Below are 56,425 nucleotides of genomic sequence, written 5' to 3' on the forward strand. Positions count from 1 at the left end.
TCTCAAAGAGCTACAGGCCCTGCTGGCCACCTGGACCGGCCGATGCCCCACCTGCCAGCAACGACCGCCCTAACCACCTAACAAAGCACTACTAGGGCGTGTATCAGAAGTGCTGGTCGGGAGTGGCAATGCAGGCGCCCGTGTGTGCTTCGATGCTTCGGTGATTCGACTGACTGTTTCCACGGCTGATGGATCTCCGGCAGCTTGCGTTGTCAGGCCGCGTGATGCGTCTGACATCGATGAGTGCGTCCGGGTGCTCGCTCAGGTCCATGACGGTGACGGCTATCCGGTGAACTGGCCGGACCGGCCCAGCGAGTGGCTGATGGAGCCCTCCCAGTTCGCGTCCTGGGTGGCGGAACTGGACGGGCGCGTCGTCGGACACATCGGTCTGTCCTGTAGCGGGGCCGGGGACGTGGCACCGATCCACTGGAGCCGTCTCGAGGGCAAGCCTATTCAGTCCACCGCGGTGGTCAGCCGTCTGTTCGTCTCACCCACGGCTCGTGGATACGGAATTGGCGCCCTGCTGATGGCCGAGGTCGTGAGGGAGGCACAGGAGCGTGATCTGTACCCGGTTCTCGACGTCGTGGCCACTGACACGGCGGCAGCCGCTTTGTACGAACGTCTGGGCTGGCGCTTGCTGGCCACGGTCGACCAGCGGTGGAGTCCGGCTCAGACAGTGACCGTGCACTGCTACGCCGCGCCTGCGTGACCACTACAACCACGGCACACCGCGTCACAGCCACTCGTTGATGGCTGCGACGAGGACGGTCGCTTCGTAGCGGACGGCGAGTTTCTCGTAGCGGGTGGCGACCGCGCGGTGGCGCTTGAGGTGGTTGATCCCGCACTCCACCGCGTGGCGCTCTTTGTAGTCGGTCTTGTCGAACTTCGGCGGCCGACCACCGTGGGAGCCGAGCTTCTTGCGGTTGCGGACCTGGTCGGCCTTGTCCGGGATGGTGCAGCGGATCCCGCGCTTGCGCAGGTAGGCACGATTCTTGCGGGAGGCGTACGCCTTGTCGGCCCGCACGCGGTCGGGCCGGGTGCGGGGCCTGCCCGGCCCGATACGGGGCACGCAGATCGCCTCCAAGACGGGCTCGAACTGCGGGGAGTCCCCGCGCTGTCCGGCTGTGATGACGATCGACATCGGCTTCTGTCCCTGCTCGACGGCCAGGTGCAGCTTGGTGGTCAGGCCGCCTCGCGAGCGCCCGAGACCGTGGTCGTCCGGCTCGGTGGCGACGCCGCCGGGCGGCTCCTTCTGTAGATCCCCCTTTTCCGCGCCCCGGCGGCGTGCTGGTGGGCCCGGCAGACGGTGGAGTCGACGTTGATGTCCCAGGTGATCAGATTCTTCGCGTCGGCCTGGGCCTGCAGATCGGTGAAGATCCGCTTCCAGGTGCCGTCCCGCTGCCACCGCCGGAACAGGTCGTACACCCGGCCCCACGGCCCATACCGCTCCGGGACATCCCGCCACGGCGTCCCGGTCCGGGTCCGCCACCGTATGCCGTCGATCAGCTGCCGCTTTGTCCATGTCGGCGGCCGGCCCGGCTTCCTGCCCCTGGGCAGCAGCGGCTCCAATCGGGCCCACTGTGCATCCGTCAGATCCCCACGCGCCACAAACCAAGATCATCTCACGCTCAAGATCTCTTCCGATACACGCCCTAGCGCGGCGGAAAGCCGGGTCTCCAACGCCCGAGAAGACGCCCCCATACGGAACGTTCTATTCCTAGATAGTCGTGGGGTACTGCGTCAGACTCCGCTGCAGCTCGTCAGCGGCCAATGTCGGTTTCCCGGAAAGCAGCCACCCAAATCCCGTACGTTACGAAATGATGACTCTATATGTCCCCCCGAATCCCCCTTGGCGGGCTTCATCGATGAGTCAATCCACACCGACGCCCGTCTGTACGCGGTCGGGCTGGTGCGCGAGAGGAGCCCCTGCTCTGGGTGGCGGATGTGATCGTCAGCAGCACAGCCAGAGCACTTGCTCTCGACGAGGACCCCGCGACGTGGGGGCTGGGGACGGTGCTCTCGTATGTCGGCTGCGAAACCGTATGACCTGATGACACGCGAAAGCCGGGCCACCACCTGCGGAGGTTAACCCGGCTTCACTTCATGACCCCGAGTGGGCCATGCACCACCCATCGTAACCGGGTCGTCGCCCCTGTCGAGCAGCTTCCACAGACAGGGTCAACCGGCGGCACACTGGACCCGCGCCCACCAGGTCAGAAAGGAACTCGACAAGATCCTCGGCGGCGCCCCGCGGGCCGTCGCCATCGGGTACGGCAGGGCCCGGCCGATCGCCCCCCAACACCAAGGACGGCGAGGACTATCCCGTGTCGGCCTGGACGTGGCCCCCGACTGATCCAGGATCATTAGGGTTACGGGATGGGAGACCACGACCCCGCCGAAGTCGTCCGCGGCATGGTGGCCGCGCACCTGCCCGGTTATCGGGTCGACTCTGTCGTGTGGTCGGGTGAGGGCTACGACAACGTCGCGTACGAGGTCAACGGCGAGCTGATCGTGCGTTTCAGCAAGGAGGCCGATCCGGCGGAGCGGGCCGCGCGTGTGGACCACGAGGCTCGCCTGCTCGCCGCCGTCGCGCGGATCTCACCGCTGCCCGTCCCCGAGCCGAGGTTCACGGTCGCGGAGCGGGGATGCCTGGCCTATGCCAAAGTGCCGGGACTTCCCCTGCTGGACATGCCTCACCCGCGGCGGCTCGCCCACGGCGTGCCGATCGCCGCGACGCTCGGCGAGCTGCTCTCCGCGGTGCATGCCGTACCGGTCGGCCGGATGTCCGATCTGGTCGAGACGGACGACCATCCGCTGAGCGAGTGGCGGCGGGAGGCCGCGGAGATCTACGGAACGGTCGCCGGAGAGGTGCCGGCAGAACACCGCCCCGCCGTGGAGGCGTTTCTGAACGCCCCGCCGCCGGACGGTGAGTACGCTCCGGTGTTCTCCCACAACGACCTGGGGATCGAGCACGTCCTCGTCGACCCGGTCACCTGGGAGGTGACCGGCGTCATCGACTGGAGCGATGCGGCGATCACCGATCCGGCCTACGACTTCGGCCTCATCCACCGCGACCTCGGCCCCGCCGCCCTCGACGCCGCCGTTCACGGCTACCGGACCGGCACCGGAGACTCCGCGTCTCTGCGTGAACGGGCCGTCTTCTATGCCAGATGCAGCATTTTCGAGGACCTGGCCTACGGCCTCGAGACCGGGCAGGACAGGTATACGGGTAAGAGTCTCGCCTCGCTGGAGTGGCTGTTTCCGGCAGAGGTGCCACGCTGACCGGGTCTCCCCCCATATTCCCGACGCCGGCGCCGGGAGGGGGCGGAGCGGAGCGGCCACCGGATCTGTCACGGACGGCGGAGGACCGTGGTGTGATGGCGCCGTGAGCCGCGCTACAGAAGAGACCAACCGCCGCATGCTTCGGGCACGGGATGCGATGGACCGCGCCTACGCGCAGCCGCTGGACGTCCCGGCCCTGGCCCGGATCGCCCATGTGTCGGAGGCGCACTTCACGCGCACCTTCCGGGCCACGTTCGGCGAGACGCCGCACCGCTACCTGCAGCGCCGCCGTGTCGAGCGTGCGATGTCCCTGCTACGGGAGACCGACCGCAGTGTGACGGACATCTGCTTCGAAGTCGGCTTCGGCAGCCCGGGAACCTTCAGCCGCACGTTCCGCGACATCGTCGGCCGGTCGCCGAGGACGTACCGCAAGGAAGCGGCGGCCGCGGACGTACCGACGTGCTTCACGATGGCGTGGATGCGGCCGAGCGCCTGACCGTCCGCACTGCCCGTACCGTCCGTCGACTGAGCAGTTTTGGATAAGTTTCCGTCCGGCCTGCCCGGTAGCGTGATGCGCATGTTCAACGCCATCACGCACTCGCAGATATACGTCCTCGACCAGGACGAGGCCCTCGACTTCTACGTCGGCAAGCTTGGTCTGGAGGTCAACGCCGACGTCGACATGGGCTTCATGCGCTGGCTGACCGTCAGTGTCCCCGGCCACCCGGAGCGCCAGATTCTGCTGGAGAAGCCGGGCGGTCCGATGATGTCCGAGGAGACGGCGCAGCAGGTCCGCGAGCTGGTGACCAAGGGCGCGATGGGTGGCCGGCTCATCTTCAGCACGGACGACTGCCGCAAGACGTACGAGACGCTGCTGGGCCGGGGCGTCGAGTTCACCGAGGAACCCACCGATCGCCCGTACGGGATCGACTGCGGCCTCCGAGACACCTTCGGCAACCACATCCGCTTCACCCAGCCGAAGGCCTGAGGACTGTCCGGAACCCTCGTAGCACCCCAATCGGGGATGCTTCCGCCCTGTCGGTCAGGCCGAAGACATCGACGGAATCCAGCGGGATCGGCGAGAACATCGGCGGCTCCTCCTCCGGCGTCAGCGCCGTGGGGCCATAGATCCAATCGGTGAAGGAGTAGTCGTAGGTGTCGCGGGCCCGCAGGAGCGCGTTGCGCTGGAGGCGGGCGACGCCGTCCAGGTGCCACAGCTCGCCCCAGGCGCGGGCCGTGGTCAGGACGCGTCGGCAGTGCTCGGGGCGGACGGCTTCGTAGGCTGCGAGGGCGCCCGGCCAGTCGATCGAGCCGTCCTTGGCGCGGCGCGCGGCGACGTGCTTGGCGAGCACCCAGCCGTCCTCGATGGCCATGATCGCGCCCTGCGCCATGTACTGCAGCGGCGGGTGGGCGGCGTCGCCGAGCAGCGCGATGTTGCCGTCGACCCACGTCGTGATGGGGTCGCGGTCGAACATCCGCCACCACCGGTCGCGCCACATCAGCGGGATGCCGGCCTGGACGTCCGGGCAGGTCGCGGCGAAGGCGCTGTCGAGCTCGTCGGGTGTGCCCCAGCCCTCCTCGCCCGCGAGGGCCTTGGGGGACTGGAAGACCGCGACCTGGTTGAGCATCTCGCCGCCGCGCAGCCCGTAGTGGACGAAGTGGCAGCGCGGGCCGACGTGGACCGAGACCTCCGTGAGGTCGACGTCCCGGCCGACCTGTTCGATGGGTATGGCGGCGCGGTAGGCGACGTAGGAGGAGCTGACCGGCTCGTCGTCGGCCAGGAGCCGGCGTGCGACCGAGCGCAGGCCGTCCGCGGCGATGACGATCCGGGCCTCGTCGGCGCGGCCGTCCTCCAGCAGTACCCGGGCGCCGGACTCGGTGTTCTCATAGCCGCCGGCACGCGCGTCGGTGACCAGGTCGACTCCCGCGCGACGGCAGGCACGCAGGAACATGCCGTGCAGGTCGCTGCGGTGGATGACCATGTAAGGGAAGCCGTACTTGCGCTCCAGGTCGACCAGGTCCAGGCGGGTCAGCTCGCTGCCGTCGACGGCGTCGCGCATCACCATGCTCATCGGCAGCACGCCGAGGCTCTTGGCCTCGTCGAGCAGGCCGTAGTCGTGCAGGATCCGGGTGCAGTTGGGTGCGATCTGGAGGCCGGCGCCGACCTCGCCGAACTCGCGGGCCTGCTCCAGCACGCGCACCCGCAGGCCCTCGCGGGCCAGAGCGAATGCCGCGCTCAGGCCGCCGATGCCGCCCCCGACGATCAGGACATCGACGGGGTTCGCGGACGTAGGTGTGGTCACGTTGCTCTCCTCGGTGCCATGAACGCTCACAACCACGCCGGCAGTGTCGGAGCGGGGGAGCCGTCGGTTGCGGTCAGGGCGTGCGGGCGGCCGGCGAGGTACGCCGCGACCTCCGCGAGCGGGCCGGTGACCGCGGTGGCGTCGTCTTCACCGGACAGTTCCCAGCAGTCACCGGTGTCGGCGGCGGTTAGGACGACCGCGGGCCCGGGAGCGTTGCCGCGCTTGCCCACGATGTCGTCGGCCAGAGCGGCCAGGAAGCCGGTGGGAAGGTCGGCGAAGGCGACACCGGCGGCCAGGTCGACGGCGTGCACGCAGATCTCGCGCGAACGCAGCCACGGGATCTCGGTCGCGGGGACCGTGCGGCCCTGGGCGGTGACCACCTCGGCGTCCCACTGTTCGGAACTCAGGGCGGCGGTGCCGGCGGCGAGCTGGTTCGCGGACTCGTACAGCCAGGCGGCCAGTCCGGCGGCCGGCTTCTCGGAGCCGGCCGCGATGTCGGCGTTGCGCTGTTCGATCGAGGAGTACATCGGGGTCTCCTCACCGGTCGCGGCCCAGCGCACCAGGTTGCTCAGCGCGTCGGCGTTCGCCGCCACGTGCGCCACCAGGTGCTTGCGGGTCCAGCCGGGGAGCCCGGAGGGGGCGAGGTACTGCTCCTCGCCCCACCCGGCGACGGCGCCGAAGAACAGTCTGGTGCCCGCCGCGCTCCAGCTCAGCGCGTCCTCGAAGGTGCGGCGCATCAGGCTGCGCCCTCCTCGGCCACGGTGTTCTCGAGCCGGCCGATGCCCTGGATCTCGGTGACGACGCGCTCGCCGCCGGTCAGGTAGCGCTTGGGGTCGCGAGCGTGGCCGACACCACCGGGGGTGCCGGTGGCGATGATGTCGCCGGGGTTGAGGCGCACCACCGTCGAGATGTACTCCACCAGCGTGACCGGGTCGAAGAGCAGATCGCCGGTGTTGTCGTGCTGCATGACCTCGCCGTCGACGCTGAGCTTGACCTCGAGCTCAGGGCGTACGCCGCCGGGCAGCTCGTCCGGGGTGACGACGTACGGGCCGACCGGGGTGGAGGAGTCCCACATCTTGCCCTGCAGCCACTCGCGGGTGCGGAACTGCCAGTCCCGGCAGGTGATGTCGTTGAGGACGGTGAACCCGGCGATCGCGGCCTCGGCCTCCACACCCCTGGCGCGGCGGACCGGCGCGCCGATCACCACGGCGAGCTCGACCTCCCAGTCGAACTCGGTGGTCTCCTCAGGGCGGGCGATCTCGTCGGTGGCGCCGATGAGGCAGTCGGCGAACTTCGCGAACAGGGTGGGATACTGCGGAAGTTCGCGGCCCATCTCCTGGATGTGGTTCTTGTAGTTGAGTCCCACGCAGACGACCTTCGAGGGGCGCGGGACGACCGGCGCGAAGTCCGCGCCCTCGACGGGGTAGGTCCTGGCGGCGTTCGCGTCGACGGCCGCGGCCTTCTCGGCCCAGCCGTCCTGGGAGAGGAGTTCGCCGAGGTCGGTGGCGCCGAGGTCGACCAGCCGGTCACCGTCGAGTCGCACGGCCCGGGTCGAGCCATTGACGCGGAGGGTGGCGAGCTTCATCGGGTGGTCCCTTCGATACGGGTGTCGTGCTGGGTGCGGTTGAGCTGGAGGGCCTCGAAGATCGGGGAGTCGTTGAACCGGAACAGGTCCAGCGAGCCTGAGTCGGAGTCGGTGGAGCCGGCCTCGGATCGGGCGGAGAAGGGCTCCCAGGAAGGGACGACGAAGAGGTCGCCGCGGGTGACCGACCAGGTTCTGTCACCGACGGTGACGGTGCCGGAGCCATCGAAGACCTGGTAGACCGACGATCCGGTCTCGCGGACCGGGGTGGTCTCCGCGCCGCGGACGACGCGGTGCATCTCGACACGGATTGTGGGCAGAACGTCGGCGCCAGTGGCCGGGTTCGTGTAGCGGACGGCGGCGTGACCGGGCTCGATGGTGCCACCGAAGCCCTCGGACTCGAGGGAGAGCTGGTCGGTCAGGGCGCGGTCGGTGAACTCCCACTTGTAGGACAGCAGCGGGGCGCCCGGGGCGAGTTCGCCGATGGACAGCGGACGCAGCCCGGGGTGGGCCCACAGCCGCTCGGAACGGGAGCGCTCGGGCGTGATCCGCTCAGCGTCGCTGATCTTGTCGCGGCCGAACTCGAAGAACTGCGCTTCGGAGGCGTACTGGAACGGGATGTCGAGGCCGTCGATCCAGGCCATCGGCTTGTCGGTCGCATTGTGGTGGGCGTGCCAGTTCCAGCCGGCCTGCGGCAGGAAGTCGCCGCGGCGCATCGGGACGGCGTCGCCGTTCACGACCGTCCACACGCCCTCACCCTCGACGACGAAGCGGAAGGCGTGCTGGGTGTGGCGGTGCTCGGGGGCGTCCTCACCGGGCATCAGGTACTGGATCGCGGCCCACAGCGTGGGGGTCGCGAAGGGACGGCCGCCCAGGCCCGGATTCGCCAGCGCGATCGCCCGCCGTTCCCCGCCGCGTCCGACCGGGACGAGACCTCCGGCCTGCTCGGCGAGCCCGCGCAGGTTCTCCCAGCGCCACAGGTGCGGTACCGCGCGCGAACGGGGATGCGCCGGCATCAGGTCGCCGATCTCCGTCCACAGCGGCACCAGCAGCTCCCGCTCGAAACCGCGGTAGAGGTCTTCGAGCGCAGGGGTGACGTCGGGCTGGCCCGGCGCGTTGATCGCACGCAGCTGCACCGGGGACTCTGGCGTGGTCACAGGGGTGCTCATACGGCTAAAGTTACTACTGTCACACTCTGCAGAACGGATAATTCTGCTATGCAGAATCGAGAAGTCATGGACAAGCCGCTGAAGAATCCGCCGACCTACATGATCAACAGTGTTGATCATGCGTTGCGGATCGCCACGATGCTGCAACTGGAGGGCGAGCTGACCGTCTCGGAGGTTGCCGAGCGGCTGGGCGTGGCCCGCTCCACCGCGCATCGACTGCTCGCGATGCTGGTGTACCGGGACTTCGCGGTCCAGGACGATCGGCGTCTCTACCGGGCCGGCCCGGTCCTGGAGCTCGCCGCCCACTCGCCCTCGGTCGCGTCCCGACTGCGGGCGGCGGCCCTGCCGCACCTGCACCGGCTGGTCGACGTGCTCGACGAGTCCGCCAACCTGGTGGTGCGCACCGGGGACACGGTCCGGTTCATCGCCAGCGTCGAGTGCGCCCAGACCCTGCGGGTGGGCTCCCGCGAGGGCATGGTGTTCCCGGCCCACCGCACCACGGCGGGACTGCTACTGCTGGCCGAGCTGACCGACGAGGAGCTCGAGGCGGTCTACCCGGCCGAGCGGTACGCCGACCGTCCCGCGGACCGGCCCGATCTGGAGCGGCTGCGGACCGAGCTGGCCCGGGTGCGGCGCAACGGTTTCGTGCTCAACCAGGGCCGCTCGGAGCGCGGCGTGGTGGCGCTCGGCGTGCCGCTCCGGGCCCCGGACGGGAACGCCCTCGCCGGCCTGTCGGTGTCGATGCCGAGCGGACGCTACGACCGGCACCGGCTGCCATCACTGGTCGACGCCCTTTCCCACGCCGCAGGCGCCATCGAGGCCGATCTCGCCGGTTCCGTCTGAAGGGGCACCAGACGGAACCGGCGGACGGCCGAGATCCTCGGTCGCAAAGGCATGGTTCGCGGGCCTCGCGCCCCCTCGTAACCGACGGACGGGAACGGTCAGTGGACGTCGACCGCGAGCGGGACTTCCAGCCGGGCGCGAAGCTCCTCGACGGAAGTGCCGAACGACTCGAGCACGCGGACGCCATCGGGGGTGATCTCGAATACGGCGTGGTCGGTGTAAACACGGCTGACACAGCCGACACCCGTGAGGGGGTAGGTGCAGGCGGGCACGAGTTTCGGGCTGCCGTTCTTCGCGAAGAGCGTCATCATCACGTAGACCCTCTTGGCGCCGATCGCCAGATCCATCGCGCCGCCGACGGCGGGGATCGAGCCGGGCGCGCCGGTGTCCCAGTTGGCGAGGTCACCGCTCGCCGAAACCTGGAAGGCACCCAACACGCACACGTCGAGGTGGCCGCCACGCATCATGGCGAAGGAGTCCGCGTGGTGGAAATACGCAGCTCCAGGCAGCTCGGTGACGGGCACCTTGCCGGCATTGGTGAGTTCAGGGTCGACCTCGTCGCCGACAGCCGCGGGGCCCATGCCCAGCATGCCGTTCTCGGTGTGGAGGACGACGCCGATCTCGGCCGGAAGGTGGTCGGCGACCTTGGTGGGCTGGCCGATGCCGAGATTGACGAAACTGCCCGGCTCGATGTCCTGCGCGACCCGGGCCGCGAGCTGGTCGGGATTGAGTGGCATCAGCGGGCTCCCTGCACGGTGTAGTGACGCGGCTCGACCTGGACCACGCGGTCGACGTAGATGCTCGGGGTGACGACGACCTCCGGGTCGATCTGCCCCGCGTCCACGATCGACGAGACCTGGACGATGGTCGTCGTGGCGGCCGTGGCCATCACCGGGCCGAAGTTTCTGGCGGTCTTGCGGTAGACGAGGTTGCCCATCGTGTCGGCGGTGCGAGCGGAGATCAGGGCGACATCACCCTTGATCGGGTACTCGAGGACGTAGTCGCGTCCGTCGATCGTGCGGGTCTCCTTGCCCTCGGCAAGCGGCGTGCCGACGCCCGTCGGGCAGTAGAACGCCCCGATGCCCGCCCCGGCCGCCCGCATCCGCTCGGCGAGGTTGCCCTGCGGGACGACCTCGAGCTCGATCTCCCCGCGGCGGTAGAGGTCGTCGAAGACGTAGGAGTCGACCTGCCGGGGGAAGGAGCACATGACCTTCCGCACCTGGCCGGCCTTCAGCAGGGCGGCCAGGCCTACGTCGCCGTTGCCGGCGTTGTTGGACACGATGGTGAGGTCGCCCGCGCCGTGCCGGATCAAGGCATCTATCAGGTCGAACGGCATGCCGGCGAATCCGAAGCCACCCACCAGAACGGTGTCGCCATCCTTGACGACGCTCACCGCCTCGTCCGGCGATGCGAAGATCTGCGTTCTGCTCACGCTGCTCCTCCAGTGACGTTCTCGAGGACCACGGCGAGCGCCTGGCCCACGCCGATGCAGATCGCGGCGACGCCGTACCGCTCGCCCTTCGCGACCAGAACCTTGGCGAGGGTGCCGAGGATCCGGGCGCCCGAGGCGCCGAGCGGATGGCCGATCGCGATCGCGCCACCCTTGACATTGACGATCTCGGGGTCGATCCTCCAGGCGTCCACGCACGCGAGCGACTGGACGGCGAAGGCCTCGTTGAGCTCGACAGCACCCACCTGACCCCAGCCGATGCCGGCCCGTTCCAGCGCCCTGTTGGCAGCCTCGACCGGAGCGAACCCGAAGTCCTGCGGCTCCAGCGCGAACGCACCACGCCCCAAGATCCGGGCAACCGGGTCAAGCCCGATCTGCGCGGCAGCGGCCTCCGAGCCGAGTAGCAACGCCGCCGACCCGTCGTTGAGTGGCGATGCGTTGCCGGCGGTGATCGTGCCGTCGGGCCGGAAGCTCGGCTTGAGGCCGGCGAGCTTCTCAGGCGTGGAGTCGGCGCGGATGCCTTCGTCGCGGGTCAGGTCGACGCCGCCGACCGGAACCACCAGGTCGTCGTAGAAACCCTCGTCCCATGCCGCCGCCGCGAGCCGGTGCGACCGCGCGGCGAACTCGTCCTGCCGCTCCCTCGAGATCGAGAACCGCTCCTGCAGCTGCTCGTTGCACTCCCCCAATGACACCGTCCACTCCGACGGCATCCGCGAGTTGACCAGGCGCCAGCCGAGCGTCGTCGAAACGGCGGTCGTGTTGCCGGCGGGAAATGCCCGGTCCGGCTTCGGCAGCACCCACGGCGCCCGGGTCATCGACTCCACGCCGCCGACAAGCACGACCTCGGCGTCACCGGTGTCGATCGTGCGGGACCCGATGATCGCGGCATCGAGTGACGAGCCGCACAGCCGGTTGACCGTGGTCGCAGGCACCGATACCGCCACTCCGGCGAGCAGCCCGGCCATCCGGCCGACGTTGCGGTTGTCCTCGCCGGCCTGGTTCGCGCAACCCCACACGATCTCGCCGATCTGGGCCGGGTCCAGCGCCGGCGCCTTCGCGAGCACACCGGTGATCGCGGTCGCCGCGAGGTCGTCGGGACGGACGCCGGCAAGCGCTCCGTTGAAACGGCCGAAGGGAGTGCGGGCCGCTGTGTAGATGAATGTCATGTTCGCCTACCTGTTCTCCACCGCGGTGCGCTCCGTGAACGGCAGCACGAGCCGGGACTGGTGGGCGGCGTCGCGATAGATCTTGTGGGTGACGGGGCGACCCACCGGCAGGTGGAACGCGTCCGGCGGCAGCAGGGCGTTGTGCGCGTCGGCCAGCGGTTCGTTGTTGGAGAGCTCCACGACCAGCTTGTGGCCGGGCAGGAACGTCGCCGCGAACGGGTAGACGCGCAGCACGTACTCCTCGATCCTCCCCGGCTGGACCGGCACCGCGCGGGTGTGCGGGTGGTAGGGGTCGCCCTCCGTGGTGCGCTCCTCGTCGAGCTCACGGTGCGAGGCCTTGAGGTAGGCGGTCGTGATGAGCTGGCGCTTGCCGTTTGGGGCCTCGTCCCACATGCGCAGGATGAAGTTCGTGTCGGACTGGTCGATCTCCACGAAGATGTGCGCGGCGCCCTGACCGATCATCTCGGTGGGCTCGTCGAACGGAGCCGTACTCCAGCTCAGCATCTCCACCTTGTCGGTCACCGTCAGCGGCGCCTGGTAGAAGCCGTCGGGGGCGGCGTACTCGGCGCCCATGAGCTCGGGCTCGAAGGAGAGCTTGCGGCGCGGGCGGAGGTAGAGCGACCTGTACTCCACGTCCTTCGGCGGCCACTGCGCGCCGGTGACGTTCTCGCGCGCGCCCTCGACGAAAACGGTGACGGCGGGCTCGTCCATGATCCCGTTGTCAATGCCCTTGATCCAGTAGTCGTACCAGCGGAACATCTTGTCGTGCTCCTCGATGAAGGGGCGCGACTGCATCGGCGGGTAGGGGCCGATGTCGAGCTTCTTCGGGCCCTTCAACGAGTTGTAGAGCTCGATGGTGCCGTCCATCGTCCAGCCACGGCCCTGGTCGATCTGGAGCCAGACCGGGATGTCGATGTTGGGCGCGAGCGTGACCGGGTTGCGCTCCTCGTACCACTCGCCGTCGACCTCGTTCATCACGATGTCGAACCAGGCCTCGTGGTTCTTCGGGTAGTTCAGCACGTGGACCAGGTTCGGCCAGGCGGCCACGTCCGGGTCCTCGAGCCGCTTGGCGACGCGCTCCCTGATCTCCTCCGGGGAGTAGGTCTCGAGCATGCGGGACTTGACGCCATCGGTGAAGGCCCAGCCGGAGTCGCCACCGCGGCCCTCACGGGCGGCCCGCGGCATGAACCACATGACGCCGCCGTGGTAGGTGGTCTCGTAGAAGTCGTAGTGGCCGCCGCTGACGAAGATCGCCTTGAGGCTCGGCGGCCGCTCGGCCGCTGCCAGCACCTGCATCGAGCCGAAGTAGGAGATGCCGATCATGCCGACGTTGCCGTCGCACCACGGCTGCGCCGCGACCCACTCGATGAAGTCGTACGCGTCCTGGCCGAGCGAGACACCACCGGCGTTGTAGTTGCCGATGTGCTCGCCCTCGGAGGCACCGGAGCCGCGCAGGTCGCCGATGACGTGGACGTAGTCCTCCTTGACGACGCGCGCGATGTCGCCCGCCTCGATGCAGCCGTCCCACATCGGGCTGGGGCGCCGCTGCGGCGGCATCGTGAGCGCGAGGGCCTGCAGCTCCTTGCCGTACGGGCTGAGCGCCACGAGCGCCGGACGCGACTTGTCGTCGACGCCCTGGTAGGCGTCGGCGGCCAGCGTGATGCCGTCGCGCATCGGCACGCGGAGGTCCTTGCGGACAGCGATCTTGTCCTGGCCCGCCTGGATGGTCTGGAAGTCAGCCATGGATGCGAGACTCCTCTGTCACGAGTTCTGGTTGAAGTGCGTGCGGTAGCCGTGCATCGACGTGAAGAACGGCGACGGCTCGAGGGCGGGGTCGGCGGTGTAGCCGACCTCCCGGGCCACGGGGGCGAAGGGGGAGTACGCCGAGGCCGCCTCCTGGAGTCCCGCGCACAGGCAGTCGTGGGCCGCCTTGCTGACCCGGCCCTCGATGTCGAGGCTCTCCCGGAGTGCCTCCTCCGCCTGCTCCGCGTCGAGCTCGACGCCGTATGGTGTGCCGTCGGTGCGGCGGTAGGGGTGGCCGAGGTAGAGGTGCCGCGGACGGATCTCGTCGCGCAGGTACTCCAGGCTCGCGCGGTAGGCGGCCGGGTCCTCGAAGCCCGGGAAGCCGTTGGCGGCCCCGTGCACCTGGACCGCGTCGCCGACGAAGACGGAGCGCGGGCCGTCGATGACGTAGGCGACCGACCCCGGCGTGTGGCCGGGGATCGAGTGGACGGAGACGGTGACGCCGCCGCCGAGAGAGATCGTCTCGCCCCCCTTGACGAGCATGGTCGGCTCCATCTCGCCGGAGATGACCGCGTCGGCCGCGGCCGTCACCTTCGCCTCGCCCTCGGCGTCGTTCAGGTACTGCCCCCGCCCGGCGAGGTACTCGTCCACGTGGGCCCGGCGCGAGCGCAGCATCGGCGCGTCGGCCTCGTGGATCACGACCTGCGCACGCCGGCCGGTGAGCTCCCACAGGGCGTGGGCCCCGCCGACGTGGTCGATGTGACCGTGGGTCAGCAGGATCCAGCGCACGTCCTCGATCTTGCGACCGATGGCCTCGAGCGCGGGGGCCATGCCCTCGGCGGGGGAGGAGGCGATGCCGGTGTCGACGATGGCCGGCTCCGGCGCGTCGATGAAGAAGCTGTAGAGACCGAACCGACCCCACGGCGAGACCAGGGGATGGACTTTCACTGCGGACATGGCTCTCCTTCGTAAGCTCCGTGGGGCAGCGCGGGTCAGCGCGCGAGGAAGTCGCGGGTCTCCGCGTAGGCCCGGTGGTACTCCGGGATCCACGAGAAGTGCTGCACGAACCCGTGCCCCGCGCCGGCGTACCGGCTGACGGTCGCGTCCACGCCGGCGTCCTTCAGCTTCTGGCCGTAGAGCTCGCCCTCGTCCCGCAGCGGGTCGAGCTCGCCGGTGATGATCAGCGCCGGCGGCAGCCCGGTGAGGTCCGCCCGCTTGATCGGGGAGACGCGGGGGTCCGCCGGGTCGGCGCCGCTGTCGATGTAGAAGGCGTTGAACGGCTTCAGCCCGGCCGTCTCGAGCCCGTAGCCGACGGCGTTCTCCCGCAGCGACGCGTAGCGGTCGACGTCGAAGTCCAGGTCGAGCGACGGGTAGAACATCACCTGGTGGGTGATCCGGTCGAAGCCGTCGTCGTGCGCCATGCCGGCGACCGCGGCGACGAACGTGCCACCGGAGCTGTCACCGGCGATGGCCAGCGTCGTGCCGTCCCAGCCCAGGGTCTCGCCGTTCTCGGCGGCCCATCGGACCGCGGCGTAGCAGTCCTCGAGACCGGCCGGGAAGGCGTGCTCGGGCGCCAGCCGGTAGCCGACGGAGACGACCTTGAGCCCGGTCTCCTTGGCCAGGGAGCGCGCGACGTGGTCGTGCGTCTCGAGGCTGCCGAGGAAGAACGCGCCGCCGTGGAAGTAGACCAGTACGCCGTACGCGTCGGCCTCGACCGGCGTGTAGACCCGCACCGGGACCTCGCCGGCAGCGGTCCGTGCGGTGAGGTCCTCGACGGAGTGGAGCGGCAGGCGGTCGGCCACGGGCGGAACCTGGGACTCCTCGCCGGCGCGCATCGCCTCCGGGTTCAGCGGACCGGGAGGCGGCGCCGGCAGGCTGGCGAGGACCTGGGCGATGTCGGGGTGCAGCGGCATGGCGTCAGGCCCCCTGCGGCTTCTGGGACACGGGCTTCTGGCCCGGGAAGACGTCGTTGACCTCGTCCTCGGTCCAGCCCTGGCGCGAGATCCGCTGCAGCTCGTCGGTCACCGGCTTGCGGGTGGCCTGGTAGTGCGCCAGCGCCTCCTTGACGGAGTCGGCCTCCTTGAGGGCGTCGGCGAGGGCGCCGGCGTCCATGATCGCCGAGTTCGCGCCCTGGCCCTGGTGGTGCAGCATCGAATGGGCCGCGTCGCCCACGAGGACGACGGAGTCCGAGTGCCACGTGTCGACCGGGTCGATGTCGTAGACCGCGCGGCAGTTGACGGCGTCCAGGTCGAGGTCGCGAGTGATGTTCACGATCCGCTCGTCGAAACCCTCGACGGTCTTCAGCAGGTCGGCCTTGGTGACCTCCGGCGCCCAGGTGCAGTCCGGGCACAGGGCGGTGATGTCGAACGAGACCTGGTTGCGGTGGCGCAGCGGCAGGAGGTAGACCTTCGTGCCCCGGCCGATGTACATCCGGAGGTTGTCGTCGACGACCATCCCGTGGGCGTCGTCGACGGAGATCACCGCGCGGTAGGCGTGCTCGCCGGAGAACACCGGCTGGTTGTCGCCGAACAGCTGCTCGCGCACGACCGACTTGATGCCGTCGGCACCGACCACCAGGTCGGCGGTGACCGACTCGCCGTTGGCGAAGGTCAGCGTCGCCTTGTCACCCTCGTCCCTGACGCTCTCCAGCTTGTGACCCAGGTGCACCATGCCCTCGGGGAGCACGCCCAGGAGAGCCTCGATGAAGTCCCCGCGGTGGATCAGGTGGGTCTTCTCGCCGAAGGTGTCGATCTCCGGCCACGCCTCCTTCATGATCGGGTCGGCGGTGGCGGTGAGGATCTCGAAGTAGTCGCTCGGCGAGCTCACCTTCGCGATCGCGTCGAAGATGCCCCACTGGCGGAACCGGTCCATGGTGGACGGCCGCAGGCCGATGCCGGCGCCGACCTCGCGGATCTGGCTCGCCTGCTCGTAGACGTTGACGGTGGCGCCGAGGAGGCTCAGGGCCTTGGCCGCAGCCGCACCGCCGTACCCCGCGCCGACGACGGCGATGTTCAGGTTCTTCAGGTCTGAGGACTGCATGGTTCTGGTCCTTGTCAGTTCTTGATCGAAAGGAAGTCGGCGGGGTTGTCGACGAAGATGGTCTTGATGGCGGCCTCGTCGAGACCGGCGGCGCGGAGGTCCGGGATGAGGTCCTCGAAGATGTAGTTGACGGTGTGGCCCTTCACGCCCGGCCAGCCCAGCGGGCTGCAGTTGGCGTCGGCTGAGGCGAGCACCTGCTTGATGCGGCCCCCGCCGCTGATGAACCGGAGGAAGTGGTCCAGGCGCTCCTTGCGCGGACGGGCCCAGAACGGCGGGTCCGGGAGCTCGGTCTCGTAGCCGAAGGTGTCGAAGCCGATCCGGCCACCCTGGTCGGCGATCCAGGTGTCGCGGGTCTTGTCGGCGTTGACGCCGTCGTCGACGTGCCCGAAGAGCACGCGGTCGAGGGGAAGGCCCTCCTCGTTGAAAATCGCGATCGCGTTCTCGGCGTCGATGGCCAGGTGGGTCAGGATGCCGACCCCGGTGGCCTTGGAGGCGCGGGCGGCAGCGCGGTAGATGCGCTTGTCCAGGTCCGTCATGCGGCCGCCCCGGCTGACGCCGACCTTGATGATGCCGGCCTTGCCGCCGGTGTTGCCGATGCCGACGGTGATCTCGTGGACGAAGTGCTCGGCCAGGTACTCCACGCTCGCCCGGGCGAAGAACGGCAGCGCGGTGTCGCCGCCGACAAAGCCGGTGCATGCCACGATGTGCACGCCGGTCTTCGCGGACAGCGACTTGTAATAGTCGACGTCTCGGCCGTTGCAGATGCCGGTCGCGTCGACGAACGTGCCGCCGCCGTACTCATGGAACCGGCGCAGCTTCGGGACGGTCTCCTCGTACCGCTGCTCGGGGGTCTTCCACCACTTCGTGTCCAGCTCGGAGCCCGGCATGCCGTACCCGATGTGCTCGTGGACGGCCACGAGACCCAGTTCTTCGGCCGGGATCGTCCCCAGGACGGTGTTCACTCTCGACACGGCACTCACCTTTTAGGGAAAACTTGATGGTCTTGGGCTGTCGCGCGCTCAGCGCACCGACAGCAGGTCGCGCGGGTTGTCCACGAGGATCCGCTGGACGTCCTCGTCGCTGAGGCCCTGTGCCGACAGGAGGGGGACGAACGTGGTCAGGACGTAGCTGTAGCGCACGTCGTTGGCCGGGTGGCCCTTGGCGACGCCGGTCGCGTTGCTCGAGAGCAGGATCCGGTTGCCGTGGCCGGCCTCGATCAGCTCGGCGACCAGGGCGGCGCGCTCGGTGTCGGTGACGTGGGCGTCGTCCTCGGTGCCCACGTGGTCGAGGGCGACGTAGGCGCCGCGGGTCGCGACCTCGAGCGGCGCGCCGGCCGCGACGGCGTCCTTGCGGTCGAGCCCGCCGACAACGACGCGGTCGGCCGGCAGCTTCTCGTCCAGGACGACCTCGAGGTCGCGCACGGCGTCGTTCCCGTAGCGGATGGACACCGGGACACCGGTGGTCAAGGCGGCGCGGGCCGCACCGCGGAACAGGCTCTCGTCGGTCGCGGTCATGCCCGCGAGGGTCGCGGCGGTGGCCACGAGGCCCGCGGCACCCCGCCGCTCGACACGGGGAACCACCATGCCCTCACTGACCTCCTTGGCGAAGAGGTCAGCGAACTTCTCGGCCGGCCACGGCGTCGGGGGGTTGGTCTGCGGCGTCAGGAAGTAGCCGCCGAGCATCTCCTCGGGGCCCTGGCCCGCCGACGCGACGATGTGCACGCCAGTCGTGCGCGAGAGGGCCTCGTACAGCCTCACATCGCGCCCGTGGAACATGCCGGTGCTGTCGACGATCGTCCCGCCGCCGTGCCTGCGGAAGTCCTTCAGCTTCTCGGCCAGGGTCTCGAAGATCTCGGCACGGTCGATGGTGACGTCGAACGCGTGCTCCGCTCCCGGAACCACCGACAGCAGAGCCTCGTGAACCGAGACGACCCCCAGCTCCTGCGCGGGAACGGGGCCGAGGACGGTGTTGACGATGTTCTCGGCAGTCTGGGCACCCATCGCTGCCCCTCCTTTCGGTCTCGGCGAGTGACTGCGGTCACGCCGCGGCGTGAATCGTGTCACGTGGATTTTACATTGTGTCAATCAATTATCCAACAGGTAAACTAGATAATCTACCTGTACAGACCAGGTCGCGGTCCCCGCCTCCGGGAAGCGGGGACCGCGACTCGGTCCGGCGACTCTCAGGTCACTCGGCGGGGACGGGCTCCTCGTCGCTCAGAGGCTCCTCGACGTCGGCGCGCTCCGAGCCGAAGAGCCCGAACAGCGTCAGAGCCGCGGCAGCGGCGGCACAGAGGCCGGCGACCAGGAATGCGAGGCTGTAGGCGCTGCCGAGCGACTCGAGCGCGAGCACGCGGAGGCTCTCCGGCATCGGCACCGGCGGCATGTCCGGACCGGCGCCGGGCACGACCGGCATCGAGTTGATCGCCATGGCGCCACTCCCATGTGCGATACCCCCGGCGATGTCGGTGTACGGCGGCTCGAGCCCGGACTCACCGATCGCCCTGCCGAAGCCGGCGCCCAGGTCGCTGTTGGCCCGGCTGACCGCGAACGCGGCGATGAGCACCGGACCGAGAGCGAAGCCGAAGTCGCGGAGCAGGTTGGTGGTGGCACTGGCCATGCCGGCGAGCCGCGGCGGAACGGTGTTGATCGCGACGGCCGTGATCGAGCCGACGGTGAGCGCGAAGCCGACACCGAGGGCCAGCATCGGGCCGATGAACTGCGTCCAGTTCATGTCGTGGACGTCGAACGTCGAGCACCAGAGGCCGCTGACGGCGATGAGGGCGAAACCGACGGTGAGCACCCAGCGAGGCGAGAAGTTCCGGATCAGGTGGGAGACGGCCGGCACCAGCACGAAGGCCGGACCCTGGATGAACAGGAACAGCACGCCGATCTTCAGAGCGCTCTGATGCTGGATCGCGCCGAGCCAGATGCTCATCGAGAAGCACATCGCGAGGAACGCGAACATGCCGACCACCGTGGCGATCGCGACGATCGCGTAGGAACGGTTGGCGAAGATGTTGAGGTGCAGCAGCGGGACGTCGGTCCGCAACTCGATGACGACGAAGGCGCCGAGGAGCACGAGGCCCGCGACGAAGGCGCCGATGATCTCGGGGCGGGCGAAGCCGGCCTCGGAGCCCTGCGTGGCAGCGAAGAGGATGGCGATCAGACCGAGGGCCAGCGTGACTTGGCCCGGGATGTCCAGCTTGCGCCCCTCCGGCGCCGAGGAGTCGGCAGCGAACTGGGTGATGATGATCGAGACGACCGCCACCGCGATCACCACGATGTACGACGTTCGCCAGTTACCCTCCGCTGCCAGCCACCCACCCATCAGCGGAGAGATCGCCGCACCGATCGAGAGGAAGCCGGCCCAGAGGGCGATGGCCTTGGAACGGGCCTCCTGCGACGGGCTGACCGCGGCCAGCATGGCGAGCGAGATCGGGTAGAGGATCGCAGCTCCGAGACCCGCGACGGCCTGCCCGATCCACAGGATCTGGACCGTCTCGGCGACGTAGCTGACGAGCGAGCCGGCAACGGTCAGCAGAGCACCCACCTGCAGCAGCCGCTTGCGGCCGAACAGGTCACCGATCACGCCGGTGGTCAGCTCGAAGACGACCATGGGGATGGCGAAGGCGGCCGTGATCCAGGTCAGTGCGGCACCGGTGGTCTGGAACTCCTGCTGGAAGGTGCCATTGAGCGCGCCGGGCAGCGAGTACGCCACTTGCGCGAGGAGTACGGCGAAGCAGCCGGCGACCACCGTGGCGGTGTAGCCCTGCTTGCGCGCAGTGGTCTGCGTCATTGCGATCTCTTCCTTGTCGATGGGCCGGACGATCGGTTCCGGCAGCTCGGGATCGGCCACCCGATGTGAGCACGACCACCTTTTGGATGTGCAAGGTGTCATATGACTTGACATGACGTCAAGAGTTTGAGCAATACGTATTTAGAGCGATCAGTAAGAGCGGAACGCAGCCGTCGTGCTCTATGCTGGCGAGCATGGCGACGCTCCGTACGGCACAGAAGGAGATGACGCGAAAGCTCCTGCTCGACGCCGGCCTGGACCTGTTCGGGTCGAAGGGCTATGCGACGACGACGGTCGACGACATCGCGTCGGCGGCGGGGACGACGCGGGTGACCTTCTATGCGTACTTCCCCTCGAAGGTCGATCTGATGAAGGCCCTCGTCTCGGAGCGGCTCAACGCCGCGCTCGACCGGCTCCCCTCTGCCGAGCACGGGTCGACCGAGCGTGAGCTGGTCGCCGTGGTCGAGGACGGCTCGCGAGAGCGGATCCGCGCGTGGCTCGCGTCGACCTCGGAAGAACGATGGGATGTGATTCGCCCCTACACCACGGCCGCCTTCGAGGCCGCAGCCGTTGACCCCGAGATCCGCACGCTCCTCGACGAGTGGCTGAACGAGGCCATCGGTGACATCAAGGAGGGGCTCGACCGTGCCGACCGGTTCCCAGCCGGCACCCGCCACTTTCGCAGCGTCATCGCCATCACCGAGCTCGACCACGTCGCGCGCCACTGGAAACCGGGGACCTGGGGTGTCGGGCGCGACGAGATGCTGGACGTCCTCACAGAGAGCTGGGTCGGCTCGATCGGGCGCCACTGAGCACTAACCACGCGAACCCCGCCTCGGATCCCGGTCCGAAGATGTCCGAGGAGACGGCGCAGCAGGTCCGCGAGCTGGTGACCAAGGGCGCGATGGGTGGCCGGCTCATCTTCAGCACGGACGACTGCCGCAAGACGTACGAGACGCTGCTGGGCCGGGGCGTCGAGTTCACCGAGGAACCCACCGATCGCCCGTACGGAACCGACTGCGGCCTCCGAGACACCTTCGGCAACCACATCCGCTTCACCCAGCCGAAGGCCTAAATGAGTGTTGAGAAGTCTTGATCACGGTCGGGTCGTCGCCGAGGCGGCCGGGTGCCGGATGATCAGCATGGTCGGGTGCCGCGTGAACGTCGCTACCCCTCCGACCTGACCGACGCGCAGTGGGCGCTGCTCGAACCCCTGCTGCCGGCCCCCAGCACCGGCGGGCGGCCGGAGAAGCATCCCCACCGCGACATCGTCGAAGCGATCTTGTGCGTGGTCCGGACCAGCTGCTCCCGGCGGCAGGCAGATCGACTGGAAGCGACAGCTCCGGTAGACACGGCGCGGATCGGGCGACGCAGCCGCCTGGGCGGACTGATCCACGAATACGCCCAGGTCGCATAAGGTGACACAGATTTCGGCACCGATGGCCTATGGGTGCGTGAGGCCCGTGCGAACGGCACCGCCGGGATGCGCAAGCCGTACACGAGTCGCCATGGTTGAGATCGGCCGAAGCGGAGCAGAGATTCCCCGGTTGTGATTACCGCCGCCGGTCCCGGATGGCCTCCATGGCGTCGTCGAATTCGGGCAGGCTGTTAGCCGGGCCCTCGACTTTGGCCACGAGCGACGACTTGGGCGGCTTGATCGTGATGCGAGGTCGCCAGGCGAGGTAGTCGGTCACAGCCGATCCCTCGGCGCGCGGCGGCTGGTGGACCTTGCCTGTAACCCAGGTGTCCCAGACCGATTCGAACCGCAGAGGCTTGCCGTCCTTGTCGGTCCACAGCCACCACCACACGAAAGCAGGAGCGAAGGTGGCATCGGGCTCTTGACCGGCAAGTGCCTGGAAGGTGGGTGAGACGGCGTACAGGTCGGCGAAGGTGATCTTTCCCTTGTAGAGCATCACGTCCTTGTGCTCCTGACCGGCGCTGTCCAGGTAGCCCATCCCCTTGATGAACTTCTTAAAGTAGGTGTCAGACAGCAGCGTCTTCAGCGTCTGCGGCTCGAAGATGTTGACGACCTGATCGGTGAAGGCGCCGCCGTTCGCGACCGCGCCACGTAGGGCCCAGGTCTTCCCCTCAGGCAACGCAGGCGCATACAGAGATCCGGTGGTGTAGAGCCTGCCGTTCACACCCACGGAACGGTGTGGTCGCGTCTGGACCAGGAGACTCTTGGCCACCGGATCGCCATTGGCAGCATCGTCCTTCAGGATGTCCACGGAGTCCCGACGCTCGAACCGCAGGAGCCTGCCGAGGTCGGACGCGACCACCCCCTCCCGCCCGAGCTGGATCGACCCCGCGCGTTTGAAGGTGTACTGGAACGACATGGCTGTGTGGTTGACCACCCGCGTGCGCGAACCCAGGCTGACGTGTCCCTCCTCGGTCACCTTGGCGGTGAGCTGGGCTGCCAGGAGTCGCCGTACCGCGGCCACCGGATCGCCGATGGCCGCTTCCGCCGAAGTGGGAGCGAGCAGGGCGCAGGCCAGAGCCGCGACACCGAACACTGCAGTTGATCGCCTCATGCGTAGAATGTCCTAACTCATGGCTGGGTGGCCATACATCTTTGCATGATCCATCGTGCCTGCACCTGTGAATCCCGGGGGCCGTGTCGGCGATCACGAAATGCCCCTGGTATGGGGATTTGGCATCACGTATTCCTCTGGCGTGTCACGGTTTTCCCTGGTGGAGGAGCGTGTCGCGGTTGACCTGGAGCGCCACTTACCACGCGCCCGGCGGGCGAGGCTTTGGGTGATACGCCAGCTGGCGACACTGTCGCGGTGGCCGCACCGGCGGCAGCGGCCCCCTACCGGACCTGGCTCCCACGTGGGCTCGGAAGTAGATCTTCAATCAGGAGTCAGCGGGATGCGCGACCAGGCCTTTTCCCGAGGTGGGCGGCCCGAGCTCGTTGTGAAACCAGGTTTTAGAGCACGCTTGAGAAGATCGTCGATCTTTACTGTGGTGGCGTGACGGCCATCCGATTTCTCGCCAGGGTGGTCGTATGCCCCCTCGTCGTTATCCCTCGGATCTGACCGATACGCAGTGGGCTACGAACGCCACCCAAAGGTTTCCGAAGCCATTATCCGATGGGCCGCCATCGCTGGCATGACCGGCCGCATCACTCGAGGCGCACCCGCCCGCCGACAGCCGCGTTACACCTTCGACTGAACTCGATCACCCATCTCTAACACGCTCTCAGCGACAGGCAGGCCCTCGGGGTGCTCAGCCAGGAGCTGCGCAGCCATGAACAGAATTTGCCGGGTGAGCTCCATCCGCGACGCCATACCTAGATCATCGTCGGATCCACCCTGGTCATTAAGCTCCGCTCCGGGCATCCGATACCTCGCAGCGACCGAGCCCGAAATCGTATGTCACACCACCTCGCCCCTCCCTTGATCGGATTCCCGGAGCGGACAGCGACAGCGGACGGGGCCTGCGGCAGCCCGCCAAACCACGTTGCATTGACTTTCTGTGACTATAGGATGACTCCATGTTGAAGCCTGTCCGCAACAATGCTCAGACTGACCGCTCTGGGATGCCTGTCTATGCTGGAGACATGAGCGACGAGGAGCCCATCGACTACGGAGCCGTCCGGCGGCGCTTCCCCTGGGTTGGCCTGGGAGAAAGCGGTGAGCACGATCTCTCCACTCGCTACCGGGAGATCATGGCCGAGGCGCGAAAAAACCGGGAGATCGTGGAGGCGATCGACGCCATCCGTCTCAGCGCGTGAAGAGTCTGTTGTGCGATTCAGGCCCGCTGATCGCCACCTTCGACCCTGGTGACAGATTCCACGCCCGATGCACCCGGCTTCTCATGGCGTGGCCCGGACGTCTCGTCATCCCCGAGCCCGTCCTCGGCGAGACCTGCAACTTCCTGCGCAACAACGTCCGAAAGGGCGCGGAGTTGGAAGCCATACTGCTGGAAGCCGTCACCGCCCACGAGGGCGATTTCATCGTCGCCGATCCAACGTCGGAGGACCGCAAACGCGCTTCCGAACTTGTCCGCCGCTTGATCAGTGCCCCTATGGGCTACGTTGACGCCACAGTCCTGGCCATGGCCGAGCGGCTCTCCATCACCGATGTCGCGACAACCGATGCCAAGTTCGTCGGACTGGCCCACGGCGTATCCCGGATCACTCCACTCGCCTGGCCGTTCCAGGAGAACATCACCTGACCCCGCGGGCGTGCGAGCCAGGTCTCCCGCCTGGTCTGCCTTGGAGGCGACTGCGACCGGATCAGTCCGGCGAGTGGTGTCGGCCGCCGCTCGCGCGAGCCACAGCGCCCAGGTGGACTGCTCCAGATGGATCGCCTGCCGGGTCAGCGTCGCCAGCACCCAGGCACCGGTCAGCGGGTCGTTACCCGCCTTGGCCAGCCGGAGCGCCTGGCCGAAGTGCTGCTGTGCCTGACCGTGATGATTCACGTCGAAGGCTGTCCAGCCCGCCATCCAGCTCATCCCTGCCGCCGCGCTCATCAGCTCGGCCCCGACCCGGTCGTCGTAGCGCCCGTGCAGCAACGGCGCGACGTTGCCGTTGAGGTATCTCATGACCACCGGGCGGACCAGCCCCGCCCCGAACTGGTGGTCCATCTGGCTGAACGCCTTGCGGGCCTCGTTGATCCGCGCGACGTCGGCAAGGCCCACGACCCGTCCGGCCCCGTGCTGGGCCGCCGACTCGGCCGGGGTGCCGTAGTTCCAGAAGGTCAACCACTCCCCCAGCGCCGAGGGCACGAACGGCAGCGCAGCCAGCAGGTGACGCCGGGACGGATCCATCTCGAACCTCCACAGATGCACGGCCGATTTCACGGTAGCCGCCAAGGAATCGCCTCCGCAGTCCGCGACCGGCCACGATGATGTCGCCCCGGAGGTCCAGCCCTCTATCCTGGGCCGACCAGCACTCTCTCCCCACCGCCCGCCCCCATTCCCCGGCTCTCCGGTCAGGCCTCAGCCGGAATCCCCGCTCTGAGAGACAGGTGACCGCGAGTCCGCGTCAGCGGGTCTGCTTGCGGGTGATGAACAGGAAGAACCTGGCGGGATGCGGGGCCGTGCCCCCGCGAGCGGGAACCGCGGGGGCGGCGTCATGCCCGCTCGGCCAACCGGCCGCCCAGACCTCCAGCCGATGAAGATCAGCTTGTTCAGAAAGGCCAGTCCGCGGTGCGACCGGTTTCGAGGAGCGGGATCATCCGGAAGGCGGCGTCGGTCAGGCCGCCGAAGGTGTGCCGGTTCTCCTCGCCCGATGGGGTGGCACCGTGCTTGTAACCGCCGAAGTTCCACATGTACAGCGGCACGTCCCGCGGGACAAGGTCGTTGACCGGCCTCTCCGGCCCACCTCCGTAGCCGGCGCCGTTGGAGGGCAGCCAGCCGGGGCGGGTCTGCTCGTCGGTGACGATGACGATCCGGTCATGGCCACGGAAGTGACGCTTGACCGCCGAGGGGATGTCTGTCCCGCTGAGCTGGTGGAACCGGTCCAGGATCTTCAACAGCGACTCGTCACGCCGGAACTTCACGCGCGCGTTCTCGATGCCGAACTCCACCAGGTCGGCCTGCTCGGCGCGGAGCGCAACCGCCGTACCGAAGACGGCGGCGGCGTCCGCCCACGGCATCGCGGAGTGCGCGCTGAACTTCTGCATCCACATCGACGGAGACCGGTCGACCAGCACCAGCGTGCGGCCGTCGAGTGCGGGCACCCGCGCCAGCGAGTGCGTCAGCGCCTGCTCCAGCGGGTAGGCCCAGCGCAGCGAGGGCGCGGCACGGTAGGCCGCCAGGAACCGGAAGGGGAACTGGCGGGAGCGGGCGACCTGCTCGGGGTCCGCCAGCTGGGCGGCGATACGCGCGGCCACCTCGTCGGAGACGCCCGCCTGGTCGAAGTTGCGCAGGTTGCGCAGCCGCGCCATGTAGCCCATCGAGTCGAGGACGGCCTGCCAGGCGGCTGCGTCCATCGGGCCCTGCAGCCAGCCCGCCAGCGATTCCCAGGTCATCCCGGCTGCCTTGAGCCGGTCGGGATCGGTGAGCACGGCGCGCCGCCGGCCGACCGGCAGGGCCATCAGCTCGGCGCGGGCGGCCAGCGTGCCGAGAGCACGGGGGATCTGCTCGTCACGGCGGTGCCTGCGGTCCAGCGCGTGCTTGAACAGCTCGCCCTGCCAGGGAAGTGCGGGGTCGGGTGTGGGGTGGACCAGATCGATGACGTCACCGAACCGCCACGCATACGAATCGGTGTCGTACTTGAGCAGGCTCCGCTCGCTGTAGAGGCGTGCGACCGCGTCGGCCACGCCACGCTTGACCGGCTTCGGAATCGAACGGCCGTAGCGGGAGGTCCAGTAGGCCAGGGCCTCGCCGGGCTCGTCGGGACGCTGAAGCACGCTGTCGACCAGCTGGCGGCCGAGTCCCTCGATGCCCGCGTCCCGCCGTGCCTTGACGGCCTCCAGCGCGGCGACGATCGGGGCCGAGCGCATGTTGGCCTCGCGGCGCAGCCACGGCAGGAACCGGGCCAGCCAGTCGCAGTCCTGAACCGCGACCTGGTGGACCAGGTCGCGGAAGCGCTGGTCGCGCTCGGTCTTGCCCTCGTAGAAGCTGTCCTCGCCGACCATGTTCGAGACCGCCAGCAGGAACAGTTCGCTCCTGGCGTCCCGGGCATGCCCCGGCGCGCCCTCGAAGGTCCGGCCGGAGGCCACGGACTCGGACGTGACCGGGCTGAACGTCGCGGGACGGGTCGACGGCTTGTTGAACTTGGACATGTGAGGGGGTCCCTTCCGCACCGGGAGGAACCCGCGTTCAGAGGTCGTGCCCGAGATCAAAGTCGGTGACGGTACATAGGTGCTCTGCCAACTGAGCTACACCGGCTCACGCCGGTGACGGGACTCGAACCCGCGACACCCTATTAACAGTGGAAGTAACCGTTACCTTCGCACCGGGCACGCTCTGAAGTTGTGTCCCTCCCGAGATCAAGCCGGCGGCGGGCTGCGGGACTCGAACCCGCACGCCCGAGGGCGTTTCACCAAGAAGTAACCGCCGCCTCCGCACCGGGAGGTGCGTTCACGACATTACGGGTGATCACATCGGCGCGCACTCCGTTTTCCGGTCACGCTCGCCGTCATCACGCCCCAACCCGATCGGATCAGCGCTCCGTAGGCACCCGCCGACCGGCCGAACGCCACCCTGCCGGCGCTCACAGGCCGCAAGGACGCCGACTGGGCCGCGTTCCGCTCCGTCTACAGCAAGGTCACCGACACGTTTCCGACCGACCCCGAGGTAACGAGGCGAAGACCGGCCCGTTGTCCTTGATCATCCAAAGTTTGGAGATCATCCCACGCCGGGTACGAAACGCCCGCTCCGTGCTGATTGGGGCTTCACCCCGGTGTCCGGGCACGCAGGGCCTGGATGAACCAGTCCAGCACCGGCGCCAGGTTTTCCGGGGCCGGCCAGCCGTTGATCACTGCGAGCAGCTGAAGGTACAGCTCCCGGCGAGGGTCGTTCGCGCTCTCCAGCCGGGTCAACAGCCGGCGCCGGAGGTCGACGTCGTCGGGGCGGCCGAAGACGTGCGCGTACTGAGCCGTGACCGCCGCGACGACCGGATCGGCCTGGGGCGAGGCCGGGTCGATGCCGGCTACCAGGGCTGGGCCGGCCTGGTCACGGACCATTGCGGCAGAGTCGCGGCGCAGGTGCGTGGTGTCGCCCTGGGCACGCTCGGCCGCGTGGTGCTCAGCCATGCGCCGCACGCTGGCGCGGAAATCCGGGTCCTGGGACAGTTCGGCCAGCTCCACCCACGCCTCGACCTGCTCGGCCTCGGGATTGTCGGGCAGTTCGGGGGTCATCGAGCGTCTGATCCCCGAGAATTCGGGGTTGGTGTCCAGGCCGCCGAAGGCGGTGTCGAGGAAATCGCCGATCAGACGTCGACGTTCGTCCTCGGAGAGCTTGGCCAGCTTGTGCATGAGATCCGTCTCCTCAGGGGTGGACCCGCGCTTGGCCACCACCGTCAGCACCGCGCGCCGCAGGCGCAGCGTTCGGATCTGCACCGCCAGTGCTTCGGCGTGCGCTGCGGCGACCTCGGGAAGCGAGATCTCCCGGTCCACGACTTTCCGGACCGTGGGAAGGTCCAGTCCCAGGTCGCGCAGCGTCCGCACGAGGTCCAGACGTGCGAGGGCGTCGATGCCGTAGAGGCGGTAGCCAGCCGGGCTGCGGTCGGTCGGCGGCACGATCCCGCGGTCGGAGTAGAACCGGATGGCCTTGACCGTCAGTCCGGTCCGCCGGGCCAGATCACCGATCGAGTAGAGCGTGTCACCGTCCATGCCCTCACCCTCGTACCTCCCCCTACGGGAGACTCAAACCCATCCGCCTGCGGAACGCCCGTCCACGCCCGGATATCGCCGGCCTCCACGCCGACGTCCGCCAGCCACAAGCATGGTCCTGACCGGCCGTCCGTGATCTCTGAGGTTCAGATACGCCGTCAGCTACACGGAGGCGATGACGGCGTATCTCTCGTCCTGAATCGAGCGGCCCCACAGGTTGGGATCGGTCAGTGGCTCGGCGCGCGAGTCCGCAGCGAGTGGCCGCAGGGCCTGCAGGAGACGCTCGGCCCTGACGCCGCCCATCCATGGCAGCGAGCCGGGCTCCACGTCATAGGACTGGTCGTCGCCGGGCTCGGCATGGGTCGCCCAGCGTCCCTCGATGAGCACCAGACGCCCGCCCGGGCGCAGCAGGCCGACCCAGCGGCGCAATGCCTCCTCGGGATCGGGCAAGGTCCACAGCAGGTGACGGCAGAGAATCACATCGAAGGACACCCCCGCCTCTGCCGGGGGGTTGCTCGCGTCGCCCACCATCATCGCGACGTCGAAGCCGGCCGTGGTGAGTTTGCGCTGGGCCTGCTCGACCATGAGCGGCGACAGGTCCACTCCGACCGGCCGGTGTCCCTGCTCGGCGAGCAGCAGGGACAAGGAACCTGTGCCGCAGCCCAGGTCCAAGACGTCGACCGGGGAATGGGGCATCCAGGAGCGCAGGCGCTCCACCCACGCGGCCCTGACGTGAGGATCGCGAAGACCGTGGTCGGCCTCCTCGTCGAAGGAGTCGGCGGCGGCATCCCAGAAGGATGAGATCGAGGCGGCATGTGTCTCTGGCATCGACGGATGATGTCAGGTGGCACCGACAAGATGGTGTTCAGCCGGCGGCGGGATCCGGTTTCCTGGCCGCGAACCGTTCGATGACGCCGAGTTTGAAGCGCTCGTGACGCTCCACGGCGAATCCCATCGCGCGTACCCGGCGCAGGGGCCGGCGGCGGTAATGCTCCCCCGCCAGCGGCACGGTGGCGACGTCCGCCAGCCCTTGCAGCATCCGGACCGGCCACGCCGACGATGCCACGTGGTCGGCGAGGAGCAGCAGCCCGCCCGGCTTCAGGACCCGCGCCATCTCGTCGAGCGCCACCTGTTCGTCGGGGATCGCGCACAGCGAGAACGTGCAGACGACCGTGTCGAAGCAGCCGTCGGAGAAGCGCAGTGCCCGCGCGTCACCTCGCTGGAGGTCGACCGCCCGGCCGAGGCCGTCGGCTCGGTGTTGGGCCACCGCGAGCATGGAGGCACTCCACTCCACGCCGGTCAGCCTGACGTCGTCCGGGTAGTGGGCGAGGTTCAGGCCGGTGCCAACCGCCACCTCCAGCGCGTCGCCGGCCGCCTGCCCACACAGCCACTGACGGGTGTCGGCGAAGAGGCGGCGCTCGGCGAAGGCCATCTTCTGGTCGTACGAGCCGGCCTGCCGGTCCCAGTATCCGCGTAACCGCCTGTCCCGCGCCGAGGAGTCCGCCATGAGATCAGCGTAACCCTCCCCCGGGAAGCACGGGCGGCGCGCGATGCCGGAGACATGAGCGACGAGGAGCCCATCGACTACGGAGCCATCCGGCGGGTTTCCTCTGGATGCCCGGGGCCGCTCCAGCTGACTACGCCGCGTTGTCGGCATGAGGGACACGCGCGGGACGACTTGTATCAACAGGTTGCGACAAGTAGCCGGAGTGTGCATCATTTGTATCGCTTGGTTGATACAAGGAGTCACATGTCCATCGGAATCCCCTTCATCACCCTGATACTGCTGGCCCTCGGGGTCGCGCTTGTCTCCGCGCTCGTATCCGTGACCCGGACCGTGCGGATGCCGTCCGACGACCTCCTCGCGCTACGGACCACCGCGCGGCGGACCCTGCTGGCCAGAATCACCGGCCTGGCCGTCGGAATCGGCGCCGCCTGTCTCACCGCCGGCACCGGTGGCCTCGGCCGTGGACCGATGCTCGCCGCCCCGGCTCTGGGACTCTGCCTCATCCTCGGCACCCTCACCGGAGAGCTCGCAGCCAAGCCTCCCGGCGGCCCGATCCGGGGCGCGGCACTGGAGACCCGGAAGATCCGCCACTACCTGCCCCGGTTCTCCGCGTCGCTGGCCGCGGCACTGTCGATGATCACCATCGGGCTGCTGGCCGTCACCGTGTCCACCGCGAGCGCCGACGACATGGGCCGGCCCGGGCGGTCGCTGGTGGCGCACAACCCGGACGGCACGGTCAGCCAGTCGACCGGCCCCTGGCCCGGCTGGTTCTACGCGTGGCCGATCCTGGCAGCGCTGGTGGGCGCGCTACTCCTCTCCGCCCTGGTGATGCACCGGATCGTCCGGCGCGGCCGCCCCGGTCTCGACCCGGCCGCCAGAGCGGTGGACGAGGCCCAGCGGGCCCACTCCGCGCGCGTCGTCACCGCGGCCTACGGGCTCTGCGTGGCTCTGCCGCTGGGCGGCATCGCGCTCACCGCCGCCGCCGCCGTCAACAACAGCGCCTACCTTCCCGGCTGGACCGTGATCGCTGCTCCCATCCTCGGAGGGGTCGCCCTGCTCTCCGCCGGTTCGGCCATCTGGTACCTCGCCGAGCTCCTCTCCGCCCCCAAGGTCAAGCCCCGGGTCAGGGCTTCATGATCAGAGTCGATGTCACCAGCCCCTCGCCCCCCTACGAGCAGATCCGCGCGCAGCTCGCCGAACTGATCCGCTGCGGGGTGCTGGACGCGGGCACCCGGCTACCGCCGGTGCGCCAGCTCGCGGCCGACCTCGGGCTGGCGACGGGAACGGTGGCACGGGCCTACAAGGAACTCGAACAGTCCGGGCACGTCACCGCGAAGCGTGGCGGCGGCACTCGGGTGCTGCCGCAACCGCAGTCCCAGGCCGCGCGGGCCGACCTGATCCGGCGGCACGCCTCCACCTACCTCGCCGAAGTGACCCGGCTCGGCGGCTCCGTCGAGGAAGCGCTCACCGCGTTACGGGAAGCCGCCGAGAACACCGGGGCGCTCCCGTAGACCGTTCGAAGCCACGTCTCACGTGGAAGGCGGGCCTGGTGATCCCCCGGCTTACGGTCGGCCGGTCCGAGCTGTGGCGCATCGCCAGAGCGAGCTACGTCTGCGAGTGGGATCTTTAGCAAGATACTCCAGAATGTCCGTTATGGAAGCCCGCATCGCGATAGCCCCGTCTGCCGAAGCAGGGAAGGCGTACGGCCGCGCCAACTCCCCCGGCCTCGACCACCTGCGCTCCGAGGTCGAGAAGGCCGTGTCCGGCGGGGGCGGTGTCAACGTCCCGCCGGCTGAGGCCAACGGCCTGGTGTGGCTCATCCCCGGTGAGCCGGAACAGCTTGAGCGGATGCTGGACGGCCATCCCGGGATCGGGTGGGTGCAGTTCCCCTGGGCCGGGGTGGAGAAGTTCGCGACGTCCGGCCTCTTCCACCGGCCGGTGGTCTTCACCTGCGCCAAGGGGTCGTTCGCCGGGCAGGTGAGCGAGCACGCGCTCATGCTGACGCTGGCCTGCCTGCGCAGTGTCGTACGGCAGGCACGGACGCCCCACTGGCATGCGGTGGATCCCCGGTCCCTGCACGGTCAGCGGGTGACGATCCTCGGCGGTGGCGGCATAGCCTCCGAGCTCGTCCGCCTCCTGCAGCCTTTCGACTGCCGGATCCGGGTGATCCGCCGCCGGCCGGAGAAGATCGAGGGCGCCGGGGAGACGCTGCCGCCGACGGCTCTGCACGCCACGCTCCCCGAGACCGACATCCTGGTGGTGGCGCTCGCGCTGACCCCGGAGACGAGGCACATCATCGGTGCCGCCGAGCTGGCGCTGCTGCCGCCGCAGGCCGTCGTCGTCAACGTCGCGCGCGGGGCGCACATCCAGACCGACGCGCTCGCCGAGGCACTCCGCGCCGGGACGATCTCCGCCGCCGGCCTGGACGTGACGGACCCCGAGCCGCTCCCCGAGGGGCACCCGCTGTGGAGCGACCCCAGGGCTCTCATCACCTCGCACTGCGCGGACTCCGCCGAGTACGTCACGCGGATGCTCTGCGAGCGGATCGAGCGGAACGTCCGTCACCTGCGGGAGGGCCGGCCACTGGAAGGGGTGATCGATCCCGCCACGGGATACTGACCGCGCCGCCGGACGATCGGTCCCTCAGACCGGCTCACGGTCCGGCGAGGGGTGCGGTGCCTGTCGCGGTGGAGACCATGTCCTCGTAGACGAGCGGGTCGGTGGTGAAGGCGCCGAGCCGTACGGTCTTGTTGGTGCCGTGGTAGTCGCTGGAACCGGTGACCCGCAGGCCCAGGTCGCGGGCGAGGTCACGCGCGTGCGCGCGGTCGGCGACCGGATGGTCCATGTGGTCGGCCTCGATGCCCCACAGGCCCGCCGCGGCGAGTTCGGCGATCAGGGTGTCGGGCACGATGTGGCCCCGCCTGGCCGCCCTCGGGTGCGCCAGTACCGAGACGCCGCCGGCCTCGTTCACCAGCCGGAGCGCGGTGAACACGTCGATGTCGGTCTTGGCCAGACGGTAGCGGCTGCCCAGCCATTCCGGGGTGAAGGCCTCGTCCACGGTCGCGACCAGACCCCGCCTGATGAGCGCCTGGGCGAGATGGGGACGGCCCACCGTGCCGCCGGCCGCGTGCTCGCGTATCTCGGTGACCGTGACGTCGATGCCGTCGGCGTTCAGCAGCGCCACCATGCCCTCCGCCCGATGCTCACGGGACCGGCGCACCTCGGCCAGCTCCGCGACCAGCGGCCCGTAGCCGGGGTCGAACAGGTAGGCCAGCAGGTGCAGCCCCACCGTCGGCTCACCGCCGTACCACCGGCCCGACAGCTCGGCACCGCGCACCAGCGTCAGCCCGGTGGGCAGCGCGGCCGAGGCGGTCTCCCATCCGGCGGTCGTGTCGTGGTCGGTGAGGGCCACCACGTCCAGCCCGGCTGCGACCGCCTCCGCCATCAGCGCCTGGGGAGAATCCGTGCCGTCGCTGGCGGTGGAGTGGGTGTGGAGGTCGATGCGCATACCGCCAGCCTCTCAGCAATCCGGCCGGCCGGGGGATCCACGGAGATCGTGACCGGCCCCCGCCGTGAGCCTCCACCGGTGCGTGCGGGGTCCGCCCCCGTCGATTAGTGAAGATTTTAGTAAAAGTTCACGCGCGGTAGCACAATGCGTTGACGTTGTAACTCACATTGAAGCATAATCCTCCTCATGGAGGCACAGAATTCCACAGAAACGGGCAAACATGCTGCCCGCTGAACGGCATTCGCGGATCAGGGAGGCGCTCCGGGCCTCTCGCGTGGTCAGCACGGACGAGCTCGCCCGCGAGCTCGGCGTGTCAGCGGAGACGATCCGCCGTGACTTCGTTCTGCTCGAACGCCGCGGAACACTGGCGCGCGTCCATGGAGGCGCGACGATCGCGCTCGGGCAGTCAGCCGGGGAGGAGACCCCCTTCGCCGAGCGCACCGGGACCGCCGCGGAGGCGAAGAAACGGATCGGGCGCGCCGCAGCGGCGCTCGCGCACCCCGGTCAGACGGTCGTGATCGACGTGGGGACCACCGCCGTCCATGTGGCCCGCGCCCTGCCGCTGGACTTCTCCGGAACCGTGGCCACCTGTTCCCTCCTGGTCGCGGCGGAGCTCTCCGAACGGACCGGCGTCGAGATCCTCGTCTGCGGGGGCAGGCTCCGGGGAGGGGATCTCGCGCTCTCCAACTCGGTCGCCCAGTCGTTCTTCGCGGACCTGAACCCGGACATCGCGTTCCTCGGGTCCGGAGGCATCGACGCCACGGCCGGCCTGACCGACTACTACCTGGACGAGATCGCCGTACGTAGGACGATCCTCAGGAACACGACGCGCTCCTACGTGCTTGCCGACTCCAGCAAGTTCGGCCGGGTCGCCCGCCACCGCGTCGCCAGCATGGGCGAGTTCGCCGGCCTCATCACGGAGGCGGAGCCTCCCTCAAGCATTCAGGAGACCATCACCCGCGAGGGCGGAGTGATCGTACTGTCCTGAAGGTCATCGATGGTTTCGAGGAGCCGGGCGGCGCGGCAACGCCACCCGGCTCGGACCCCCGGCCAATGCGCCATCTGACAGGAAACACAGGAGTTGGGAATCCATGACCCAGTATTCACCACCCGCGCCCGACAGTCTGGGATCCTCCGCGAATGTTGAGGAGTTCGGCTACAAGCAGGCGATGAAGCGCGGCACCGGCCGCTTCGCCTCGTTCGCCGTGGCGTTCGCCTTCGTCTCGATCGCCACCGGCATCTTCACCACCTACGGCTCGGTGCTGAACAGCTCCGGCCCCGCCGGCATCTGGACCTGGCCGATCGTGATCGTCGGGCAGCTCGCCGTCTCGTTCATCTTCGGCTCCCTGGCCGCGCGGATCCCGGTGACCGGGTACTCCTACCAGTGGATGTCCCGGCTGGCGAACCCCGTCCTCGGGTGGATCATCGGCTGGATCTCGTTCACGTTCCTGGCGATCGTGGTCGTGGCGGTGGACTACACCATCGCCTCCACCGTGCTGCCCGTGCTGCTGAAGTACGAGGGCACGGCGCTGAACGCCTGGGCGATCACCGGGGTGGTCATCCTGTGCCAGGCCGTCCTGGTGGCGTTCTCCACGAAGTGGACCGAGCGGGTCAACAACTTCGCCGTGACGGCGGAGCTCATCGGCATGGTCGCCCTCGTCCTGCTTCTCCTCGGGGTGGGGTTCGTCGCCAAGGAGGTCAACTTCGCGAACCTGTTCAGCACCGGCGCCATCCCGTCCGACGGCTACCTCAGCTTCGGCACGCTCACCGCGGCCGGCCCGTGGATGCTGGGCTTCCTGCTCGGCGCGTTCACGATCGTCGGTTTCGAGTCGGCCGCCAACCTCGCCGAGGAGACGAAGGACCCGGCCCGCGTCGTCCCCCGCGCCATGTGGCAGGCGGTTCTCGCCTCCGGTGTGCTCGGGTTCCTGTTCCTCGTCGCCGTCACCCTGCTCGCCGGTGACCCGGTCGAGCTGGCGAAGTCGGGAACGCCGGTCGCGGACGTGATCAGCCGGGTGCTCGGCCCGGTCGTGGGTACGGCCCTGCTCGTGCTGGTGGTCATCGCGATCTTCGCCTGCGGCATGGTGATCCTCATGAGCGGTGTGCGCCTGGTCTGGGCGATGTCCCGCGACGAGCGGTTCCCCGGCTGGCAGGCCCTGCGGAAGGTCTCGCCGCGCTTCGGCACGCCCCTGAACGCCACCGTGTTCATGTTCGTCATCGGCGAGCTGATCCTCGCGATCTTCTCCAACCGGACCGACGCCCTCTTCGGCCTGTTCGCCGCCGCCACCCTGCTGCCGGCGATCATCTACACCGGGACCGTCGTCCTGTACGTGGTCAAGCGGAAGTCGCTGCCGCCGAGCAGGGGATTCAGGCTGGGCCGGTGGGAGATCCCGGTGATCGTCGTCGCGCTGGTCTGGCTCGCGTTCGAGCTGCTGCTCTTCCGTGACGCCTCGTTCGCCGACCCGTGGACCTACGTGCTGATCATGCTGGTGCTGGGTGCCGCCTACCTGGTGTACCTCCTGGTCACGCGGGGCGGCGCGAAGGGCCTGGCGATGCCGGACATGCACTCCATCGACGCGGAACTGGACTCCGGTGCCGCCGGAGCGGATCGGACGCAGCAGCGGTGACGACGGTACTGGCAATCGACCAGGGGACATCCGGCACGAAAGCGGTCGTCGTCGACGGTGACGGCACGGTGCTCGGCCTCGTCGAGCTCCCCGTCCGCCCCACCTATCTGCCCGGGGGCGGAGTCGAGCAGAACCCCCGGGAACTGCTCGACTCGGTCCTCAACGCCGGCCGCAAGGCCGTCGCTCAGGCCGGGGTGCGGATCGACGCCGTCACGCTGGCGAACCAGGGCGAGACCGTCCTGGCGTGGGACCCCGTCACGGGTGAACCCCTCTCCCAGGCCATCGTGTGGCAGGACCGCCGCTCGGAGGGCATCTGCACGGAACTGGACGGATTCAAGGAGCGGATCGCCGACACCACCGGGCTGATCCTGGACCCGTACTTCTCCGCTCCCAAGATGGCCTGGCTCCGCCGGAACGTGACCGGGGAAGGGGTGGTCACCACCTCCGACTCCTGGATCGTCCACCACCTGACCGGGGAGTTCGTCACCGACGTCTCGACCGCGAGCCGGTCGCTGGTCACCCGGCTCGACGACGGCGAGTGGGACCGGGAACTGCTGGAGCTGTTCGGGCTCGGTGAGGAACGCCTGCCGCGCATCGTCGCGTGTGACGAGGTGGTCGGCCGCACCTCCGCGTTCGGCGGGAACGTCCCCGTCGGCGGGCTCGTGGTCGACCAGCAGGCGGCGCTGCTCGCCGAGAACTGCCTGCGGGCCGGCGAGGCGAAGTGCACCTTCGGCACCGGCGCGTTCCTGCTGGCCAACACCGGCACGACCGCGACGCGCTCCACCGCCGGGCTGGCGGCCTCCGTCGCCTGGCGGGTCCGGGGAGAGACCTCGTACTGCTTCGACGGCCAGGTCTACACGGCCGCCTCCGCCGTACGGTGGATCCAGGACCTCGGCTTCGTCAGAGCCGCGGCGGACCTCGACGTGGTCGCCGCGGCGGACGCCGAAGGGGTCCTGTGCGTCCCGGCGCTGGCCGGTCTGGCCGCCCCCTGGTGGCGTCCCGACGCCAAGGCCGCGTTCACCGGGATGACGCTCTCCACCGGCCCTGGGCACCTCGTGCTCGCCGTACTGCAGGGGATCGCGGCGCAGGTCGCCGAGCTCGGCCGGCTCGTCGCCGCCGACCTCGGGCAGCCGTTGACCATGCTCCGCGTGGACGGCGGCCTCACCCGGAGCCGCGTTCTCATGCAGGCGGTCGCCGACCTGATGCAGATCCCGATCGACGTCTACCCGTCCCAGCACGCCACCCCGCTGGGCGCGGTCGCGCTGGCCCGCACCGCACTCGACCCGTCGCTCTCCCTGGCGGACGCGGTGGACGTCTGGGAGCCCAGCACGACCTACGTACCCGAATGGTCTGCGGATCAGGCAGCCGACTTCCGCTCCCGCTGGGGAGAGGCCGTCGCCGCTGCCGTGACGCGGGAAGGAAAGCGGTGAGCACCACAGGGGAGGCGGTGAACACCACACCGCCCACCACGTTCGACGTGGCGGTGATCGGCTCCGGCATCGTCGGCTCCGCCATCGCCCGGAAGCTGGCCGGCTACGAGCTGAGCGTCGCGCTGCTGGACGCGCGCAACGACGTCGGCGACGGTACGAGCAAGGCGAACACCGCCATCCTGCACACCGGCTTCGACGCCAAGCCCGGCACCCTCGAATCCCGCCTGGTGCGGGAGGGCTACCACCTGCTCTCCGACTACGCGGAGCGGACCGGCATTCCGGTGGAGCACACCGGCGCCTTGCTGGTGGCCTGGAACACCGAGGAGCTCGACGCGCTGCCGGGCCTGAAGGAGAAGGCCGAGCGGAACGGGTACGGCAGGACGGAGATCATCGGCCCCGACGAGGTGTACCGGCAGGTACCCCACCTCGGGGAAGGGGCCCTGGGCGGTCTGACCGTTCCCGACGAGTCCATCATCTGCACCTGGACCACCAACCTCGCGCTGGCCACCGAGGCCGTCCTGCGGGGGGTGACGCTGCTGCTGAACCGGACGGTCCGGTCGGTCGAGGAGCGCGGCGACTCCACCGTGCTGCACACCTCCGGCGGGGATGTGAACGCCCGCTGGGTCGTCAACGCGGCCGGGCTCGGCGCCGACGTCGTCGACCGGCTGTTCGGCCACGACCGTTTCACCGTCACGCCGCGCCGCGGTGAGCTGCTGGTCTACGACAAGCTCGCCCGCCCGCTGGTCAACAAGATCATCTTGCCTGTGCCGTCCTCGCGCGGCAAGGGCGTCCTGGTCAGCCCCACCGTGTACGGCAACGTCCTGCTCGGCCCCACCGCCGAGGATCTCACCGACCGCACCGACACCGGGACCTCGGAGAAGGGACTGGAGTTCCTGCTGAGCAAGGGCGAGAGACTGATGCCCGAGCTGCTGCGGGAGGAGGTCACGGCGACCTACGCCGGCCTGCGGGCGGCGAGCGACCACCCGGACTACCTCATCGAGGCCGACGGGCGGCGACGCTACATCCTGGTCGGCGGGATCCGCTCGACCGGTCTCACCGCGGGCATCGCCATCGCCGAGTATGTCGCCGGGCTCGCCCGGGACGCCGGTCTGGCGCTCGTGCCCCGGGAGAACCTGCCGGAGCCGCCGCACATGCCCAACATCGGCGAGGCCTTCCTCCGCCCGTACCAGGACGCCGCCCGGATCGCCGCCGACCCCGCCTACGGCAAGGTGGTCTGCTTCTGCGAACGGGTGACCGCCGGGGAGATCCGCGACACCTTCGGGTCCCCCATCCCCCCGGCCGGCCTGGAGGGGCTGCGCCGCCGTACCCGGGCGATGAACGGACGCTGCCAGGGATTCTTCTGCGGCGCCGAGGTCGGGAAACTGATGGACACCAGGGGCGAGAGCGCCTGTGAACAGCGCCACTCGTCGCGGGAGGCCCAACGATGACAACCGACATCACCACTCTCACCCCGGACGTCGTCATCGTCGGCGCGGGACCGTCCGGGCTGAGCGCCGCCCGTGAACTCGCACCGCGGCTCAGCGGTGAGGTCCTCGTCCTCGACCGGGAGAGCACGGCCGGGGGCATCCCCCGGCACAGCGACCATCCCGGCTACGGGATCAGGGACATGCGACGCTTCATGAGCGGTCCCGCCTACGCCCGGAGGCTCGTCCGGCAGGCCGAGGCCGCCGGTGCGACGATCCGGACGGACGCCACCGTGACTGGCTGGGCGGGCGATCACACGATCGAGGCCACCACCCCGGAGGGCCGCATCCGGGTCGAGGCGCGGGCCGTCATCCTGGCCACCGGTGCCCGCGAACGCCCCCGCCCCGCCCGCCTCATCCCCGGAGACCGCGCCCGGGGCGTCTACACCACCGGGCACCTGCAGAACCTCGTCCACCTGCAGCACGGGAAGGTCGGGAAGAGAGCCGTCATCGTCGGCGCGGAACTCGTCAGCTGGTCGGCCGCGCTGACCCTGCGCGAGGCCGGTTGCCGGACCGTCCTGATGACCACCGAGTATCCCCGGCCGGACGCCTACTCCCTCTTCACCGTCCCCGGAAAGATCCTCTTCCGGACCCGGGTCGCCACCCGCACCCGCGTGACGAAGATCATCGGACGGCCGGAGCTCAGGGCGGTCGAGATCGAGAACCTCGACACCGGTGAGAGGCGGACCGTCGAGTGCGACACGCTGATCCTCACCGGCGACTGGATCCCCGACCACGAGCTGGCACGCGCCGCGGGGATCACCCTGGATCCCGGCACGAAGGGCCCGGTGGTCGACGGCGCGCTGCGCACGGACCGGCCCGGCGTGTTCGCCGTGGGGAACATGCTGCACCCGGTCGACACGGCCGACATCGCGGCGATCGACGGCGCCCACGTGGCCGGTTCCGTCCTCGCGTGGCTGAACGGGCAGAGCGCGCCGGCCGGACAGGTCCGTCTCACCGCCGACGCGCCCTTCCGGTGGGTGGCACCGGAGATCTTCCGTCCCGGCGACCCCGCCCCGGCCCGCCACCGGCTGCTGCTGTGGAGCGACCGCTACATCCCGTTCCCGCGGATCGTCCTGCGGCAGGGCGGAAAGGTCGTCGCCCGGAAGCGGCTGTGGTGGCCGGCGGCCCCGGGCCGGGTGTTCCGCGTCCCGTCGAGCATGTTGTCCGCGGTCGCCCCCGGGGGCGGGCCGGTGAGCATCGGCGTGGAGGGCTGACGTCGGCGTCGGCGTCCGCGGCGTCCCCTCCGGGGGCGCCGCCGACCGGTCCCGTCCGTGGAACGTCAAGGGCGACCGAGGCCGGAGGGAGCCGGAAGTTCCGCGCGTCGGCGGACGCTCCTGTCGGTATTCCATCACAGGACGGGCCATATACGGAGGGTCGCAGAACCGTCACCGACCGGATGTGACACCGTGAACGTATATCTCGTGAACCGCAGATGCGTCATCTCCACCGCGGGGGGCGCCAAGGCGAAGAAGAGGAGAGCCCATGTCTAATCCGCCGCTTCCCGAGGCCGCGGTCGCCATGCTGAGGAAGCCGAATCCGGCCGTCATCACGACGCTCCGGTCCGATGGCCAGCCCGTGTCCACGGCCACCTGGTATCTCTGGGACGACGGCCGGATCCTGGTCAACATGGACGAGGGCCGCAAGCGGCTGGACCACATCCGCAACGACCCCCGGGTGTCGCTCACCGTGCTCGACCAGGGCGACTGGTACACCCACATCAGCATCATCGGGCACGTCGCCGAGATACGCGAGGACAAGGATCTGCGGGACATCGACCGGCTGGCCCGGCAGTACCTCGGCAAGGATTACCCACAGAAAGACCGCAACCGGGTCAGCGCCTGGATCGAGATCGACCGCTGGCACGGCTGGGGCGCGCACAAGGACAGCAGCCAGCCCGGCTGACGCCTACGCCCGCCCGGGAACGTCCCGTTCAGCCGGGCGCTCGTAGCGATGGCGGCCTTCCGGATGTGGAGAGTCACGCGGCCTCCTCCGCGAGGCCGTAGACGCGGCGGGCGTTCTGCGCGCCGATCATCGTGGCGACCCGCACCGCCTGCGCCTCGCTCCACTCCCCGTCCGCGACGAACCCCGAAAGGACGCGGGTCATCGCCCGCCGCCAGAGCAGGGCGCCCAGATGGTGCAGCTCCGCCGGGCCCCAGGCGTCCGAGGAGAAGAGGATCTTGGCGAACGGGGCCGGCTCCAGGCTCTCGGCCACGACGGCCACGCTGCGTGCCCCGGTGTAGTTCACGCCCAGCCCGACGTCGAAGTAGACGTTCGGATAGACCTGCGCGAGGTAGCCGCCGTTGCGGTGGAACGGGTAGCAGTGCAGCAGGAGCAGCGGAACGGCCCGGGGTTCGGCGAGCTCGATGAGGCCACGCAGCAGCAGCGGGTCGGAGCGGTGGAGGTCGACGTCGGGGTCGCCGTAACCGATGTGGAACTGCAGCGGCAGGCCACGTTCGATCCCCTTCCAGATGAGGTGGCGCAGCAGTACCGGGTCGTCGACGCGGATGGTCCCGGTCCACTCCACCGTCCACAGCCAGCGACCGGCCGCCGCCGTCACCTCGTCGGGGGTGGGCGGCGCCGGGTCGAGGTCGAGCCCGTGACGGTAGGCGACGATCGTCTTCAGGCCGCGTGCCGTACGGCTGCGCTCCCAGAGGGCCGTCTCGAAGGCGGCGGCGAATCCGGCGGCGTCGGTCCCCTCGGCCACGACGCGCTCGGCGATCGCCTCCAGCCGGACGACCTCGTCGGCGGGCCGGCCGGTGACGGCGGCCATCCGCGCCGGGCCGAGGATCTCGTCGCCCCGGTAGCCCGTCTCCACCAGGAAGTGGCCGATCCCACTGGCGGCCAGCAGGCGCCGGTTGACCTCCTCGGTCCCGAGTTCGGTACGGCGGGCGAGATAGGTCTCCGGCTCGGGGTGCGGGTCGAGGCCGAGCACGGGCGCGCAGTGGCGCAGGATGGCGAACCCGATCTGCGAGTCGAACTGGGTCATCCAGCCCGGTACCGGCCGATCGGACTCGGTGATCAGCTCCTCGAACGCGCGCCGCGACACGTCGCCGGCCAGGGCGCCGTGAACGTGGTGGTCCACCAGCGGGATCGTCTCGATCACCCGCTCCAGGGACGCGGAAGGCTCAGTGAACATCGGCAACCGCCTCAACGCCTGGATCACCACCGTCCGTGCCGCCGATCTACCTCACCTACACGCTTTCACCCTCGACCGCGACCGAAACCGCTGCGGGCCTGGCTGGCCTCCTGCACTTCCGTTACGAGGCGGCTACCGCAGGCAACGAGGCCGAGACGGAGAAGCGGCTGGCCGAGGCGGGCCGGCTGCTGGAGCAGGCCGCCGACCAGATCAGCGGCATCTTCGAGATGGCCGCGCGCCTTCGTCGACCCGGCAGCCCTAACTGACTGCCGGGGGCGAGTCGTACCACAAGGGATCCAACCCACATACGCCCAAAACCCACATCCGATCTCGTTGTAGGGGTCTCGGTAGTAATCGCCGCATAGATGTGGACCAGCACGCTCGCGAGCAGCACCACCCGGATGATCCACAGGGCACCGGAGTAGGGAAGGAACGGTTCACCCATCGTTCGTAGATGACGGGCGTAGTCGTCGAAGGCCGCCCGGCCGGAGAAGACCTTGAGGTTGCCGTACATGTGGACCAGGAGAAACAGCACCATGATCAAGCCGGAGATCGCCATGGCCGCCTTGAGCGCCACGGTCGAGCGCGAAGCCGACACTCGGTGGCGAGCCGCAGTCAGGGGATGGGCCGTCGTCACCCGCACATGGTTTCAGGCGACGCTGCTCACAGCGCTGAGACACACTGAGCCACCTGAGCGATCTACGCCTCGTGCCGCTCCGGAACTGCTCGGCGCCTGCGGGCCGCAGCCCGCAGCGGACTCGGGAACCGCGGCCTCGCCGACGGGCTGCGCCACCGCCGACAGCCTCACGCACCGACCGAGTCGCCGGACGTTACAGGGACTACCGGTAGCCGAAGAATTCGTGGTCCTGGTTGTATCCGCCGAAGCCGCTGCCGATGGCGGAGAAGTCGGCGACGAACTCGATCTCTTTGACCCATTTAACTTGTTTGAAGCCGAGTTCGATCTCGTTGCGTAGCCGTAGCGGCGCGCCGTGGCCGAATGACAGCACCTCGTCGTTCATGTCGTAGGCGAGCATGGTGAGGTTGCTGCGCATGTGTTCGATGGGATGGGCGTCGTAGTAGGTGCCGCCGTCGGAGCCTTCCCCCAGGGAATAGAACACCACCCATTTGGCCTGCGGATCCGGCCTGACCAGGTCGACAATCGTGGCCATGGACACGCCGCCCCACTTGGCGATACCAGACCACCCCTGGATGCAGAAGTGCTGGGTGATCTGCTCGTGCGCGGGCAGCTTCCTCAGGTCGTCAAGGGACAGCTCGACCGGGTGGGCAACCAGGCCCCCGATGCGCAGCCGGTACTCGGCGAAACCGCCGGCCTGCAGGGCCTTGTACTCGGGAGAGTCGGGGTAGCGGCCGTTGTGCCAGAAGTACGGGGAGATGTCTTTCTCGCTGTACTCGCCGGGTGAGACATCCACGTGTTCGAACAGGCGCTGGGCCGGACCGATGAGGACGTATCCGACGCGCTGCACGACCCGCAGGCGGCGCAGGGTCAGCGGTGTGGCCGCGACCCAGGCGGCGACGACCACCGCCATCCAGCCGAAGAAGATCCACAAGCCGAGCCAGCTGCTGTCGTTGCGGCCGCTGCCGATGTGGTTGAGGTTGGTGAGCAGCCCGGTCGTGAAGACCAGGCTCACGTGGATCACGATGAACAGCAGGAACCAGCTGAAGACGAGGAAGTGCACAGACCGCGCGGCCTGGATGCTCAGCACCCGGCTGATCCGCTTGAAGCGGGTCGACAGCGCCGGCGACATGCCCAGGCCGGTGACCAACGCAAGTGGTGCCGCGACGAAGACCGTGACGAAGTAGGCCAGCAGTTGCAGCCCGTTGTACGCCACCCAGCCGTTCTCCCGTGGCCAGTCCAACGACAGGTACTGGATCGCCACCGAAGCGGCGTTGGGGAAGACGCTCCAGCTCGTGGGGACCAGGCGTTTCCACTGCGGGGTGGCGAACAGCAGCACGTAGAAGACGAGACCGTTGAGCAGCCACAGCGTGTTCACGCCAAGGTGCCACCACCGGGCCAGACCGATCGAGTGCCGGATCCCGGGAAGACCGACCCCGCGGGGCAGGCCGATCGAGTCCTGCTTCGCGGTCCACAGCGGGTCGGCGGAGACGGGCTTTTGCATCCGGAACCATTCCCGACCCGGGGTGCAGTGCCGGGTCCAGTACAGGCGCGGATGATCGGCCAGGATCTGCAGACCCGACCGCAGGGTGAACACCATGAAGAACAGATTGAAGAAGTGCGACCAACGCCCCCATGACGGAATGCCCAGGTAGGCGCCGTCGCGGCCCGCGCGCGGATCGGTGCCGGGATACTCAGCGATGAACCGCTGCACCGACGGCATGCCTCGCAGTCCCTTCGCCGCGGCGACGCACCCCAGCAAACCCGGCTCTTCGACTTTGAGGGGGATGTTCCCCCTCAAAGTCGAAGAGCCCGTTACCGTGACGCTCGCCGTGGCGGCACTGCTCACCTTGGGCGCATGGGCCTCTCACCGCACCTCGCGCCCCGCTTCCGGCAAGGCTCGTGCCTGACGCTCACGCAAACGCCCCGCTCCTCCTTTCACCAGGCGCACGACGGCCCGTCCCGGGCGACCGGGTGCGGGCCGCATGGTCTCGCGTCACGCCTTGGACGTTGTCTTGGCGCGCCGGGCAGGGCGCGGGGCAGGCTTCTCGGCCGGGGCCGCCCCCTTGGGGGCGATCGCGGGCTTGGCGGACTCAGAGACCTCCTCGAGCTCGTGCGCGGCCTCGCGGCTCGCCTTGCTGACGATCTTGCGGCCGCGGGCGGCCAGCTCGTCGTAGAAGTCGTTGAGCTTGGCGGCGGCGGTGTGGGCGTACCCGCGGGCCTGCCCCGGCAGGTCCTTGGCAACGCTCTCGCATGCCCTGCCCGGCAGGTCCCTGGCCGCCCCGCGGAGCTCGCCCCGGCGCGCCTGCAGCTGCTCGGGCACCTTGCACAGCGTCTCCACGGTGTAGCCGGCGGCGCCGGCGACGGCGTAGAACGGCTTGGACGTGGTGATCTTCTTGACCCCAGTGGTGAGCGCCATGAGTCACCCCTCCCTGCGATTCGGTATGGCCTGGCCGTTCAGCGAGAAGATCGGCTCACCGAGTGGGGGCTTAGCCGGTTGCGTCGGCTGGGCCCGCGCAATCTCGGCCCGGTCCTCCCTGCGGAACAACTCGTAGATATTGATCAGCACCTGGCGTTGCCGCTCGGTGATGGTGACGTCGGCCCAGATCGCCGCCCGCACGTCGCTGTCGATCTCGCGATTCTCGATGAGCCCCGCCCGCACATACAGCGCCCGAGCGGAAATGTGCAGACCCTTGGCAATCTGGTTGAGGATCTCCGCGCTCGGCTTGCGCAGGCCGCGTTCGACCTGACTCAGGTAAGGGTTGGAGACCCCCGCCTGGGCGGCGAGCTGACGAAGAGAGATCTTCGCCTGTTGTCGCTGCTGGCGGATGTATTCGCCAATCGAGCCGACCTTGGGTAGTTCCGTACCCCATAGCCATCGCCAATGCTTGCAATTATGGACAATATGCTTGCAATAGCAAGCAAAGAATGGGTCCGGGCGGGAAGACCAACCAGGAGTGCCGTTAAGACAGGTCGTTTTCGCTCCCAGTCCTGACGCGAGACGGGGTCCGGCCCCCTGCTGGCAGGACCCCGTCGGGTTCGGTCGGCCTTGACCCGGTGGACTCACTCACCATCGGTCGTTTCCGTGGCCGTCCCCTCGCCCTGCGTTTCCGACTCACTGGTCGGCTCCTCGGCGGCGGGCTCCTCGGCCTCGCCGGTCGGCTCCTCGGCCTGCGGTTCTTCGGATTCAGGTGTTTGCTCGGTGTTGCTCACGGCTTCATCTCCCTTCCGTTGTGCTCGTGGTGGCCGGTGGGCCGTGCTGCCTCTTTCACTGCGAAGTACTGGAGATGGCTTCCACCAACTCCAGCAGCTCCGTTGCGAGTTCGACCTGGCTGATGATGCCGACCAGTTCCTTGTTCTCCAGCACGGGCAAGCGACGGATCTTGTGCTCGGCCATCTGGTGCAGTACCTCGTCGATGTCCGCGTCGGCGTCGATCCACCACACATGGGCTTCTTCGATGAGGTCGCCGACCTTGACTTCGGTCGGGTTCTTGCCCTTCGCGATGCACTTCACCACGATGTCGCGGTCGGTGATGATCCCCTTGAGCCGGTCATCCTGGCCACAGACCGGCAAGGCGTCGACGTTCAGTTCAGCCATCCGCCGGGCCGCGTCGGTGAGGTTCTCGTTGATCCTCAAGCGCTCACAGCCAGGGTGCATAACGTCATGCGCTGTAGTCATGGTCGATCTTCTACCTATATAGGCCCGTTTGTCGGTTCCCTGCTCTGCCTGCAAGGATGCGAAACGCGTTCGAAGCATCCTTGACCTGGATGTTCCAGCACCGCGTTGGGCACGGGACAGCCCTTCTTGGAGTGCCGGCTCGTGTCGATCGCGCCCATGCCCGGCGGCTACCGGTCCGCTGGTGTGCAGGGCCATCGCCGCGCCGCCGCAGCGGGCGGTTGGCTGCGCCTGGCCTACGTCCACGGCCCCTTCCAGCGGATCCTGGCGCTGGCCCGGCTGGCTGGGATCGTGCCCTTCAACGACGACCTGGTAGAGATCGTGGACTGGTAGGCCACCGCCACCCGCCCGAAGGCGGGCGAATCCGGAGTAGTCCCGGAACCGTCCCGTATTGGTGATCAGCCGCTACCGTGGCGCTCGTCGTCGTCACGAAGGGCCGGTTCGCCGTGGGCGGCATCCATCAGTTGAAGGTCACTTTGCGCGACGTCCGCCCGGTGGTGTGGCGGCGGATCCATTTGCCGTCGGCGGCGAATCTGTGGGAGTTGCACAACATCATCCAGGTGGCGATGGGGTGGGACAACGAGCATCTGCACGTGTTCGCCAAGGACTGGGACGAATACGGTGACAACGCCAAAAGCGAGTACGACGTGACGCTGGCGGGCCTGCTGCCGACGGTCGGCGGTCGGCGGCTGGCTGGCCTACTGTCAATCCCCCCAACCTGGAGAGGCGCCTGAAACCACAATCAGACAGAACTCGCGGGATCAAACACCCACTCAGCTGTCCAGTCCCTCATTCTCACCGCTCAGCGCCGCCGGGGAGGAAGACGTGTGGCGCTGGAGCTCCCAGGGGTCGCGGGCGCTGAAGGCGCTCACCTCGTCGCCGTGCAGGCGGACCAGCTCGCCTTCGAGCTCAACGGCGTCGGCCGGACGGGCGTGTCCTAGCGGAATTCCAGGACCGGGCTGAGCGAACGGCACCGATGGGGAGCGGGGAGGGCGAGGACGAACCAGACGGCCTTGCCTCCGGCCGCGGGCCACGTGACGCCCCAGTCGTCGACGAGGGTGTCGACGATCTGCAGCCCCCTGCCGCCGGTGGCCTCCGTGCCGGCCTTGCACATCGTGGGCGCGCCCACACCGGGATCGAAGAGCTCGCCGTACACCTGACGCTCGTTGCCGCGGATTCTGAGCGCACAGGCGGCACCACCGTGACGGACGGCGTTGGTGACCAGCTCGCTGACGACGAGGACGCAGTCGTCTATGAGATCGTCGGCGCCCCAGAGGGAGAGTTCACGGCGCACCATCGAGCGGGCCTCGCGCACGCTTGTGGGGACCGCGGGCAGCAGGCGCTCGGCCGCGTACTCGGGGGCGGAGTCGAACACCGCAGGTGAGTTGTGGTGGAGAGTCACTGCGCCTCCTCTTGATGGGAGCGCTCCCACGCACAATCTAGAACATCTACCCCGAGCGTGTGAATTGATTGCGAGATAATTGTTTCCGCCAGATGTCTCGAAAATGAGGAAAATTCACTTCTTCTGGGGCCAATGGGACCTCCCAGCGGGGTCCGTCCGGACCATCGCGCGACCCGGCTGGAGCCCGCCTCCACCGGTCCCGTCTCGCCTCGGCCGGTCCGGGAGTGGCGGGAACGGACCCCTGAGGCGTCAGCGGAACCGGGGTTCCCTGCCGCTCGCCCCCGGGGAGAAGTGGCCGAGGGGCCTCCTGGCGCGGAGGGCAAGGAAGAAAATTTTCACCTTCTTACTTTCTTTAGTCAAATGTCTTTACAGCAGTGGATATCGTTATTTACCGTGTCAAACCTCCGGGCTTTCCGATCACCGGAAGGCTTCCCCCCTGGAGGAGGATTCATGGTCTCCGCACAACTACGCCGGTCGTACCGCCTCGCGGTCGCGTCAGCCGGCCTGCTCGCGGTCATGCTGGGCACGCTCAGCACGCCCGCGAGCGCCGACCCGGCCGAACCCCTGGCCGATGCCTTTGCCGGCTCGGCCGCGGCCTACGAGGTGCCCCTCGACCTGCTCGTCGCCCTCGGCTACGCCGAGACCCATCTCGACGGGCACCGGGGCGAACCGAGCGCGAGCGGCGGCTACGGGGTGATGCACCTCGTCAGCAACCCGACCGTCCACGCCCTGGAGCAGGCCGCCAAGCTCACCGGACAGCCGGTGGAGGCGCTCAAGACCGACGACGCGGCCAACATCCGCGGTGGTGCCGCGGTGCTGCGCGCCTACGCCGACGAGGCCGGGCTGGACGCGGCCGCCCGCAAGGACGCCGGGAAGTGGTACCCGGCGGTGGCCAAATACGGCAACGCCTCCTCCCCCGAGGTGGCCCGGCTGTACGCCGACACCGTCTACGACCTGCTCGCCAAGGGCGTCGCCGCGGCCACGCCGAGCGGCACCGTGACCGTCGCACCGCAGGCCGTGCAGCCCGACCGCGGCCCCTACGCCCAGGCCCCCGACCTGAACGCGCCCAGCCTGGCGGCGGCCACGGACTACTCCGGGGCCAAGTGGGTGGCCGCCAGCTCCAGCAACTACTCCGTGGCCAGCCGGCCGAGCAGCAACGCGATCGACCGCATCGTCATCCACGTGACCCAGGGCTCCTACGCCGGCACGATCTCCTGGTTCCAGAACCCAGCCGCCAAGGTCTCGGCGCACTACGTCGTCCGCTCCTCCGACGGCGACATCACCCAGATGGTCCGTGAGAAGGACATCGCCTGGCACGCCCGCGACTGGAACAGCCGGTCGGTCGGCATCGAGCACGAGGGCTACGTCGACAACGCCTCCTGGTTCACCGACGCGATGTACCGCGCCTCGGCCGCGCTGACCCGCAACATCGCCGACCGGTACGGCATCCCCAAGGACCGCACCCACATCGTGGGGCACGTCGAGGTCCCGGGCAACGACCACACCGACCCCGGCCGGTACTGGAACTGGACCACGTACATGCAGTACGTCAACGGCGGCGGCACGGCCTGGTCCACCATCGTCGACAACGGCACGGCGGGGAAGTTCACGGCGAGCGCCAACTGGGGAACCTCGTCCTACTCCGGCCAGCGCTACGGCGCCGACTACCGGTTCGCCAGCCCGGTGAGCCTCAGTGACACCGCCTGGTACCGGGCCACCATCCCCAGCGCGGGCTCCTACCGCGTCGAGGTCTGGTACCCGGCCGACCCCGGCTACAACAGCGCCGCGCCGTACATCGTGGCCACCTCCGGCGGCAACACGTCGGTCTACGTCGACCAGCGCACCGGCGGCGGGACCTGGCGCAGCATCGGCACCTTCACGCTGAACGCCGGAGACTACAACGTCGTCGGCGTGAGCCGGTGGACGTCGGGGACGGGACTCGTCATCGCCGACGCCGTCCGCATCACCCGCCTCTGACGGACACCCGTCCGCATCACCCGCCTCCGGCGGACACGCGGTACGTCCCCGGCGAGTGTCCTTCAGGGCGCTCGCCGGAAACACCGGCAGAGGGTGGCCGGGAGCCTCGCTCCCGGCCACCCTCTGTGTCTGTGGATCAGCCGGGCTCCGGCCGGTCGGCTCAGCTGAACGGCAGCCGCACCAGGGAGCGGTCACCGGTGCCGAGGGTGGTGGTGCCACCGCCGATGGCGTTCCAGACCTCCACCTTCACCCGGCCGCCGGACAGGTTGCCCAGCGTTCCGGACGAGGACTGCAGGCCGGCCGCCTGGGTGTAGTGCTCCCAGCCGATCACCGGGTCGGTGGCGAAGTAGTAGTAGGTCTCCACCCGGTCCCAGCTTCCGTCGCCGGTCAGGTCGTAGGAGATCCGGACCTGGGTGCCGTTGGCGACCGTGGTGCCCGCGTCCACGGAGAGGTCGAAGGCCGTGGCCCCGCCGCTGTAGGTGGCGGTCAGGCCGGTCGCCGTGAAGACCTGCGCGTTCGTGGGCGTGCCGTCGCGGTTGCCGTTGGCGGCGGCCAGCACGACGGTGCCCGCCGTACCCGGGGTGCCCGGGAGCGTCCCGCCCGTCTGCAGGTAGCGCGTCGCGGTGAAGGGACCGGTGGTCGGCGTGACGGTCGGGGTCGGAGTGGGGGTGGGACTGGGGCTGGGGTTGGTGCCGCCGCCGGCGTTGCCTCCGCTCCAGGTCAGGGCGCCCGAGGTGACCGTCTTGCCCGCCGGCACGGGGAGCACGGTGCCGTTGGAGAAGGTCACCGTGATCGCGGTACCGGTGATGTTGGACGCCACGTAGGTACGGGCGCCGTTCTTGCTGAACACCTTGGCCAGCGGATGGTTGGCGGTGATGGAGGTGTCCACGGTGCCCAGCGCGGCCAGGTTGCGGATCCAGTGGAAGGTGTGCGCCCTGCTCTCCCCTTCCTCCGGGGTGAAGCCGCCCGCCGCGCGGAGGTTGGCCAGTGCGGTGTCTCCGTTGCCCAGGGCGAGGAACTCCCAGAGGATGTCCTGCCACACCGTGGGCGGCCCGCCGTTGTTCCTGACCAGCTCGTTGTAGTTGGTGGTCACGTAGGCCGGGTTGTCACCCAGGTAGAAGTGGCCGCCGGTGATCGGGAGCATGTTGATGCCCTGGATCATCTCCGGTTCGCCGCTGAACCAGGTGGCGTAGGCGGCGCCGTCGCCCCAGACCATGCCGACCGTGCTGTGGCCGAAGGCGGCGGGGAAGTTCTGGTCGCGCACGTCGAACCAGTACTCCTGGATCGCCGCCGCCTGGGTCGTGTAGATGTAGACGCCCGCGTCGCGGACGGCGGTGTTCCCGGTGGCCTGACCCCACTGGATGAGGGCGTTGGCGAAGTTCATGCCCTCCGAGGAGGATTCCTGGTTGTTGCCCGCGCCGAACCCTCCGTGGCCCGACGCCCAGTCGTGGCCGGCGTAGATGTCGAAGTCGCGCAGGTAGGGGAAGCGCGTGTCGGCGCGGTCGTAGTTGTTGGCGTCGCGGATCAGCAGGTCGACCATGCCTCCGTACTGGCTGGTCTTCGCCCAGTTCGGATCGTACTTGGCCAGGGTCGCGGCGGCCGCGATGTAGTAGCCGTAGTGGAAGTGGTGGTCGTTGAGCTCCTGGTCCGAGCCGTAGGAGGCCGGGTAGCCGATCAGCGTGCCCCAGGCGGGGTTGAAGTAGAAGACCCGGGAGGTCTTGCCCGGCGAGGCGGTGAACCAGTCGTTGAGACGGGTGCGGATGGCGTTCAGCGCCGAGTCGCGGACCGAGGTCAGGTTGAGCTGGTCGGCGATCTCCGCGATGCGGGCGGCGCGGCCCAGCCCCTTGCCGGTCCAGTAGGTGTCGTCGCCCCGGTTGTCCATCGGGTTGCCCAGCTCGGCGTTGAGCAGGCCGGTGACCGTGGTGAGGTCGGCGCCGGCGCTGTCGCCGACGGCGGGCACCTCGGGCAGCACGCCGGTGTATTTCATCGACGTGGTGAACTGCGTCCCGGTGACGATCTTCATCTTGCCCCGCGCCGAGGTGTAGGTCTGCGCGAGCGGGGTGGAGCCGGTCAGGTAGTTCCACTGGTGCGGGTAGAGCGCGATGACGGTGCCGGTCGCGCTGCCCTGCCGGGCGATGGTGGTGAAGGCGTACGTCGCGTTCACCGTACCGCTGCCCGGACTGTAGGAGTAGGAGACCCGGGTGCCGGTGACGTGCGCGTGGGCGTACTGGCCGTAGGTGTTCGCCAGCGCGACCCGGTCGCCGCCCGAGGGCAGCACGGCCACCGAGAAGAAGCCCTTGCCCGCCAGGGACGAGCTGATCGTCGTCCCGGCGACCGTCCAGGTCGCGCCCGTCGGGGCGTAGGCGACGTATTCGTGGCCGCCCGCGGTGAAGCCGATGGTGGCGCCGCTGTTGGACCAGACCGCCGGGGTGCCCGAGGTGGTGATCTGCGCGTTGCCGCCGGTGACCTGGAAGTAGCCGAACGGCAGGCCGTGGCCGATGGTGGCCTTCATCGTCCGGCCGCCGCCGCTCCAGTACGGGGTGACGGTCCAGTCGCTCCAGCCGTCGACCTTGACGTCGGGCGAGTTCATCCCGGCGACACCGACCAGGATGTCCTGGACGTAGGGGTAGTGGTACTCCCCGACCCCGGTCGCCGTGCCGCTGATCGCCGGCGTGGTGTTGTAGGAGAAGCCGAGGCCGGTGCCGAAGGTGTCGTAGGAGATCGGGTGGGCGTGGAGCGGCTCGCCGTACGAGCAGTCGGTCTTCTTGAACAGGATCGACGACCACCAGTCGTTGGTCGGGACGGCTCCCGAGGGCGCGTTGGCGGTCACCCACTGGCGCGGGTTGGTGGAGATGGAACCGCAGCCGGTCGGCAGCGAGCGGCCGGCGGGCAGCGTGTCGGCATAGCTGCCGGCGCCGACCGTGGCCGCCTCGGCGGAACGGATCAGACCGGCGCCGAACATGCCGGCCACCATCGCGACGACCACGCCGATGACGAGGGCACGCGTGCGGGACCGGGAACGGTGGGTGAGTCGTCTTTCACGGGGCTGCGCACTGTCCGGACCCGTGGTCCGGAACGAGGGATCCATTGGGGGGTGCCTCCGGGGGAGGAGTTTGCGGATCTGAGCCGGGAACGTGCGAGAGAGCGCTCTCTTGACGTGAAAGTAATTGCCTGCTTGACAGGTGTCAATATTTCGACTGGATAACGAGAAAGTAGAGACGGAAACATGGTCAGAGGGGTTTTTGCCCGCAGGAAAGGGGGTTTCCGCCCATGGCGTGCGGGCCTGCGACTTCCGGACCCGTCGTCGACACCCCGGGCCGTCGATCTGTCACACCCTCGCCTTCTTTTGAGAGCGCTCTCTCCCCGGCGTTTCCTCGCCTCCACGGGCAACCTCGCGGACGCCCTCCCCGGCCGCGACCGTGTCACCGCGTTCGTCCCCCACTCCCCGTGGGGCGGCGCAGCCGATACGCGACCCCGGCATCGAGCCCAGCGGCCGTCGATCCATCAATGTCCACGGTCACGTCCGACTTCAAGGCCTGAAGCGCCGTGACAGGGGGAAGCGGGAGGCTACCTCGGCGAACGGAGTGGTTGCGGGCCAGAGCCAATCGCCGACGGGGGTGTCCGGCAATGATCGCCCGGCAGGGGAGCGGAGGCCGGTTCTCACTCCGCTCCCCCGCCGGGCACCGCGTTGCGGCTACTTCAACTTGATGGTCGTGAAGTGGCTGCTGCCGTCATCGAGCTTCAGCTGGAACTGGCGGCAGGTGTTGGACCAGCTCTTGTCGGTCTTCCACACGTAGTTGTACTGGCCGCCTCCGTAGCTGAGTTTCGAGTTCCCGGGGTTGCTGGTCGACTCGGCCGGGCCGGTCGGTTTCCCGGCGTCGCAGGTCACCGGCTGGGACATCGGGTAGCCAGGGGCGATCACGCCGGTACCGTGGTCACCGCCGAGACTGAACTTGATCGGCACGGCGCTGCCGGCCTTGCCGTCCAACGCCTCAGGGAAGTAGGCGTGCCAGGGGTAGACGACCTGGTAGGTCACCGTCTGGCCGGCGGCGTTTCCGGCGTGGTCGGTGGCATCCACGGTGAACTTGTGGAAGCCCACGGTGGAAGTGGCGAGCGGCTTGCCGTCGGGCACGGTGCCGGTGCAGGTGGCCACCCCGGACAGGTTGTCCTGGCACCGGTACGACGCGGCCACGGCCGCCCCGAGCGTGTAGACCGCGCCATCGGTGGGCGCAGTGAGGGAGATCGTCGGCTTGGTGAGGTCGACGGTCACCGCCAGCGCCCGGTCACCGGAGATCGACACGCCGCGCTCGGTCGCCACCGTGCCCTCGGCGGTCACGGTGAAGTCGCAGGTGGCGTGCGGGAGCACTGTCTTGAGCCGGCCGTCCGCCCCGGTCGTACCCACGTTCCGCAGGCCATTGCCACAGTCGGCCTGTACCGGCGCCCCGGCCAGCGGCTTACCGGCATCCGAGAGCGCGGACACCGTCACCGCGTTCAGCGCGTTGTGCGCCACCGCGCCGCCCACGACGTCGAGGGTGACCTGCAGCCGCTCGGGGCTGATGTTGTCCATCGTGTCCGTCGGACGGTGGTACTGCGGTTCGGTGACGTACGATCCGTTGCTCGAACTGCAGACGGCCGGCGGCCGGTAGTCGAGCCAGATGAACAGCGAGGACGGGATGCCCACGTCGTAGAACGCCTGGTGGTCGCTCTGCCCGAGCCGGCAGTTGCGCAGTCCCTCGAAGCCGACGCGTGCGGCCGCGTTGTACGCCTCCTGGACCACGTAGTTCGACTGCCCGTTCGGGGTCAGCGCCCACAGCCGGGCCGGCTCGTACGGCGTGCCGACCATGTCCATCTGCCACTCGCCGACGAACCGCGCCTTCTCCACGTCGGTCAGCGTCTTGACGTACGCCTTCGCGCCGAGCAGTCCGCCTTCCTCACCGCCGAAGCCGCCGATCCGCAGCTCCTTGTCCAGCGGATACTGGCTGAGCACCCGCGCGACCTCAAGGGAGACGCCGTTGCCCGAGGCGTCGTCGTGGGCACCGGGCGCGCCCAGCACCGTGTCGATGTGCGCACCGACCATGACGATCGGCGCGGTGGTGCCGGTCGGGTCGCCGACCGCGTGCCGGATACCGATGACATTGTTGCCCATCGGGGTCACGTACTCGTTCGTCGCGATCTTCAGCGTCAACGGCCCCTTGGCCAGGAGGTCCCTGATCCAGGTGTTGTGCGCGGTGCCACCGCCGACCACCGGGAGCCCCGGCTGGGGCGTGGTGAGAGTGAACGACGGCGGCGCGGAGTTACCGGTCGCGTAAGCCAGGATGACCGCGATCGCCCCTCGTCCCACCGCGTTGACCACGGCGGTGTTCCGGACCGTGGCAGTGGTGCTGTAGTCCATCAGCACGATCTTGCCCTTGGTGTCCTCGGGGAAGTCCGCGGCGGACTGGCCGGTCTTGGCGTAGACGACCTGCCCCTCCACGCTGCCGTTGCCGGTGAACTTCGCGCTGGCCGAGGCGGCCATCTGCCAGTTCGGTCCCCCGGGCAGGTCGGCGTTCGAGGACGTGACCTTCGCAACCTGCTTGGTCGAGACCGGGCCCCACTCCTGGTAGGTCACCTCGAAGCCGTAGGACTTCAAGATGCCGCCGATGTACTCCGCGCCCTCCCGCTCCTGCGGGGTGCCGTTCAACCGCGGGCCGATGTCCACGGCGAGATGCCGGATGTGCTCGACGGAGTTGGCCGAGTCGAACTTGGCGACGATCTCGCTGTCGTAGTCCGGCAGCAGTGCGCTCGTCACCACGGGCGCGTCGGCCGTCAGACCTGGGCCGGACGGCCCTTGAGCCTGGGCGCCGCCGGCAGCCGCGGACATGGTCCCGAAGGCCAGCGCCACTGCCAGGCCACCGGCGACGGTAAGTCGTCTGAGCCGGCGGTGGCGTTCGAGTGAACTCCTCACGGAGGATCTCCCTGATTGCGGCGGACGTGGAAGTCCGCGTGGCGTCCCCGCCGTCCGGGTCGCAAAGGGCGGGGACAAGGTTGGTGATTAGTACCAGTCGGGTAAAGCGAGGGTCAAGAGACATATCGACCACCTCGCCCTACTCCGTGAGGGAAGAGCGCCATGCGGCCGTGGCCGGTTCCACGCGGTGGGCTCAGAGGTGAGACCCCGGATGATCATGCCGTGACCAGGCTTTCGGCGGGCGGGCAGACGACGGGCAACCATCATGGTCATCATGGGGCCCGGGTCGCCCTCAGGTTGGTCACCAAATAAAGAAAGCCCAGGTCAGATGGACTGACCTGGGCTTTCTGAAAAGTGCGCCGCCAGGGACTCGAACCCCGGACCCGCTGATTAAGAGTCAGCTGCTCTAACCAACTGAGCTAGCGGCGCTTGACCTCGAC

Annotated in this window: 51 protein-coding genes, 2 tRNA genes and 2 pseudogenes; 22 read left to right on the plus strand and 33 right to left on the minus strand. The window is 68.9% G+C overall.

Going from position 1 to position 56,425, the window contains the following annotated elements; all coding sequences use genetic code 11:
* The first annotated feature begins 253 nt into the window (after positions 1–253).
* The gene (locus ACIN94_RS19345; RefSeq protein ID WP_400707779.1) at positions 254–709 is read left to right on the plus strand and encodes a GNAT family N-acetyltransferase; all 456 of its coding nucleotides are present in this window, start codon (positions 254–256) and stop codon (positions 707–709) included.
* A gap of 24 nt (positions 710–733) precedes the next feature.
* On the opposite strand, the gene ACIN94_RS19350 is transcribed toward ACIN94_RS19345, so the two are convergent.
* A protein-coding gene (locus ACIN94_RS19350) for an IS5 family transposase (protein ID WP_400707782.1) occupies positions 734–1,608 on the minus strand; the annotation gives its coding sequence in 2 pieces (ribosomal slippage) (positions 734–1,218 and positions 1,218–1,608; 876 coding nt in all).
* Positions 1,609–2,376: 768 nt separating this feature from the next.
* Here ACIN94_RS19350 and ACIN94_RS19355 point away from each other — a divergent pair.
* The 3 genes from ACIN94_RS19355 to ACIN94_RS19365 all read left to right on the plus strand — a co-directional run bounded on the left by ACIN94_RS19355 (position 2,377) and on the right by ACIN94_RS19365 (position 4,270).
* Positions 2,377–3,282, plus strand: coding sequence for a phosphotransferase family protein (locus ACIN94_RS19355; RefSeq protein ID WP_400707785.1), 906 nt, complete (start codon positions 2,377–2,379; stop codon positions 3,280–3,282).
* Positions 3,283–3,418: 136 nt separating this feature from the next.
* Positions 3,419–3,778: a helix-turn-helix domain-containing protein gene (locus ACIN94_RS19360; RefSeq protein ID WP_400708142.1), complete on the plus strand. Its 360-nt coding sequence runs from the start codon at positions 3,419–3,421 to the stop codon at positions 3,776–3,778.
* An 81-nt stretch (positions 3,779–3,859) separates the two neighbouring features.
* Complete coding sequence (locus ACIN94_RS19365; RefSeq protein WP_400707788.1) at positions 3,860–4,270, plus strand: VOC family protein; 411 nt, start codon at positions 3,860–3,862, stop codon at positions 4,268–4,270.
* Here ACIN94_RS19365 and ACIN94_RS19370 read toward each other — a convergent pair.
* From ACIN94_RS19370 to ACIN94_RS19385, 4 genes are read right to left on the minus strand one after another with little or no spacing between them, the layout of a single operon-like run.
* On the minus strand, positions 4,251–5,585 hold the full coding sequence (locus ACIN94_RS19370) for an FAD-dependent oxidoreductase (protein ID WP_400707791.1): 1,335 nt from the start codon (positions 5,583–5,585) through the stop codon (positions 4,251–4,253). The two genes, ACIN94_RS19365 and ACIN94_RS19370, sit on opposite strands and share 20 nt — an antisense overlap.
* 26 nt (positions 5,586–5,611) lie before the next feature.
* Positions 5,612–6,322 carry a maleylpyruvate isomerase family mycothiol-dependent enzyme gene (locus ACIN94_RS19375; RefSeq protein ID WP_400707794.1) on the minus strand — a complete coding sequence of 237 codons (711 nt, stop codon included), beginning with the start codon at positions 6,320–6,322 and terminating at the stop codon, positions 5,612–5,614.
* Positions 6,322–7,170 (minus strand): fumarylacetoacetate hydrolase family protein, encoded by an 849-nt coding sequence (locus ACIN94_RS19380; protein ID WP_400707797.1) that lies wholly within the window; start codon positions 7,168–7,170, stop codon positions 6,322–6,324. The genes ACIN94_RS19375 and ACIN94_RS19380 overlap by 1 nt, the downstream gene beginning before the upstream one ends.
* Positions 7,167–8,336, minus strand: coding sequence for a cupin domain-containing protein (locus ACIN94_RS19385; protein ID WP_400707800.1), 1,170 nt, complete (start codon positions 8,334–8,336; stop codon positions 7,167–7,169). The genes ACIN94_RS19380 and ACIN94_RS19385 overlap by 4 nt, the downstream gene beginning before the upstream one ends.
* A 48-nt stretch (positions 8,337–8,384) precedes the next feature.
* Between ACIN94_RS19385 and ACIN94_RS19390 the strand changes: the two genes are divergently transcribed.
* Positions 8,385–9,179: an IclR family transcriptional regulator gene (locus ACIN94_RS19390; RefSeq protein WP_400707803.1), complete on the plus strand. Its 795-nt coding sequence runs from the start codon at positions 8,385–8,387 to the stop codon at positions 9,177–9,179.
* A gap of 98 nt (positions 9,180–9,277) precedes the next feature.
* Here the strand turns inward: ACIN94_RS19390 and ACIN94_RS19395 are convergent, their stop codons facing one another.
* The 10 genes from ACIN94_RS19395 to ACIN94_RS19440 form a co-directional block, all read right to left on the minus strand.
* Positions 9,278–9,916: a 3-oxoacid CoA-transferase subunit B gene (locus ACIN94_RS19395; protein ID WP_400707806.1), complete on the minus strand. Its 639-nt coding sequence runs from the start codon at positions 9,914–9,916 to the stop codon at positions 9,278–9,280.
* Positions 9,916–10,611 (minus strand): 3-oxoacid CoA-transferase subunit A, encoded by a 696-nt coding sequence (locus tag ACIN94_RS19400; protein WP_400707809.1) that lies wholly within the window; start codon positions 10,609–10,611, stop codon positions 9,916–9,918. The genes ACIN94_RS19395 and ACIN94_RS19400 overlap by 1 nt, the downstream gene beginning before the upstream one ends.
* Entirely contained in the window at positions 10,608–11,795 is a 1,188-nt protein-coding gene (locus ACIN94_RS19405) for a thiolase family protein (protein WP_400707811.1), read from the minus strand. The genes ACIN94_RS19400 and ACIN94_RS19405 overlap by 4 nt, the downstream gene beginning before the upstream one ends.
* A 6-nt stretch (positions 11,796–11,801) precedes the next feature.
* Positions 11,802–13,538: a CocE/NonD family hydrolase gene (locus tag ACIN94_RS19410; protein ID WP_400707814.1), complete on the minus strand. Its 1,737-nt coding sequence runs from the start codon at positions 13,536–13,538 to the stop codon at positions 11,802–11,804.
* Positions 13,539–13,556: 18 nt separating this feature from the next.
* Complete coding sequence (locus ACIN94_RS19415; RefSeq protein ID WP_400707817.1) at positions 13,557–14,495, minus strand: MBL fold metallo-hydrolase; 939 nt, start codon at positions 14,493–14,495, stop codon at positions 13,557–13,559.
* Positions 14,496–14,530: 35 nt separating this feature from the next.
* Entirely contained in the window at positions 14,531–15,451 is a 921-nt protein-coding gene (locus ACIN94_RS19420) for an alpha/beta hydrolase (protein ID WP_400707820.1), read from the minus strand.
* Between the two features lie 4 nt (positions 15,452–15,455).
* Positions 15,456–16,577, minus strand: a complete 1,122-nt coding sequence (locus tag ACIN94_RS19425) for an FAD-dependent monooxygenase (RefSeq protein ID WP_400707823.1) — start codon at positions 16,575–16,577, stop codon at positions 15,456–15,458.
* A gap of 14 nt (positions 16,578–16,591) precedes the next feature.
* Entirely contained in the window at positions 16,592–17,548 is a 957-nt protein-coding gene (locus ACIN94_RS19430) for a phosphotriesterase (protein ID WP_400707826.1), read from the minus strand.
* Between the two features lie 48 nt (positions 17,549–17,596).
* Positions 17,597–18,577, minus strand: a complete 981-nt coding sequence (locus ACIN94_RS19435; RefSeq protein ID WP_400707829.1) for a phosphotriesterase — start codon at positions 18,575–18,577, stop codon at positions 17,597–17,599.
* 187 nt (positions 18,578–18,764) lie between these two features.
* Positions 18,765–20,375 carry an MFS transporter gene (locus ACIN94_RS19440; protein ID WP_400707831.1) on the minus strand — a complete coding sequence of 537 codons (1,611 nt, stop codon included), beginning with the start codon at positions 20,373–20,375 and terminating at the stop codon, positions 18,765–18,767.
* 224 nt (positions 20,376–20,599) lie between these two features.
* On the opposite strand from ACIN94_RS19440, the gene ACIN94_RS19445 reads away from it, so the two are divergent.
* The 3 genes and pseudogenes from ACIN94_RS19445 to ACIN94_RS19455 all read left to right on the plus strand — a co-directional run.
* Positions 20,600–21,187 carry a TetR/AcrR family transcriptional regulator gene (locus ACIN94_RS19445; RefSeq protein WP_400707834.1) on the plus strand — a complete coding sequence of 196 codons (588 nt, stop codon included), beginning with the start codon at positions 20,600–20,602 and terminating at the stop codon, positions 21,185–21,187.
* A gap of 41 nt (positions 21,188–21,228) precedes the next feature.
* Entirely contained in the window at positions 21,229–21,450 is a 222-nt protein-coding gene (locus ACIN94_RS19450) for a VOC family protein (protein ID WP_400707837.1), read from the plus strand.
* Between the two features lie 51 nt (positions 21,451–21,501).
* A pseudogene (locus ACIN94_RS19455) lies at positions 21,502–21,690 on the plus strand (transposase); the annotation flags it as partial.
* 238 nt (positions 21,691–21,928) lie between these two features.
* Here ACIN94_RS19455 and ACIN94_RS19460 read toward each other — a convergent pair.
* Positions 21,929–22,906 carry a hypothetical protein gene (locus ACIN94_RS19460; RefSeq protein WP_400707839.1) on the minus strand — a complete coding sequence of 326 codons (978 nt, stop codon included), beginning with the start codon at positions 22,904–22,906 and terminating at the stop codon, positions 21,929–21,931.
* A gap of 1,031 nt (positions 22,907–23,937) precedes the next feature.
* Between ACIN94_RS19460 and ACIN94_RS19465 the strand changes: the two genes are divergently transcribed.
* Both ACIN94_RS19465 and ACIN94_RS19470 read left to right on the plus strand, forming a co-directional pair.
* Positions 23,938–24,111 carry a hypothetical protein gene (locus tag ACIN94_RS19465; RefSeq protein WP_400707841.1) on the plus strand — a complete coding sequence of 58 codons (174 nt, stop codon included), beginning with the start codon at positions 23,938–23,940 and terminating at the stop codon, positions 24,109–24,111.
* On the plus strand, positions 24,108–24,554 hold the full coding sequence (locus ACIN94_RS19470) for a type II toxin-antitoxin system VapC family toxin (RefSeq protein ID WP_400707843.1): 447 nt from the start codon (positions 24,108–24,110) through the stop codon (positions 24,552–24,554). The genes ACIN94_RS19465 and ACIN94_RS19470 overlap by 4 nt, the downstream gene beginning before the upstream one ends.
* 956 nt (positions 24,555–25,510) lie before the next feature.
* Here the strand turns inward: ACIN94_RS19470 and ACIN94_RS19475 are convergent.
* The 5 genes from ACIN94_RS19475 to ACIN94_RS19495 form a co-directional block, all read right to left on the minus strand.
* Positions 25,511–27,109, minus strand: coding sequence for a TROVE domain-containing protein (locus tag ACIN94_RS19475; protein WP_400707845.1), 1,599 nt, complete (start codon positions 27,107–27,109; stop codon positions 25,511–25,513).
* 109 nt (positions 27,110–27,218) lie between these two features.
* A tRNA-OTHER gene (locus ACIN94_RS19480) sits at positions 27,219–27,288 on the minus strand.
* A gap of 433 nt (positions 27,289–27,721) precedes the next feature.
* On the minus strand, positions 27,722–28,660 hold the full coding sequence (locus tag ACIN94_RS19485; RefSeq protein ID WP_400707847.1) for a MerR family transcriptional regulator: 939 nt from the start codon (positions 28,658–28,660) through the stop codon (positions 27,722–27,724).
* Between the two features lie 162 nt (positions 28,661–28,822).
* Positions 28,823–29,488: a class I SAM-dependent methyltransferase gene (locus ACIN94_RS19490; protein WP_400707849.1), complete on the minus strand. Its 666-nt coding sequence runs from the start codon at positions 29,486–29,488 to the stop codon at positions 28,823–28,825.
* 37 nt (positions 29,489–29,525) lie between these two features.
* The gene (locus ACIN94_RS19495) at positions 29,526–30,167 is read right to left on the minus strand and encodes a class I SAM-dependent methyltransferase (protein ID WP_400707851.1); all 642 of its coding nucleotides are present in this window, start codon (positions 30,165–30,167) and stop codon (positions 29,526–29,528) included.
* A 243-nt stretch (positions 30,168–30,410) separates the two neighbouring features.
* On the opposite strand from ACIN94_RS19495, the gene ACIN94_RS19500 reads away from it, so the two are divergent.
* The 3 genes from ACIN94_RS19500 (at position 30,411) to ACIN94_RS19510 (ending at position 32,786) form a co-directional block, all read left to right on the plus strand.
* Complete coding sequence (locus ACIN94_RS19500; protein WP_400707853.1) at positions 30,411–31,304, plus strand: hypothetical protein; 894 nt, start codon at positions 30,411–30,413, stop codon at positions 31,302–31,304.
* A complete protein-coding gene (locus ACIN94_RS19505; protein ID WP_400707855.1) occupies positions 31,301–31,678 on the plus strand; it encodes a GntR family transcriptional regulator in 378 nt (125 codons plus the stop codon). The genes ACIN94_RS19500 and ACIN94_RS19505 overlap by 4 nt, the downstream gene beginning before the upstream one ends.
* Before the next feature lie 142 nt (positions 31,679–31,820).
* The gene (locus ACIN94_RS19510; RefSeq protein ID WP_400707857.1) at positions 31,821–32,786 is read left to right on the plus strand and encodes a D-isomer specific 2-hydroxyacid dehydrogenase family protein; all 966 of its coding nucleotides are present in this window, start codon (positions 31,821–31,823) and stop codon (positions 32,784–32,786) included.
* A 34-nt stretch (positions 32,787–32,820) separates the two neighbouring features.
* On the opposite strand, the gene ACIN94_RS19515 is transcribed toward ACIN94_RS19510, so the two are convergent.
* Positions 32,821–33,675, minus strand: coding sequence for a PHP domain-containing protein (locus tag ACIN94_RS19515; RefSeq protein ID WP_400707859.1), 855 nt, complete (start codon positions 33,673–33,675; stop codon positions 32,821–32,823).
* A 220-nt stretch (positions 33,676–33,895) separates the two neighbouring features.
* Between ACIN94_RS19515 and ACIN94_RS19520 the strand changes: the two genes are divergently transcribed.
* The 6 genes from ACIN94_RS19520 to ACIN94_RS19545 all read left to right on the plus strand — a co-directional run bounded on the left by ACIN94_RS19520 (position 33,896) and on the right by ACIN94_RS19545 (position 41,118).
* Positions 33,896–34,663 carry a DeoR/GlpR family DNA-binding transcription regulator gene (locus ACIN94_RS19520; RefSeq protein ID WP_400707861.1) on the plus strand — a complete coding sequence of 256 codons (768 nt, stop codon included), beginning with the start codon at positions 33,896–33,898 and terminating at the stop codon, positions 34,661–34,663.
* A 103-nt stretch (positions 34,664–34,766) separates the two neighbouring features.
* Positions 34,767–36,299: an amino acid permease gene (locus ACIN94_RS19525; RefSeq protein WP_400707863.1), complete on the plus strand. Its 1,533-nt coding sequence runs from the start codon at positions 34,767–34,769 to the stop codon at positions 36,297–36,299.
* Positions 36,296–37,729 carry an FGGY family carbohydrate kinase gene (locus ACIN94_RS19530; RefSeq protein ID WP_400707865.1) on the plus strand — a complete coding sequence of 478 codons (1,434 nt, stop codon included), beginning with the start codon at positions 36,296–36,298 and terminating at the stop codon, positions 37,727–37,729. The genes ACIN94_RS19525 and ACIN94_RS19530 overlap by 4 nt, the downstream gene beginning before the upstream one ends.
* On the plus strand, positions 37,726–39,177 hold the full coding sequence (locus tag ACIN94_RS19535; RefSeq protein ID WP_400707867.1) for an NAD(P)/FAD-dependent oxidoreductase: 1,452 nt from the start codon (positions 37,726–37,728) through the stop codon (positions 39,175–39,177). Before ACIN94_RS19530 ends, ACIN94_RS19535 begins: the two co-directional genes overlap by 4 nt.
* The gene (locus ACIN94_RS19540) at positions 39,174–40,430 is read left to right on the plus strand and encodes an NAD(P)/FAD-dependent oxidoreductase (protein ID WP_400707869.1); all 1,257 of its coding nucleotides are present in this window, start codon (positions 39,174–39,176) and stop codon (positions 40,428–40,430) included. Before ACIN94_RS19535 ends, ACIN94_RS19540 begins: the two co-directional genes overlap by 4 nt.
* A 268-nt stretch (positions 40,431–40,698) precedes the next feature.
* The gene (locus ACIN94_RS19545; RefSeq protein ID WP_400707871.1) at positions 40,699–41,118 is read left to right on the plus strand and encodes a PPOX class F420-dependent oxidoreductase; all 420 of its coding nucleotides are present in this window, start codon (positions 40,699–40,701) and stop codon (positions 41,116–41,118) included.
* A gap of 73 nt (positions 41,119–41,191) precedes the next feature.
* Here ACIN94_RS19545 and ACIN94_RS19550 read toward each other — a convergent pair whose 3' ends face one another.
* The 7 genes and pseudogenes from ACIN94_RS19550 to ACIN94_RS19580 form a co-directional block, all read right to left on the minus strand.
* The gene (locus ACIN94_RS19550) at positions 41,192–42,352 is read right to left on the minus strand and encodes an amidohydrolase family protein (protein WP_400707873.1); all 1,161 of its coding nucleotides are present in this window, start codon (positions 42,350–42,352) and stop codon (positions 41,192–41,194) included.
* Between the two features lie 351 nt (positions 42,353–42,703).
* Positions 42,704–42,911 (minus strand): annotated as a pseudogene (locus tag ACIN94_RS19555) (succinate dehydrogenase); the annotation flags it as partial.
* Positions 42,912–43,191: 280 nt separating this feature from the next.
* Entirely contained in the window at positions 43,192–44,748 is a 1,557-nt protein-coding gene (locus ACIN94_RS19560; RefSeq protein ID WP_400707875.1) for a molybdopterin-dependent oxidoreductase, read from the minus strand.
* A gap of 234 nt (positions 44,749–44,982) precedes the next feature.
* Complete coding sequence (locus ACIN94_RS19565) at positions 44,983–45,405, minus strand: hypothetical protein (RefSeq protein WP_400707877.1); 423 nt, start codon at positions 45,403–45,405, stop codon at positions 44,983–44,985.
* A 3-nt stretch (positions 45,406–45,408) separates the two neighbouring features.
* Positions 45,409–46,053 (minus strand): helix-turn-helix domain-containing protein, encoded by a 645-nt coding sequence (locus ACIN94_RS19570; protein ID WP_400707879.1) that lies wholly within the window; start codon positions 46,051–46,053, stop codon positions 45,409–45,411.
* Positions 46,050–46,199, minus strand: coding sequence for a hypothetical protein (locus ACIN94_RS19575; protein ID WP_400707881.1), 150 nt, complete (start codon positions 46,197–46,199; stop codon positions 46,050–46,052). Before ACIN94_RS19575 ends, ACIN94_RS19570 begins: the two co-directional genes overlap by 4 nt.
* Before the next feature lie 55 nt (positions 46,200–46,254).
* Positions 46,255–46,743 carry a CBS domain-containing protein gene (locus ACIN94_RS19580; protein ID WP_400707883.1) on the minus strand — a complete coding sequence of 163 codons (489 nt, stop codon included), beginning with the start codon at positions 46,741–46,743 and terminating at the stop codon, positions 46,255–46,257.
* A gap of 63 nt (positions 46,744–46,806) precedes the next feature.
* Here ACIN94_RS19580 and ACIN94_RS19585 point away from each other — a divergent pair, with 63 nt between their 5' ends.
* Complete coding sequence (locus tag ACIN94_RS19585) at positions 46,807–46,995, plus strand: hypothetical protein (RefSeq protein WP_400707885.1); 189 nt, start codon at positions 46,807–46,809, stop codon at positions 46,993–46,995.
* A gap of 77 nt (positions 46,996–47,072) precedes the next feature.
* Positions 47,073–47,396, plus strand: coding sequence for a plasmid pRiA4b ORF-3 family protein (locus ACIN94_RS19590; RefSeq protein ID WP_400707887.1), 324 nt, complete (start codon positions 47,073–47,075; stop codon positions 47,394–47,396).
* 203 nt (positions 47,397–47,599) lie between these two features.
* On the opposite strand, the gene ACIN94_RS19595 is transcribed toward ACIN94_RS19590, so the two are convergent.
* Positions 47,600–48,064 (minus strand): ATP-binding protein, encoded by a 465-nt coding sequence (locus tag ACIN94_RS19595; protein WP_400707889.1) that lies wholly within the window; start codon positions 48,062–48,064, stop codon positions 47,600–47,602.
* 450 nt (positions 48,065–48,514) lie between these two features.
* On the opposite strand from ACIN94_RS19595, the gene ACIN94_RS19600 reads away from it, so the two are divergent.
* Positions 48,515–50,041, plus strand: a complete 1,527-nt coding sequence (locus ACIN94_RS19600; RefSeq protein WP_400707891.1) for an N-acetylmuramoyl-L-alanine amidase — start codon at positions 48,515–48,517, stop codon at positions 50,039–50,041.
* A 160-nt stretch (positions 50,042–50,201) separates the two neighbouring features.
* On the opposite strand, the gene ACIN94_RS19605 is transcribed toward ACIN94_RS19600, so the two are convergent.
* The 3 genes from ACIN94_RS19605 to ACIN94_RS19615 form a co-directional block, all read right to left on the minus strand.
* On the minus strand, positions 50,202–53,129 hold the full coding sequence (locus tag ACIN94_RS19605; RefSeq protein ID WP_400707893.1) for a glycosyl hydrolase: 2,928 nt from the start codon (positions 53,127–53,129) through the stop codon (positions 50,202–50,204).
* 606 nt (positions 53,130–53,735) lie between these two features.
* Entirely contained in the window at positions 53,736–55,985 is a 2,250-nt protein-coding gene (locus ACIN94_RS19610) for a PxKF domain-containing protein (RefSeq protein WP_400707895.1), read from the minus strand.
* Positions 55,986–56,340: 355 nt separating this feature from the next.
* Positions 56,341–56,414: transfer RNA gene (locus ACIN94_RS19615), tRNA-Lys, on the minus strand.
* Positions 56,415–56,425 lie beyond the last annotated feature (11 nt).

The organism is Streptosporangium sp. NPDC087985 (assembly GCF_044741965.1).
Taxonomy (GTDB): domain Bacteria; phylum Actinomycetota; class Actinomycetes; order Streptosporangiales; family Streptosporangiaceae; genus Streptosporangium.

Coding starts and splice junctions, on each gene's coding strand:
- ACIN94_RS19375 (WP_400707794.1), bottom strand. CDS start 6,322: ATGCGCCGCACCTTCGAGGACGCGCTGAGCTGGAGCGCGGCGGGCACC.
- ACIN94_RS19405 (WP_400707811.1), bottom strand. CDS start 11,795: ATGACATTCATCTACACAGCGGCCCGCACTCCCTTCGGCCGTTTCAAC.
- ACIN94_RS19465 (WP_400707841.1), top strand. CDS start 23,938: ATGAGCGACGAGGAGCCCATCGACTACGGAGCCGTCCGGCGGCGCTTC.
- ACIN94_RS19395 (WP_400707806.1), bottom strand. CDS start 9,916: ATGCCACTCAATCCCGACCAGCTCGCGGCCCGGGTCGCGCAGGACATC.
- ACIN94_RS19550 (WP_400707873.1), bottom strand. CDS start 42,352: ATGTTCACTGAGCCTTCCGCGTCCCTGGAGCGGGTGATCGAGACGATC.
- ACIN94_RS19475 (WP_400707845.1), bottom strand. CDS start 27,109: ATGTCCAAGTTCAACAAGCCGTCGACCCGTCCCGCGACGTTCAGCCCG.
- ACIN94_RS19485 (WP_400707847.1), bottom strand. CDS start 28,660: ATGGACGGTGACACGCTCTACTCGATCGGTGATCTGGCCCGGCGGACC.
- ACIN94_RS19490 (WP_400707849.1), bottom strand. CDS start 29,488: ATGCCAGAGACACATGCCGCCTCGATCTCATCCTTCTGGGATGCCGCC.
- ACIN94_RS19450 (WP_400707837.1), top strand. CDS start 21,229: ATGTCCGAGGAGACGGCGCAGCAGGTCCGCGAGCTGGTGACCAAGGGC.
- ACIN94_RS19410 (WP_400707814.1), bottom strand. CDS start 13,538: ATGGCTGACTTCCAGACCATCCAGGCGGGCCAGGACAAGATCGCTGTC.
- ACIN94_RS19520 (WP_400707861.1), top strand. CDS start 33,896: ATGCTGCCCGCTGAACGGCATTCGCGGATCAGGGAGGCGCTCCGGGCC.
- ACIN94_RS19515 (WP_400707859.1), bottom strand. CDS start 33,675: ATGCGCATCGACCTCCACACCCACTCCACCGCCAGCGACGGCACGGAT.
- ACIN94_RS19545 (WP_400707871.1), top strand. CDS start 40,699: ATGTCTAATCCGCCGCTTCCCGAGGCCGCGGTCGCCATGCTGAGGAAG.
- ACIN94_RS19605 (WP_400707893.1), bottom strand. CDS start 53,129: ATGGATCCCTCGTTCCGGACCACGGGTCCGGACAGTGCGCAGCCCCGT.
- ACIN94_RS19540 (WP_400707869.1), top strand. CDS start 39,174: ATGACAACCGACATCACCACTCTCACCCCGGACGTCGTCATCGTCGGC.
- ACIN94_RS19420 (WP_400707820.1), bottom strand. CDS start 15,451: ATGCCGCTGCACCCCGACATCGCCCAGGTCCTCGCCAGCCTGCCGGCG.
- ACIN94_RS19380 (WP_400707797.1), bottom strand. CDS start 7,170: ATGAAGCTCGCCACCCTCCGCGTCAATGGCTCGACCCGGGCCGTGCGA.
- ACIN94_RS19500 (WP_400707853.1), top strand. CDS start 30,411: ATGTCCATCGGAATCCCCTTCATCACCCTGATACTGCTGGCCCTCGGG.
- ACIN94_RS19460 (WP_400707839.1), bottom strand. CDS start 22,906: ATGAGGCGATCAACTGCAGTGTTCGGTGTCGCGGCTCTGGCCTGCGCC.
- ACIN94_RS19365 (WP_400707788.1), top strand. CDS start 3,860: ATGTTCAACGCCATCACGCACTCGCAGATATACGTCCTCGACCAGGAC.
- ACIN94_RS19445 (WP_400707834.1), top strand. CDS start 20,600: ATGACGCGAAAGCTCCTGCTCGACGCCGGCCTGGACCTGTTCGGGTCG.
- ACIN94_RS19600 (WP_400707891.1), top strand. CDS start 48,515: ATGGTCTCCGCACAACTACGCCGGTCGTACCGCCTCGCGGTCGCGTCA.
- ACIN94_RS19425 (WP_400707823.1), bottom strand. CDS start 16,577: ATGCAGTCCTCAGACCTGAAGAACCTGAACATCGCCGTCGTCGGCGCG.
- ACIN94_RS19580 (WP_400707883.1), bottom strand. CDS start 46,743: ATGCTTCGAACGCGTTTCGCATCCTTGCAGGCAGAGCAGGGAACCGAC.
- ACIN94_RS19415 (WP_400707817.1), bottom strand. CDS start 14,495: ATGTCCGCAGTGAAAGTCCATCCCCTGGTCTCGCCGTGGGGTCGGTTC.
- ACIN94_RS19505 (WP_400707855.1), top strand. CDS start 31,301: ATGATCAGAGTCGATGTCACCAGCCCCTCGCCCCCCTACGAGCAGATC.
- ACIN94_RS19510 (WP_400707857.1), top strand. CDS start 31,821: ATGGAAGCCCGCATCGCGATAGCCCCGTCTGCCGAAGCAGGGAAGGCG.
- ACIN94_RS19355 (WP_400707785.1), top strand. CDS start 2,377: ATGGGAGACCACGACCCCGCCGAAGTCGTCCGCGGCATGGTGGCCGCG.
- ACIN94_RS19385 (WP_400707800.1), bottom strand. CDS start 8,336: ATGAGCACCCCTGTGACCACGCCAGAGTCCCCGGTGCAGCTGCGTGCG.
- ACIN94_RS19525 (WP_400707863.1), top strand. CDS start 34,767: ATGACCCAGTATTCACCACCCGCGCCCGACAGTCTGGGATCCTCCGCG.
- ACIN94_RS19390 (WP_400707803.1), top strand. CDS start 8,385: ATGCAGAATCGAGAAGTCATGGACAAGCCGCTGAAGAATCCGCCGACC.
- ACIN94_RS19360 (WP_400708142.1), top strand. CDS start 3,419: ATGCTTCGGGCACGGGATGCGATGGACCGCGCCTACGCGCAGCCGCTG.
- ACIN94_RS19565 (WP_400707877.1), bottom strand. CDS start 45,405: ATGGCGCTCACCACTGGGGTCAAGAAGATCACCACGTCCAAGCCGTTC.
- ACIN94_RS19440 (WP_400707831.1), bottom strand. CDS start 20,375: ATGACGCAGACCACTGCGCGCAAGCAGGGCTACACCGCCACGGTGGTC.
- ACIN94_RS19435 (WP_400707829.1), bottom strand. CDS start 18,577: ATGGGTGCCCAGACTGCCGAGAACATCGTCAACACCGTCCTCGGCCCC.
- ACIN94_RS19495 (WP_400707851.1), bottom strand. CDS start 30,167: ATGGCGGACTCCTCGGCGCGGGACAGGCGGTTACGCGGATACTGGGAC.